We start from the raw sequence: 56,404 nt of genomic DNA, 5'->3' as shown, positions 1-56,404 counted from the left end.
TCACAGAACTGGATAAAACGGTCAGCCAGCGTGGATTTGCCATGATCGATATGGGCGATGATGGAGAAATTGCGGATATGCTCGAGTCGGCTCACGTTCACCTGCATCCGGATAGAGTCAAAAAATATTGAAGGTGCTGCCGCTGAATAAACAACGACAACACCCGAAAAAAGTGCGGCAAAGTCTACCTGATTCGCAGCAGCAAGAGAATCACTAACCGCGGCTTATTCAGCGATACGCAACGCCACAAACTGCGGACTGCCGCGACGCATCAGCCGTACAGCAATGGACTGGTTGGCGGGTAATTTCTTCACCAACTCAGCAAACTGGGCGGGTGAGCGTATATCCTGACCACCAATGGACACCAGCACATCACCCTGACGGATACCTGCCTGGGCAGCTGGACTGCCACTGCGTGCCTCAACCACCTGCACACCATTCTCAATCGACCAACGCTCTTTCAGCGCTGCTGGCACTGCTTCAACACGCAGTCCAAGGCGGTCTGCAGCGGCTGGCTCGGGGGAGCCACGACCGGAACGTACCACCTGTGGATCATCCGGACGCTCACCCACAGCAAAGTTCAGGGTGCGCTGACGCCCATCACGCAGAACCACAAAACGCCCCCTTTCGCCCGGCTGGATTCGACCCACCGCAGGCGGCAAGTCAGAAGAGCGCTCAATGGTCTGACCATTCACTTCCAGAATGATGTCACCAGCACGAATGCCACCACGAGCACCAGGTCCTTGCGGATCAACATTGGCAATCAGTGCCCCCTGGGGTTTATCCAGACCAAAGGATTCAGCCAGATCACGACTGACATCCTGAATCACCACACCCAACCAACCACGGCTGACACGCCCCTGCTCACGCAACTGCTCAGCCACTTCCAGCGCCACCTGCATCGGAATCGCAAAAGACAGGCCCATAAAACCGCCTGAACGGGTGTAAATCTGTGAGTTGATGCCGACCACTTCACCCTGCAGGTTAAACAGTGGGCCACCCGAGTTACCGGGGTTAATCGCTACATCGGTTTGAATAAACGGCACATAGGTTTCATTCGGCAAGGCACGCCCCTTGGCACTGACAATCCCGGCTGTTACCGAGTGGTCAAATCCAAAGGGTGAACCGATCGCCAGCACCCATTCTCCGACCTTTAACTCATCGGAATTGCCAATTTTCACTACCGGCAAACCACTGGCATCAATCTTTAACAGTGCCAGATCGCTGGAGCGATCACTGCCCACCAGCTCAGCCACCAACTCACGGCGATCACTCAGACGAACAATCACTTCGTCAGCATTTTCCACCACATGATTATTGGTCAGGATGTAACCATCCTCGGAAATGATAAAGCCTGAACCCAGCGATTGACGGCGTTGTTCACGTGGCTGCTGGCCAAAACCTTCCGGCATTTCACCAAAAAAGTGGCGAAAGATATCAGGCACATCTGCCGGTGGAGCAATACCGGGACCCGAACGGCGTTGTGCGGTTTGTGTGGTACTGATGTTCACCACAGCCGGTGCAGCCTGCTCCACCAGCTCAGTGAAATCCGGCAGACTGCGGGCCTGAAGTGAAAAAGAAATCAGTGACAGACAGGCCAGTGACAAGGCGACCGGCAACAGGCCGCGGAAAGGGCTTTTTTGCTTCAACATGGATTCAGCTCCAGTTCATTCCGTCAATGACGATGATTCCGGTTCAATTCGATGCAACAGCGTCAGCACTGGTGCACGGGCCAAACGCCTGGCCAGCCATAAACCAGCCAACAACCCGACCAGCGCCAACAAGCCTGTCAGCAGTGCACCAGCACCCAGCATCTCAGCCACCAGGGCCAATAGCAGCAGGGTTAAAAGCGGCAACACAAACTGCAGCAAGGCGGCACGGTGCAGACCAGCAGCATCCATGGCCAGCAATACACGATCACCGGGTTGCAAAATTAAAGCGGTGGGTAGAGTTAACAGGGGCGGCGCACGTAACAACCAGCGTGCCAGCAAGCCCTGTCCACAACCACCGGCCAGACTACAGGATGAGCAGCCGCTGGCTGCACAGGCACGAACCTGAACCTGACCAGCAGCGACAGCTACCACCTCAGCCTGTTGCGTGACCTGTTGCATTGCGGCCGCCTGGTGCAATCAGCGTGGTGCTGTCACCTGCTGCACGGCCTGTGGACCGAACAGAGGCAGGAAAGTTTCCTTTTCTGCTTCGCAGGGTTGCAGCCGGGAAGGTTCAGCAGAAAAGTTAACCAGAGAAAATCCACTCAAGGGTTGCGCCACCTGACTGGAAAAAGCCGGGGAATAACTGGCCGGTAGTGTCAGCGGCTGAAAATCCTGAGCGGCAACCGGAGCAGCTGCCGGTGCAGTCAGCGGATCACTGCCACTGTTGAAAATCTGCACGCCAGTAATCACCAACAAGGCGACTGATGCTGCCAGTGCAGAGCCTCGGAACCACTGTCCACGATCCAGGCGTTTTTCAGAAACGGATGCAGCAACGGGGGCTGGATCAGCTTGCTGCACCTTGCTTTGAAAAGCGCCTAAATCACTGGCAGCACCAGCGTCAGTATAAGGAATGTCTTCTTGCAGCAACGCTTGCATGACTGCCGAAGAAATATCAACCTGTGCTGCACTGGAGTCTTTAAGGTTGCGCAACTCACCGCGCATCACACCCTGAGCAAGGTGATAACGGCGCCACTTGGCACTGAGTTGTTGACTGGTTTCATCAGAGGCCTGCATGGCATTCAGCAGGCGGGGCAATTCCAAATCATCACCGGCACCATCCATCACGGATGAAAGAGACTGGTGCAATTTTTCTGTCATGCCGCTTTACCTCAATTGATCAAAAAGCAGTTTTGTTCCGGTTCTTCCTAGACAGCCAGTAAAGCAACAGGTTTCATGGCTGCAAAGTTTTTTCCGTATTTTTTTATCAGTCAACCAATTCAGGGCCATCCAGCAAGGGTGCAATGGCCTTGTCGATCGCTTCCCGAGCACGGAAAATACGTGAACGGACGGTCCCCACAGGGCATTGCATCACTTCGGCAATCTCTTCATAACTCAAGCCTTCAAATTCACGCAGGCTGATGGCTGCCTTGAGATCATCCGGCAGGCGATCAATGGTGGCAAAAATGCGCTCTTCCAATTGATCACGCATCAGATTGGCTTCCGGAGAATCGCTGTCTTTTAAAAGACTGGATACTCCCAGATTCTCGGCATCATCAACGTCAACATCGGACCCCGGCGGTCGGCGACCACGGGATACCAGGTGATTCTTGGCAGTATTGATGGCAATGCGGTACATCCAGGTGTAAAAGGCACTTTCTGCGCGAAAGCTGCCGAGCGCACGATAAGCCTTGATGAACGCCTCCTGGGCGACATCCTGCATTTCATGATGATCCTGAACATAACGCCCAACCAGCGCAATGATCTTGTGCTGGTACTTTTTCACCAGAAGGTCAAAAGCCCGCTTGTCGCCCTTCTGCACTCGTTCGACCAATCGCTGGTCTGTTTCCCTCGCGCTTGTCATTCAGGAACTCCAGGTGAATCCGCAAAAAACCTTCCTGCAAAAACCTTCAGGCCTGTAAAAAAACCTTTCAGTCAGGATCAGGGCTTGCCAGACGGGCTGAAAGCCTTATACCTTAGCATGACAACACTTTATCAAGAAGCCCGGAAGCCGCTGTATAATAACAGGGTTTTCATGAGGAATACCCACTGATGCCACTTCCCCCCAGTTTTGATGTAATCATCATCGGCAGCGGTGCCGCCGGCATGACGGCGGCCCTGCATCTGGCCACCGAACACCGGGTTGCACTGCTCAGCAAATCCGGCCTTGGGCAAGGCTCCACCCGCTGGGCACAGGGCGGTATTGCAACCGTAGTGGACCCGGAAGATTCACTGGAAGCCCATGTTGAAGACACCCTGATTGCCGGAGCCGGACTCTGCCACCGGGATACTGTTGAGCAGGTGGTGGCGGAAAGCCGTAAAAGCATTCAGTGGCTGATTGATCAGGGTGTACCCTTCACGCCTGCGGAAACCCACAGCAACCTGATCCAGCGCTGCGACTCCAGCCCGCTGCCCTATCATTTAACCCGTGAAGGTGGCCACAGCCACCGCCGCATCCTGCATGCAGATGACGCCACAGGGCTGGCCATCACCGAAACCCTTGTTGCCAGGGTACGCGCCAACTCCAATATCAGCGTGTATGAAAATCATGTGGCAGTGGATTTAATCACCCGCCACAAACTTGGACTGGCACAACAGGCCTGTGTGGGTGTTTATGTACTCGACAATGCCACCAGCCAGGTACAGGCACTGGCCGCGCGCAGTGTCATACTGGCTACAGGAGGCGCCAGCAAGGTTTATCTGTATACCTCCAATCCGGATGGCAGCTCCGGTGACGGCATTGCCATGGCCTGGCGTGCGGGTTGCTCAGTGGCCAATATGGAATTCAATCAGTTCCACCCCACCTGCCTCTACCACCCCAGAGCGAAAAGCTTTCTGATCAGCGAAGCCTTGCGCGGTGAGGGTGCAAGGCTGATTCTGCCCGATGGCCAGCCCTTCATGCATCGTTTTGATGAGCGTTGTGAACTGGCACCGCGAGATGTTGTGGCCCGCGCCATCGACCATGAAATGAAGCGCCTGGGTCTGGATCATGTTTATCTGGACATGAGCCACAAGGATCCAGACTTTATCCGCAGCCACTTCCCAACCATTTATCAGCGCTGTCTGGAATACGGTATCGACATGGCGCGTGAACCCCTGCCAGTGGTACCCGCTGCCCACTACACCTGCGGCGGCGTGGTCACCGATCATCACGGGCGCACGGAAATCCCAGGCCTTTATGCCATTGGTGAATGTGCCTTCACCGGTCTGCACGGTGCCAACCGCATGGCCAGCAACTCACTGCTGGAATGTGTGGTGTATGGGCGCCTTGCGGCTGAAGACCTGCTGCATAAGCTACCGCAGATGGAAGCACCACCACAGCTACCCGTCTGGGATGAAAGCCAGGTGACCGACTCCGACGAAGATGTGGTGATCAGCCACAACTGGGACGAAATCCGCCGCTTCATGTGGGATTACGTTGGTATCGTTCGCACCGATAAGCGCCTGGAGCGAGCACTGCATCGCATCAAGCTGCTGCAGTCAGAAATTCATGACTACTACTCCAACTACCGCATCAGCAATGATCTGCTGGAGTTGCGCAACCTGGCCACAGTGGCTGAACTGATTATTCGTTCGGCCTTGTTACGCAAGGAAAGCCGGGGCTTACACTACACCCTGGATTACCCGCAGCAAGCGGCTGAAGCGCGTGACACACTACTGACACCAGCACGCTGGTAAATGTGCAGGGCGGTTTAATGCTTCAAAAGCACACGCAGCTGATGGTGCTCAGCTGCGCTGACCGCATCCGGCCAGAGTATCCAGGGCCAGACCCCACGCCGAAACACCAGCCAGTGACGACTGCGCCAGAGCAAGGGTAAGGGAACAGGCTGGCTGACACCCTGACGATCGGTGAGCCACACCTCTTGCTCGTCCACTTCGAGCAACACCGGGGCCAGAGGACCAAAGTCCCGATACCAGTGCCAGATACCCAACAACAAGGGCAACAACACCAGCGTGTCCGAGATGGGATGAGGATGCAGCAGGCAGGCCAGCAACAGCCCGCCATAAACCAGTGGCAGCAGACTGCGACCCAGATCAGAGGCCTTTAAACTGATCGAGACTGCCGTTTTCGGCATGCTCAATAATCCGCTGCACGATCGGCTGCAATGAAGCATCAGTAACAGGCTCTCGACGCATCAGCCAGACAAACAGATCCTGGTCCTCTTCTTCCAGCAAACGGCGGTAATCAGCCTGCAAGCCTTCATCCAACCGGTCATAACAGCTATCCAGAAAAGGCACCAGCAACAGGTCCAACTCCCACATACCACGGCGACTGTGCCAATAAAGGCGCTTGCGCTCGGGGTTTTCGGAAGTAACAGGGGTGGCGTCGGTTGAGGGGGTTGGGGTCATATCAGTCTCAGCATTCTGCGTTGATCCGGAAAACAGGGGTCAAGTCTAAGCGCAAAACAACACACAGACCATAGCATCCCCGTTTCTTTTATCTAAGCACTTGTTTGCAAGCAAATTATTGTGTATTGCACAAAAGGCCACTATGCTAGCGGAATCGTAGAACAAAGACTGTCAACTGTTTCTCCTCAGACCAGCACCCAGACACGGAGTGAAGGGCATGACCAAGTCAGAGCTGATTGAACAGATCGCCATGAAAAAGACCAACCTGAGCATCAAGCAGGTTGAATCTGCCGTCAAACTTTTGCTGGACCACATGACGGAAACCCTGGCCACAGGTGGCCGAGTTGAAATCCGTGGTTTTGGCAGCTTTTCCCTGCACTTCCGTGAGCCGCGACGGGGCCGTAACCCGAAAACGGGTGACAGTGTGCAACTGGACGGCAAGTACGTTCCCCACTTTAAACCCGGTAAAGAACTGCGGGATCAGGTAAACGGTATTACTGAATCCTGACAACTGCCCTTTTCCGCTCAATGTATCCGGGACCAGGCAGTTCCCGGAAATCTCCAGGACCGGCATGCAATTATTCAGATCACTCTTCACCTTTCTGATGATCCTGGCCCTGTTGGTGCTGGGCATCTGGTTTACGCTGCGCAACCAGCAGCAGGTGCCACTGGATTTGCTGTTTATACGCCTTCCGGAAAACAGCCTGGCGCTATGGCTGATTCTCAGTTTGATTGCAGGTGTGCTGCTGGGCAGCCTGTTGATGCTGCCCTGGCTGACCCGCTGCAAGGCACGCATCCTCCAACAGGAACGTCAACTGAAGCTGCAGAAAGAGGAACTCCATAAATTGCGCACCCTGACACTCAAGTCACCGGATTAAAATCGCCACCAACAGACCCTCTCTATCATGCCACTGGAAATCCTGTTCTTCTCACTGCTGTTTCTGGCACTGGCCGTCGGCTGGTGGCTGGGTCGGCGTGAGCGACGCAACAGGTTGCCCCCCCCCGGCACGACAGGCGAACTCAGTCGCGACTATTTTGTTGGCCTTAACTACCTGCTGAATGAACAGCCCGATGAGGCCATCGAAACCTTTGTTCGCGCCCTGGAGGTCAACTCCGACACCATTGAAACCCACATTGCCCTTGGCAACCTGTTTCGCAGCCGCGGCGAATCAGATCGAGCCGTGCGGGTTCACCAGAATCTTTTTGCCCGTCCCAGCCTGAGTCGTGATCAGGCGGCACGGGTCCAACTGGAACTGGCGAGAGACTTCATGGCTGCCGGCCTGCTGGACCGTGCCGAACGCCTGCTCAGTGAGTTAAAAGACAACCCGAGCGAAACAGGCCAGGCCAGTCAGTTGCTGCTGATTGATCTTTATGAAAGAGAAAAAGAATGGCAAAAGGCCATTCACGCCATTTCTCCGGCGCTGTTGCGTGACAACCCGCGCCTGAAAAAAGCGGCTGCCCACTATGCCTGTGAACTGGCCAGTCAACTCTTGAGTAAAAACAACTTTGTCGCGGCCCGCAAACAGTTAAAACAGGCCAATGCTTTTGATGCCAGCTGCATCCGCGCCACCTTGCTGATGGCTCAACTGGAACTGCAAAGCGGCAGTGCCAAAGCCGCCATCCGCATCCTGCTACGGATACCTGAACAAGACCCCGCCTATATTCCAGCCATGCTGCAAACCCTGGCCGATGCTTACCGCTTGCTGGATCAGCCACGTGAATTCATGGCAACGCTGGAAAAGCTGTTATCCAGCCACCAGTACACGTCAATACTGATTCATCTGGCTGAAACCCTGCGCAGCCAGGGGCAGCATCAGCAAGCTTTGGAAAAGGTGGACCATCACATGCGTCGGCAGGTGTCCCTGAAAGGGGTCGACTACCTGATGGATCTCTACTTGCATCAGGCAGCCGGTGAAGAGCGCGCCCATCTGCTGACGCTACGAAACCTGACCAACCAGCTACTGGAGCGTAAACCGGAGCACCAGTGCCACAGTTGTGGCTTCCAGAGCCAGCAGCTTTATTGGCAGTGCCCCAAGTGTCGCGAATGGGGTAGCGTCAAACCGATTATCGGGGTAGAAGGCGAGTAATATCCCTTAATACCTGACCCGGGTCTGCTGCACGACTGATCGGGCGACCGATCACCAGGTGTGTGCTACCCGCTGCCATGGCAGCTTCCGGTGTCATGATGCGTCGCTGATCACCCACCTCACTGTCAGCAGGTCGGATACCCGGCGTCACTTTCAGAAAATCACTGCCCAGAGCATCACGCAATATACTGGCTTCCTGCGCAGAACAAACCACCCCATGCAGGCCTGAATCACGGGTCAGACGCGCCAGGTGCAACACCTGTTCCTGCAATGGACGAGTTACCCCTGTTTCCTGCAGATCATCAGGACTCATGCTGGTCAGTACAGTCACTGCAATCAAGCGGGTTGGCAACTGGTGCTGCTCCAATACCTCACCCGCAGCCTCCATCATGCGACGCCCGCCACTGGCGTGCACATTCACCATCCACACCCCCTGTTCTGCCGCAGCCAGCACTGCCTGGGCACAGGTATTGGGAATATCGTGGTACTTCAGATCCAGAAACACTTCAAATCCCCGGCCGTGCAGAGCCTTGAGTATCTCAGGGCCACAACGGGTAAACAGCTCCTTACCGACCTTGACTCGGCACAGCGCTGGATCCAGCTGATCAACCAGTGCCAGAGCCTGATCAGAAGAAGGAACATCAAGTGCAACAATGACTGGGCTCACCACATTTCTCCAGAGTGTCAGCAAACGAATCACAAAGATTATAACAGTGCTGGTTTGTTGCGTCTTATCAAAGGATGGAACCCTGATTCACCGGCATGCCACACCAGCCAGTGTTGACATCAAATAATCGACTCACCTGCCTGCAGGCAGGGTTCATTCATTGCTGCGAGGAACAAGGAAATGCAAGGAATACGCTTCAACAAACTGTCGATCCTGCTCTGCACACTGCTACTGACCTTTATCGCCACCAGTCAGTTGCATGCCAACGGACTCAGAGATGCCGCCCAGAACCGGATCAGCATTGCCCAGCAATCGGCAGAACGGATCAATGTCAATACCGCCAGTGCCGAGCAACTGGCTGCGCTGCCGGGTATTGGCCCATCACGTGCCGAAGCCATCATTGCCCTGCGCAATGAAAAAGGTAGCTTCACCAACACCAATGAACTGCAGCAGATTCGCGGGATTGGTGCCGCCACCGCAGCCCGTCTGGAACCGCTGATCAGCTTCTGAAGCTGATACCCACCCAACAAAAAGCCCGCTCAAAAGGCGGGCTTTTTGTTTAATGCACGCAGATCAGATGCGCAGCGCACCATCACACTCAACCACACGACCAGAGAAATAATCGTTTTCAACGATATAACGCACAGTGTGGGCAATTTCTTCCGGCAGACCCAGACGCTTCAGCGGAATACCGGCACAGATTTTGGCCAGCACTTCTTCCGGCATGGCAGAAACCATGTCAGTGGCAATAAAGCCGGGAGCAATGGCACCGGTACGAATGCCATAACGGGACAACTCTTTACCCCAGGCCACAGTCATGGCAACCACACCAGCCTTGGCTGCTGCGTAGTTGGTCTGACCCATGTTACCGGCGCGGGAAATGGAGGAAATATTGATGATCACACCCTTGCTGCCCAGCTTGATCATCTGTGCTGCGGCTTCACGACCACACAGGAACACGCCGGTCAGGTTGACATCCATTACCTGCTGCCACTGAGCCATGGTCATCTTGCCGGTGATTTCACCATCTTTTGCCTTGACCAGCAGGCCATCACGGGTGATACCTGCGTTGTTGACCAACACATCCAGCGCACCAAAATCTTTAACAATCTGCTCAAAGGTGCCAACAACTGCATCTTCATCAGCCACGTTGGCCAGGTAATAGTGGCCACTGCCACCGGCTTCCTTGACCAGCTCAACGGTTTCTTTCAGTTTTTCTTCATTCAGGTCGACCAGTGCCAGACGCGCACCCTGGGCAGCCAGTTCCAGTGCCATGGCACGACCCAGACCCTGACCACCACCGGTAATGACAATCACTGCATTCTTCACTTGCATAGTTCACCTCGAATTTAATCCATACAACGAAAAACTACTCACTTATACTTGTTATCCACGATTCAATATAACGCATCATCTCGCAGTTGCGAAACAGGCACTGAAAAACTCAGAAAAAAAAATTGACCTCCCAGTCATTAAAAGCAAAATCCACCCTCAACCCTTGAAGTTGAGTCAGGATGACACCATATCTTTCGGATACCCACGCCAAAGGTCTCACCTTATGCCCTATCTTTTTGCTCTTTTGCTCTGGCCTTTGGCCGAAATCTGGCTATTGATCAAGGTTGGCCAGCAGGCCGGTGCACTCAACACCCTGCTATTGATCATAGCCACCGCAGCACTGGGTCTGCTACTGGTGCAACTGGAATGGCAGCGCCTGATGCTGTTACTGCGTGAAAAGCTGCATCAGGGTGAAGAACCCGTTGGTGTATTGCTGGAAACCGCTGCGGTAGGGCTGGCCGGTGTGCTGCTGTTCATTCCCGGCTTCATTTCCGACTGGTTTGGTTTACTGCTGCTGTTGCCACTGACACGAAAATGGTTAACCGCACCCTTGAAAAAAATGCGTGGCAACACCACTTATCACTACCGGAGCGATCACTACTCCAGCCAGCAGCAAGACACCCCTTCAGAAGCGGGCAAGGTGCTGGAGGGTGAGTATCAAAGAAAAGATGATCAGCGCCCTTGAAAAGCAAAATCCTGTCCCCATATCCGGGTGCAGATGTTCTGAATGATTCGTCATGACGGATCACAGGGTTTCTGCCGATGCCTGCTGTTACAGGGGTCGGCAATCCGGGCAACCGGGAATAAACAAAAAACGGGCATCAGCCCAGTACTGTTGATAAACCAGGAGACATTCAGCAATGAAAATCCGTCCTTTGCACGATCGCGTTGTCGTTCGTCGTATGGAAGAAGAAACCACCACCCCCGGCGGCATCGTTCTGCCTGGCAGTGCCAAGGAAAAGCCCCAGCAGGGTGAAGTTGTTGCCATCGGTGAAGGTCGTTTTGTTGATGGTCAGTTGCGTCCCCTGTCCGTAAAAGCCGGTGACAAGGTTATTTTCGGCAGCTACGCAGGCAGCACTGTGAAGATCGACGGCGAAGAGCTGCTGATCCTCAACGAAAGCGAAATCTTCGGTGTACTGGAAGGCTAAGCGCCACCAGCATCCTTTTGAATTGCATTCCTTCTGAAACAACAGACTAAGAGAACAGGAAACGAACATGGCAGCTAAAGACGTACGTTTCGGTGATGACGCTCGCAAGCGCATGGTCGCCGGTGTCAACATTCTGGCCGACGCAGTAAAAACCACCCTGGGCCCGAAAGGCCGTAACGTGGTACTGGAAAAATCCTTTGGCGCACCCACTGTGACCAAAGACGGTGTATCCGTTGCCAAAGAAATCGAACTGAAAGACAAGTTCGAAAACATGGGTGCCCAGATGGTCAAGGAAGTGGCCTCCAAGACCTCCGACGTGGCCGGTGATGGCACCACCACTGCCACCGTTCTGGCTCAGGCCATTGTCAACGATGGCTTCAAGGGCGTTACCGCCGGCATGAACCCGATGGATCTGAAGCGCGGTATCGACAAGGCCGTAATTGCAGCCGTTGAAGAAATCAAGAAGCTGGCCAAGCCCTGCACCGACACCAAATCCATTGCTCAGGTTGGCACCATCTCCGCCAACGGTGACACCCGCATCGGCGAAATCATTGCCGAAGCCATGGAAAAAGTCGGTAAAGAAGGTGTCATCACTGTTGATGAAGGCCGTGGTTTTGAAGACGAGCTGGAAGTGGTTGAGGGTATGCAGTTTGATCGCGGCTACATCTCTCCCTACTTCGTCAACAACCAGGACAACATGTCTGCCGAACTGGAAGACCCCTACATCCTGCTGGTTGACAAGAAAATCTCCAACATCCGTGAACTGCTGCCGGTACTGGAAGCTTCCGCCAAGAGCGGCAAACCACTGCTGATCATCGCCGAAGACATCGAAGGCGAAGCGCTGGCCACCCTGGTGGTCAACAACATGCGCGGCATTGTTAAAGTGGCTGCTGCCAAGGCACCAGGTTTTGGTGATCGCCGCAAAGCCATGCTGCAGGATATTGCCATCCTGACCAGCGGCACCGTGATCTCCGAAGAAGTGGGCCTGAATCTGGAACAGGCCACTGTAGAACACCTGGGTACTGCCAAGCGTGCCGTGCTGACCAAAGAATCCACCACCATCATTGATGGCGCTGGCAGCCAGGCTGACATTGAAGCCCGCGTCAAGCAGATCCGTGCGCAGATGGAAGAAACCTCTTCCGACTACGACCGGGAGAAGCTGCAAGAGCGTCTGGCCAAGCTGGCAGGCGGTGTTGCCGTGATCCGCGTGGGTGCTGCCACCGAAGTGGAAATGAAAGAGAAAAAAGCCCGTGTGGAAGATGCCCTGCACTCCACCCGCGCGGCCGTTGAAGAAGGTGTTGTTCCTGGCGGCGGTACCGCGCTGATCCGCGTACTGTCCACCATCAAGGACATCAAGGGTGACAACGAAGACCAGAACCACGGTATTGCCATCGCCCTGCGCGCCATGGAAGCACCGCTGCGTCAAATCGTCACCAACGCTGGTGAAGAAGCCTCCGTGATTGTTGCCAAAATCAAGGAAGGCAGCGGCAACTTCGGTTACAACGCCCAGACTGGCGTGTACGGTGACCTGGTGGAAATGGGTGTCCTTGACCCAGCCAAGGTTACCCGTACTGCCCTGCAGTCTGCTGCCTCTGTTGGCGGCCTGATGATCACCACCGAGTGCATGGTGGCTGAACATCCGGAAGACAAGCCAGCTGGCGGCATGGGTGATATGGGCGGCATGGGTGGAATGGGCGGCATGATGTAAGGCACTGCCTGACATCTTCTGCTGACACCTGCTGACACCTGCTGTCACCTCAAAGCCCCGGCAACTGCCGGGGCTTTTTTGTTTAACGCCTGTAGTGGTCAACTAATCCCGGTCAGGTCTTCATTCCCTTCATTGCTTCCGTTACTCTTGCTAATCCACTGACCCTGATCCACTCAACCAAGGAAGCCCACTGATGGATACCAACCTGATTCTGCTGCTGGTGGTACTGGCTGCGCTGGTGCTCTTGTGCATCACCATTTACAACAAGCTGGTGGCATTAAAAAACCGCTTCAAAAATGCCTTTGCCCAGATTGAAGTGCAACTGAAACGCCGTTATGACCTGATTCCCAATCTGGTGGAAACCGCCAAAGCCTACATGGCGCACGAACGTGAAACCCTGGAAGCGGTGATTGCGGCGCGTAATCAGGCCAGCGCAGGTTTACGTGCTGCGGCGGCTGATCCTGGCAATGTGCAGGCTCTGGGCCAGTTGGCCGGTGCTGAAAGTGCATTAGGCGGTGCGCTGGGGCGTTTTAATATGCTGATGGAAGCCTACCCGGATCTGAAAGCCTCACAGAACATGCAGCAGCTTTCAGAAGAACTGACCAGCACCGAAAACCGGGTCGCCTTTGCCCGTCAGGCCTTCAATGATGCCGTGATGCAATACAACACCTACCGCCAGAGTTTCCCGGCAGTGATGCTGGCGGGTGCCTTTGGCCACAGTACCGATGCCTCGCTGCTGCAGTTTGAAGACTCGGCTCAGATCCAGTCTGCGCCCAAAGTCTCTTTCTGAGCGGCTGAATCCTGTTCATTTAACGCATTGCTCAGTACACCAAACATCGCTCAACTCACGCTGTTCAACACTCTGAGGGACCGTCCGCCATGAACTTTTTTGAACACCAGGATAAGGCCAGGCGCACCACCCTGTGGCTGGTGCTGTTGTTTGGTGTTGCTGTACTGCTGTTGATCAGTCTGACCTCTGCCTTGTTGTTGCTGGTGTTTAATGGCGGTGAATTGCCCGGTATCACCAGGCCCTTTTATGCCGGTGACTGGAAACTGGTGATCAACGTCAGTATGACGGTGTTGCTGATAGTGGTGTTTGGCAGTCTGTTCCGTCATCTGCAACTGTCCGGTGGCGGCAAGGTGGTGGCAGAAGCACTGGGAGGCCGTCAGATCCTGCCTGACACTCAGGACACTGAAGAACGGCAGCTGCTGAATCTGGTGGAAGAAATGGCGATTGCCTCCGGCATGCCGGTGCCGCCGGTGTACCTGATCCAGGACCCGGCCATCAATGCCTTTGCTGCCGGTTATACCCTGCAGGATGCAGTGGTAGGCATCACCAGCGGTGCCTTGCAACAGTTGAATCGTGAGGAACTGCAGGGCGTGATTGCCCATGAGTTCTCCCACATCCACAACGGTGACATGCGCCTCAACATCCGACTGGTGGCGCTGTTGAATGGCATCCTGATCATTGCCCTGGGTGGCCGACTGCTGCTGCACAGCGCCAGTCGCCGCAGCTTTCGCACTTCACGGGACAACCGCGGAGCCGGTGTGGTGATTGGTGTCGGGCTGGCGCTGATGCTGCTCGGTTACATCGGACTCTTGTTCGGCAAACTGATCAAGGCTGCGGTGAGTCGGCAACGGGAGTTTCTGGCCGATGCATCAGCCGTGCAATTCACCCGCAACCCCGAAGGCATTGCCGGTGCACTGCGCAAAATTGCCGGTTACCCGGATCAATCTCGCCTGCAAAGTGGTCAGGCTGAAGAATTCAGCCACCTGTTTTTCAGCAATGCCGTCAGCCGCTCTTTTTCAGGCTTGCTGGCCACCCACCCGCCACTGGATGAACGCATTGCCCGGCTGCAACCTCATCTGCGTCGCTGGAAGGCTCCATCCCAGAGCTCCGGCACAACAGCCACTGCATCAACGACTGCAGGCATCAGCGGTTTTGCTGCCGGACAAACAGGCGTAAGCGGCGAAACACTGCAACAGGCCGTGGATCAGTGGCAGGAACCCGATCAACAACAACTGGATACAGCCCGGCGTTTGCTGGCTGAGATACCGGAAGTGCTCAAAGAGGCCGCCCACGAACCCTGGAGTGCACGTGCAGTGATTTATGGGCTGCTGCTGAGTGATCAGCTGGCCATCCGGGAGCAACAACTGCAAGCCCTGGCCGAGCAGGCTGCACCGGATACCTATGCTGAATTACTGAAGTTACTGCCAGACTTTACTGAGCTGCCAACATCCAGTCATCTGCCGTTAGCTGAGATTTGTGTACCGGCACTGAAACAGATGACAGCAGAACAAGCCCGGGTATTTAACACCTGCATGCTGCTGCTGATTCGTGCTGACCAGCAGGTCAGCCTGAAGGAATGGTGCCTGGCGCGCCTGCTGCAATACCATCTGCGCCCACAGGCCAATCGCAAACGCCAGAATCGCAACCTGCATGAATCCGCTGAAGCCCTGAACCGCCTGTTAAGCATGATGGCGTATGCCGGGCAGTCTGACGAACATGAGGCAGAAGCAGCCTTTGCCGCTGCGTGCCGGGAACTGCAACGCACAGACCTGCAATTGCTGCCAGAACAACAACTCAGTTACCGTTTGCTGGATGAGGCCCTGACAGAACTGCTGCAGATCAAACCCCTGCAGAAACCTCGCCTGCTGAAAGCCATGGCCCGCTGCATCGAAGCGGATGGCCGGATCAGTCAGCAGCAGGCCGACCTGTTTCGGTTGCTGGGTGCGACACTGGATTGCCCACTGCCACCGTTGCAGGTTACCAATCCGAAAGGTTAAGAAGCCTTTTACATGGATCAAGCCTTGTGGGCTGGCGGCTCCAGTCCACAACCCCGAAGAATGATGCCGCTGAGTGTATCTGCAATCGCCTGCACATCTTCCGGCTCGTATTCAGCCCGGTTCATCACCGTCAGAACCTGAGCTTCAAAATCGGCATAGTGCTGGGTAGTGGACCAGATCATGAAAATCAGGTGCACTGGATCCACTGCCCGCATTCGTCCCTGAGTGATCCAGGTTTCAATCACCGCAGCACGCTCACGCACCCACTGACGCAACTCCTTGCGCAGGTAATCCTTGTGATGCGGGGCACCCTGAATGATTTCCATCGCAAAAATACGCGAGGCACGCGGATTATCAATGCTTTGCTGTACCTTGCGGCGAATCAGGGCATCCAGCACTGCTGCCGGATCATCTTCCGCGGTGGCTTTTTCAAACACATCGTTCCAGGCACTGATGATTTTGTTCAGCACCGCCTTGTAGAGGTTTTCCTTGCTGGCAAAGTAATACACTATGTTGGCTTTCGGCAAACCAGCACGATCAGCAATGTTCTGAATGGCTGTGCCCTTGTAACCATGCAGCCCAAATTCCTCTTCGGCAGCACTCAGAATCAGCTGCAGGTTGTCTTCACGGATTTTCTGTCTCTTTGCCACGCCCGCCAAACCCTTTCAAGTTCTATGGAAAAAAGCGAGTGTAAACAAAAGCGCTCAACGAAACCACCACCCAAAAGGCGTACAAGACGTTCAAACGTGTGTATAAATGTCGATATCTGGCAACAAAAATGCACGACTCAAGTCAGGAAGTATCGCGCCAGCATCACCAGGCATACAGTGACCAACAGGGGGCGGATCAACCGGCTACCGCCCCTGATCACCGCATGAGTCCCCAGCCAGGCACCCGCTGCCTGCCCGATCAGCATCACTGCTCCGACCTTCCACAGCATGTGACCACCTGCTGCAAACACCACAACTGCCGCCAGGTTGGTGGCAAAGTTCAGCAGCTTGGCGCGTACTGTGGCCTTGATCAGATCCAGCCCGCGCAGGGCCACTCCTGCTGTTGCAAAAAAGGAGCCGGTGCCGGGCCCGAACATGCCGTCATAAAAACCGATGGAAGGCACTACCAGCATCTGGAAGGTTTTTTCTTTCAGGCGTGGGCAGGTTTCCACATCACCGGCCTTGGGAGCCAGCAGGTAATAAACCGCAATACCCGCCAGCACCAGCGGAATCACAAAATCCAGCGCAGCAGGATTCACCAACTGCACTGATGCTGCACCCAGAGCCGAGCCAATCAGAGCCGCCAGAAACAGCCCGCGCATTTCACTCCACACCAGCAAACGGCGACGCAACAGGGTCAGGGATGCTGTCATGACCCCAAACACACTCTGCAGTTTGTTGGTGGCCAGGGCTTCCAACGGAGCCACACCGGCCAGCAGCAAAGCGGGAATGGTGATTAATCCGCCGCCACCGGCCAGGGTATCAATGAATCCAGCCACAAAAGCAGCCAGAAACAATAACAACAGGACTTCATTGGCCAATTCCAAAATGGCTGTCTCTCTGGTCAGAAAAAGCGCATCAGATTACAACAAAAAAGGCGCCCCACAAAGGAGGCGCCAGCGATCAACAACAATACAGCGAATTACTTGCGAATGCCTTCAACCACCAGATCCAGATAAACCGTTTCGGCAGCCGGTCCCAGATTGAAGTTGGCACCAAAGTCAGGCAGGTTTAATGCTGTAGTGCCCGTGAAACCGGCACGGTAGCCACCCCAGGGGTCCTGACCTTCACCGACTTTCTGTACCGGAATGACAATCGGACGGGTTTGTCCCATCAGCGTCAGGTTGCCCTTCAGGTTGGCCTTGCCATCACCCAGGTCTTCATAAGCGGTGCTGACAAAACGGGCTTCGGCATAACGGCGCACATCCAGAAAATCATTGCTGCGCACATGGCGATCCCGCTCGGCATGGTTGGAGTCAATGGAAGCCATTTTGATGGTCACTTCCACCTTGCTGGCTGCCGGATTTTTTTCGTCATAACTGAAAGTGCCGGTGAACTCGTTAAAACGGCCGACCACATAACTGACACCCAGGTGATCAATTTTAAAATTGATCGAGGCATGAGCACCTTCGGTATCAATCACATAATCAGCAGCCATCACAGGCGTGGCAGCAAAGGCAGTGGCAAGGGCCAGCCCGGCAAATGCAGATTTCAATTTCATCAGTCTTTCTCCGTAGTCATGCCCAGCATGCGCCTGAGCGTTGCGTTTTGGTCAATAAAATGATGTTTCAGCGCGGCCAGAGCATGCACTCCAGCCAGTACCACCAGGCCAGTGGCTGCATAAAAATGCACCGTTCCGGCCAGTTCTTCCTGACGATTGGCCAGCGCCGGAATGGCCGGCACACTGAACCAGTCAAACACCTGAATACTGCGACCATCAGCAGTCGACAGCATATAACCGGAAAACAGCACCAGCCCCAGCAGCAAGTACAACAGCAGATGCCCGGCTTTTGCAGACAACCGCTCCCAGGTGGAATGCACCAGCAAAACCGGTGATGGATTCAGCAGTTTCCAGACCAGGCGAATCACCAGCAGCATGGCCAGCAGGATGCCAAGGCTGCGGTGAATATCCGGGTAAAGGCGGTAGCCGGGATCGTAATAACTCAAGGAGACAATATAGAGCCCAAGCGGATAAAGCCCGATCACGGCCAGAGCCACCACCCAGTGCAGCAGAATGCTGACCCAGCCATAAGCGCTGGGAGTGTTCCCTGCATGGCGAATGAACTTCATTACTTCCAACCTCTTATGCAACAACTCTGGAAACATCTGATTATCTATTGCGCTAGCTGATGCTGCGTTGAAATTGCTCTCAAAATGCTCATTTACTCCGTGTAAACTCCGCTTTTTCGGTCAATTTCGCCTTGCCTGACCTGCGCTCATGACGTTGATCAGAGGTTCCCTTGATGGATGCATTCTGAGCGGTCAGAATAAATCCGTCTAATGCATAATGAAGATAGCTGCTATGCGCGAAATGAATTTAAGAACCCTGGATCTGAATCTGTTGCCGGTGCTGCAGGCATTGCTGCAGGAACGCCACGTTTCCCATGCTGCAGAACAGCTCAACATGAGTCAGCCAGCCGTCAGCAGGGCTTTGGCACGCTTGCGAGAAGCCTTGCAGGATCCGCTGCTGGTCAGAACCAGCCGAGGTTATGATCTCAGTAGCCGCGCCAGACAGCTGCAACCCCAGCTCAATGCATTATTGCAGCAAGCTGAACAATTGATTCAGCAACCGGGGTTTGATCCTGCCACCGACACCAGCCTGATTCGATTAACCGGACTGGACCTGGAGCTGGCCATCTACTTCCCGCCACTGGTGCAACGCCTGCGGCAACTGGCACCCGGCCTGCGACTGGAAACCGTGCGTCAGGAGCTGGACACCTTTGACATGCTGGATCGGGATGAAGTGCAGTTCAGTTTCAGCGGCCTGCATCCGGCCACTGCAGAAAGCAACCTGCATCGCATGGTGATTGATGAAATGCCGATGCGCTGCATCATGGCTGCTGATCACCCACTGGCCGGGCGACCACTGACGGTAGAGGCTTATGCCGCTGCTGCACATGGCATGGTTTCCATCACCGGCAAGGGACCCGGCAGCATGGATCTGGCATTGGCTGAACTGGGTTTACAGCGTCAGGTGATGCTGCGTTTATCCAGCTTCATGTCGGTGGCCGACTTCTGTGAGCACACCGACCTGATCTTCACCCTGCCCCTGCGACTGGCCGAACGCATCGGTCACAACCGGGCGCTGATCATCCAACCCCTGCCTGCCGCACTGGAACAGCCACCGGTGACGTTTTACCTTTACTGGCACAGCCGCCACCACCGTGACCCCCGCATGATCTGGATACGGGAACAACTGCTGGCAGCCCTGCATCAAAAAAATCCATAAACATCCATGGCCAGCACACCATGACTGTAAGAGCGGTACAGCTTCTGCGGCTGATTTCCAGCCCCCAGAGCGACCAGCAGTGGCTGAAAGTGCTCCGGTGTCGGGTGATTTTCATGGGCAAAAGGAGCCTGGTTTTGCCAGTCCAACAGGGTGAGTGGCTGATCCGACAACAGGTTTTTTTCAACCCAGTCAGCAAAAGCCATCACCCAGTCCGCCGCTTCACCATGTGCGGCCCGCCATTGAATGGCCCGCAGGTTATGAGTCAGGCTACCGGAACCGATCACCAGCACCCCATCTTCTCGCAAGGGTGCCAGCTGCTGACCCAGTTGATGCAGTTGTTCTGCACTCCAGCTCGAAGGCAAAGACAAGGACACCACCGGGATATCGGCCTGTGGATACATCAACATCAATGGCACCCAGGCCCCGTGATCCAGACCTCGCTTCACCTGGCGTGCCTGTGTCAACGCGGCCACCCGTTCTGCCAGTGCCGGATCCCCGGCAGCCGGGTAACTGCAGGCAAACAAGGCCGGTGGAAAGCCATAAAAATCATGAATGGTTTCCGGCTTCGGGCTATTACTGATCTGCAGTTCATCCGTCTCCCAGTGCGCCGAAATCACCAGCAGTGCACGGGGTTGATATTGCTGCCCCAGCTCTCGCAGAAAATCCTGATCCGGGCCTTTTTCCAGCGCCATCATGGGGGAACCGTGAGAAATGAAAAGAGCAGGCAGCATAAGAAACCCCTTACTGAAAACATCTGAACAACCCTTGCGCCTGGCCACAAAAAACAGAAAACTTGCGCCAGTTGATGCATTAAAGCTAAGCTGATTCCCGTCAATCCTGCAAATGTATTTCCTTAAGGACGGTCCGCACCCATGAAGCACTGAACCCCACTTTGATTGTTTTCCACTTTCAAAACTGCGGAGTTCGGTTTTCATGCCTTTACTTGATGTGCGTTCCATCACCTTTTCCTTTGATCAGGGCACCCCCCTGTTCCACAACCTCTCCTTTCGGTTGGAGCCTCATCGCACCGGGCTGGTGGGTCACAACGGCTGTGGCAAGTCCACTTTGCTGGCACTGCTCATCGGCCAGCTGCAACCCGATACCGGGCAGATCCTGCAACAGGGCAGTCTGGCCTGGCTTTCACAACTGCCGGATCTACAGGGCTCAGTGGCCACTTTGCTGGGCATTGAAGCACCCTTGAAAGCGCTGCTGCGACTGCAACAGGGGCAGGGCAGCGCCGAAGATCTGGAGCTGCTTGCTGATCGCTGGTTGCTGGCGGAGGAGCTGAATCAATTACTGACGTCCCTTGGCCTGCCTGCCGATCCACAACTGCCGCTGGCGCAACTCAGTGGTGGCCAGCAAACCCGACTGGCCTTGCAGTGGCTGTTCAGTCATCCGGTTGATCTGTTGCTGCTGGATGAACCCTCCAATCATCTGGATGCTGAAGGACGCCAGTGGTTGATCGAACAGATTCAGCAGTATCGAGGCGGCCTGCTGCTGGTCAGCCATGATCAGCAACTGCTGGAGCAGATGGATGAAATTCTGGAGCTGGACACCACCGGCATCCACCGTTATGGCGGCAACTACAGCTTCTGGCAACAGCAACGCAGGCTGGAGCAGCAAGCTTTGCAACGCAGACTGGACAACACCGAGCAACGCTTGCAGGAAGTACAAAACCAGGCACAGCAGAGTCGTGAACGCGCTGCACGCCGTGCCCGCACCGGCAAACAACAGCGTACTTCCGGCAGCCAGGGCAAACTGCTGCTGGACATGAAAAAGAACCGTGCCGAACAACATTCCGGCCAGCAATCCCGTCTGCGTGACCAGCAACAGCAACAACTGCAGCAACAGCAACAACTGCTGCGCCAGCAACAGGCCAGACTGGATGAACAGAAACTCCACCTGCCAACCCGGTTAAGTGGCAAGGGGCGATTGCTGGATGTGATTGACGTGCAATTGCCCAGAGGCCAGCAGACACCCCTGACGTTCAGTCTCGATCAAGGGCATAAAATGCAGCTGTGCGGCAACAACGGCAGCGGCAAATCCACCCTGCTGCAAGTGCTGCTCGGCAGCCTGCCCGCCATCCACGGTGAAGTCCACCTGCACACTCGCCCTTGTTACCTGGATCAGCATTTTTCCCTGCTGAATCCCGGAACCAGTGCACTGCAGAACCTGCAGCAGGCAGCACCCGGTCTGCCGGAAAGTGATGCCCGTACCCTGCTGGCCAACATGGGGCTGCGGCGTGAGCGAGCAGCCTTGCCGGTGGCACAACTGAGTGGCGGTGAGCGGATGAAACTGGCACTGTTGATGGCCACCCGTCAGCCAGACACCGGGCTGCTACTGCTGGATGAACCCGACAACCATCTGGATCTGAACAGCAAGGCACAACTGGCAGCACTGATCAGCAACTGGCCCGGTGCCCTATTGCTGGTCAGCCATGATCAGGCTTTTGTCAGTGCCTGTGACATCAGTGAACGACTGGAACTGCTGGCCAGCAGATGAGTTTCTTCAGGTCTGAGCGTCAGCACCTCCACCCCACTTTCCGTAACCGCAAGGGTGTGCTCCCACTGGGCGGACAACTGACCGTCACGGGTCACCACCGTCCAGTCGTCACTCAAAGTTCTGACCTTGTGGCTGCCCTGATTCAGCATCGGCTCAATGGTGAAAGTCATGCCCGGCTCCAGAACCACACCGGTACCGGGAATACCAAAATGCAGCACCTGCGGGGCTTCATGCATTTCCCGCCCGATGCCATGACCACAGTATTCCCGCACCACCGAATAACCTGCAGCCTGCGCATACTGCTGTATGGCATGCCCCACATCACCCAGCCTTGCACCGGGACGCACCATACGAATCCCGGTCCACAGGGCTTCATAGGTGGTTTTCACCAATCGCCGCGCCTGAGGCGACACCTCACCCACCAGATACATCTTGCTGGAATCGGCAATAAAACCATTTTTCTCCAGCGTGATATCCAGATTGATGATCTGCCCGGATTTCAGACGCCGGTGATCCGGCATGCCGTGGCAGACCTCCTCATTGATCGAGGCATTCAGCACATAAGGGTAGTCATACTGTCCCTTGCTGGCTGGCCGGGCCTTTAATACTTCAACAATGTAAGCCTCCACCCGATCATTCAGCGCCATGCTGGTCACGCCCGGCTGCACCCAGTCATTCAGCTGCATGAATACATCCGCCAGCAAGCGCCCGGATTCACGCATCAGTTCCAGTTCCGCCTCAGACTTGAGCTTGATCGAGTTCATCCACCCACTCCTTCAATGAACCCGATTCCGCTTTTAACAGGCGAATTTTCAACTGGTTGTAATTCAGATCCGGATACAGCTCAGCCAGCATACCCAGCCGCATCCAGAACTCTGCCTGAGCATTCACCGAACGCGCCATGGCCTGACTGGCCAGTCGCAGATCCTCATGCAAGCGATCCGAAATTTTCACAATACCCATGACAACCCCACAAAATATACGAAACATATATAAATCGTATATTCATTCAAAGAGGCAGTCAAATTCCACACGTTCAGACAGCAGGGTGTAATCAGCCCAGGTGCTTGAGTGACACTTCGGTGTTATCCACCACCTTGCGCATCACAAAGCTGGAGTGCACACCGGTGACACCGGGGATCTGTGTGATGGTGTTAAGCAAAAACTCCTGGTAATACTCCATGTCCGGCACGATCACCTTAACGGTGTAGTCAGCACTCTGCCCGGTGACCAGATAACACTCCACCACCTCCGGGCAGTTGCTGACAATCCGGTCAAATTCGGCAAAACGATCCGGTGTGTGACGATCCAGTGCAATCTGAATGAAGGCCGTGAGTTTTAACCCCAGTTTTGATTGGTTCAGTCGTGCCACATAACGGCTGATGAAACCTTCATCCTGCAATTGTTTCACCCGCCGCGAGCAGGGTGATGCCGATAAACCCACCTGCTCTGCCAGGTCCTGATTGCTGATGCTGCTATCCTTTTGCAAGGCATCCAGAATACGTCGGTCGGTACGATCCAGTTTCATGCTAAGCCCTCCTGAAAGCGCAATAAAAGCCATAAAAGCAATTTAACACCAATGAGCAACCATTTTACGCGATAAACATGCAAAAAAAGTTTTTATCGAGGCACCTTTGCAATTTTTTACCGCTTACCCTGCGCTAAACTTTGCACCATGAATCAATCCGGGCTACCCGCCCTATTTTGTGAGAACCGCCATGAGCCGTTACGACCACACTAAATACCGCCCTTTTCCCCCTGTGCAGTTAAAAGACCGCCAGTGGCCTGACCAGGTCATCAACAAGGCACCGATCTGGTGCAGCGTGGATCTGCGTGATGGCAACCAGGCACTGGTTGACCCGATGACGGTGGAACAGAAAAAACGCCTGTTCCAGTTGCTGGTGAAAATCGGCTTCAAACAGATCGAAGTGGGCTTTCCTGCCGCATCCCAGCCGGACTTTGATTTTGTGCGGGCACTGATCGAAGAAAACATGATCCCTGATGATGTGACGGTGCAAGTACTCACCCAGGCGCGGGAACACCTGATTGACCGCACCATTGAGGCTTTGCAGGGCGTCAGAAAAGCCATAGTGCACGTTTACAACTCCACCTCCACCGTGCAGCGGGAGCAGGTGTTCCGCATGAGCCGTGAGGAAATCATTGAGATAGCCGTCTCCGGTGTGCGGATGGTGAAAGAGCGGGTTGCAAAACACCCGGCCACCGACTGGCGCCTGGAGTACTCGCCGGAAAGTTTCACCGGCACCGAGCTGGATTTTGCCGTGGAAATCTGTGATGCGGTGGTCAAGGAATGGCAGCCGACACCCGAGAAAAAAATCATCCTCAACCTGCCGGCCACCGTGGAAATGTCCACGCCCAATGTGTTTGCCGACCAGATTGAATGGTTCTGCCGCCACATTGCCCAGCGCGACTGCATTGAAATCAGCCTGCACACCCACAATGATCGGGGCTGTGCCGTGGCTGCCGCCGAACTCGGCATCATGGCCGGTGCCGACCGGGTGGAAGGCACTCTGATGGGCAATGGTGAGCGCACCGGCAACATGGATGTGATCACCATGGCAATGAACCTCTACAGCCAGGGGGTGGACCCGGAACTTTATCTGGCCGATGCCCAGGAAATTGTTGAGGTGGTGGAAGCCTGCACGCAGATTCCGGTCAATCCACGCCACCCCTGGGTGGGTGAACTGGTTTACACCGCCTTCTCCGGCAGCCACCAGGATGCCATCAAAAAAAGCCTCAGCCAGCAAAAGCCCGAACAGGGCTGGAATGTGGCCTACCTGCCGATTGATCCACAGGATCTGGGCCGCACCTACGAAGCGGTCATTCGCATCAACAGTCAGTCCGGCAAGGGCGGTGTGGCGTATGTGCTGGAAGCCGACTATGGCCTGAAGTTACCCCGCTGGTTGCAGGTGGAGTTTGCCAGAGTGGTGCAGGCACGCACTGAAGCCGAAGCACGGGAATTAAAACGCCAGGAAATCTGGGATGCCTTCGACCAGACCTACCTGAGCAATCCGATGCTTGCTGAGCTGGTCAGCTACAAGCTGGAGCGCAGTGACCGCGACTACCTGACTGCCGTGATCCGGCAACAGGGGCGCAGCGGTGAACTGCAGGGTGAAGGCAAGGGCGCACTCCATGCCCTGACCGAAGCCCTGAAACAGGTGCTGGATCAGGAAATCCAGATCACCGAATACAGCGAACACGCCCTGTCCACCGGCAGTGATGCCAAGGCCGTGACCTACATTCAGTTAAAAGTGGGTGAACAGGTCTGCTGTGGCGTGGCCATCAGTGAAGACACCGTGGCCGCCAACCTCAATGCCGTGCTGGCTGCAGTCAGCCCGACGCTGGCCACAGTGGAAACCCAGGCCGCTTAAAAACCCTTTTGTCCCGCAGCAGCCAGGCAAAACCGGCTGCTGCGGGATGACTGCAAACACAGTCACTACAAAAATCCCTCTCAGCAACTATCCTTATCAACAAACCAACCAAAACATCAGGGAGGTTGTTGATGCCCAGCCCGATCACCGCCCACGTACTGGACACCACTCACGGTCGCCCAGCCGTAGGCATGAAAATCCAACTATACGTTCGTAAAGGTCAGGAGTGGCAACTACTGGCCGAAGGCAAAACCAATAAAGAAGGTCGTATTACGGACTGGCTGGATGAAAATCAACGCGACAGCGGCCACTACCTGATGGTTTTTGCCACCGGAGAATGGTACAACGATCGTGCCGAAGCCTGCTTTTACCCTCAGGTCAAAATTGAGTTTTTGATCGCTGCAGCCAACGAACACCACCACCTTCCCCTGATGATTTCACCCTATGGTTACTCCACCTATCGATGCTGCTAACACACCGTCCAGCATCCAGATACTGCGGGGTGAAATGCTCGACTTTGCTGATGGTTTGCGCCACTGGCCTGACGGGCTGCTGCTGATCCGCAACGGACGCATTGAAGCCCTTGGCCATGCCAGCGATCTGCTGCCACAGATTGCACCAGACCAACTGGTGGAATCCTTCACCGGCCTGCTGCTGCCCGGCTTTATCGACACTCACATTCACTACCCTCAGACCGGCATCATCGCCTCACACGGCGAACAACTACTGGACTGGCTGAATCGATACACCTTTCCACGCGAAATGGCCTTTGCCAATCCACAACTGGCCGCCGAAGAAGCCAACTTCTTTCTCGACCAACTGGCGCGCAACGGAACCACCACCGCCGTGGTGTATCCCACCGTCCATCCTGTTTCGGTGGATGCCCTGTGCAATGCCGCGCAAGCCCGCCATCAGACCATCCTGACCGGCAAGGTGATGATGGACCGTTTTGCACCACCAGAACTACTGGATACACCGGATTCTGCCTATCACGACAGCAAGGCATTGATTGAGCGCTGGCACGGCCAGGGACGTCTGAAGTATGTACTTACTCCACGCTTTGCACCCACCAGCAGCCCGGAACAACTGACACGGGTTGGCCAGTTGCGCCGTGAACACCCGGAGGTTTACCTGCAGACGCACCTGAGTGAAAACCTCAAGGAAGTGGCCTGGGTGAAAGAGCTCTATCCCAAGGCGAAGGATTATCTGGATGTGTATGACCACTACGGCCTGCTGGGTGAACGCAGCCTGTTTGGTCACTGCATTCACCTGAGTGATCGGGAATGGCAACAGATGGCAGCAAGCGGATCAGTGATTGCCTTCTGCCCCACCTCCAACCTGTTTCTGGGCAGTGGTCTGTTTGATCTGGAACGCTGCCACCGTGAACAGATTCGGCTCAGCCTGGCCACCGATGTGGGTGGTGGCACTAGCTTTTCGCTGCTAACCACGCTCGGAGAAGCCTACAAGGTTGCCCGTCTGCAAGGTGCCGACCTCAACCCGCAGCAGGCTTTTTATCAGATCACCCTGGGCAATGCCCGTGCACTGGGACTGGAGCAGCAGATCGGCAGCCTGGAACCCGGCAAATACGCCGACCTGGTGTTACTGGATACCGCTGCCACACCATTACTCAACAAACGTTGCCAACTGGCGGAAACACTAGAGGAAAAACTCTTTGCCCTGATGTTTCTGGGAGGCGAGCAGGCCATTGCCGCCACTTGGGTCGCAGGACAACGCTTGTATGCAAGGAAAACCGTATGATCACTGTTTACCTACTGAGCTGGCTGGAACTCTTTTTCGACTGGCTGCAACAAGTCAACTACTGAAATCAACTCACCCGGAAGCAACTAACTCGCTGTTGCAGGCCAGTTGCCATGCCACCCATCAAGCATTAAATGCTACTGAGCAGGTAGAGGACATAACCCACATAACAGACCAGCAGCAAACCACCCTCCCAGCGGTTGATACGCCCTTGTCCCTTCAAGCCATAACCCAGTGCAAACAACAACAGGGTCAGGCCCAGCATCATCATGACATCACGACTGAACACCTCAGGACCGAAGCCCATCGGATGAATGACACCGGCAATGCCCACCACAGCCAGGGTATTGAACAGGTTGGAACCGAGAATGTTACCCAGTGCCATATCATGCTCACCCTTGCGAGCTGCAATCACAGAGGAAGCCAGCTCCGGCAGGGACGTACCTACAGCAACAATGGTCAGACCGATGATCAGATCACTGACCCCAAAACCCTGCGCCACTTCCACGGCCCCCCAGACCAGCACACGGGAACTGGCAATCAGCAGCAACAAACCAATCACCAGCCACACAACGGAGCGGCTCAAGGGCATGGGATGTGCAAGTAACTCCTGCTCCATTTCCACACCCAGCGCATCATCGCTTTTTTTCATGCCATTCCAGATGGTCCACCCCATCAGGAGGGAAAACACACCGAGCAACACCGCCGCATCCCAGCGAGTGATTTCTCCATCCCACACCTGTGAAGCCGCCAGCAGGGTAATCCCCAGCAGAATCGGCAGCTCCTTACGCAGAAGGGTGGAATGCACCAGAATCGGACTGATCAAGGCGGTGACACCCAGAATCAAGGCAATGTTGGTGATGTTTGAACCATAAGCATTACCCAGCGCGATACCTGGATTGCCCTGCGAGGCGGCCAGCGCTGATACCACCATTTCCGGAGCGGAAGTACCAAAACCCACCACCACCATACCAATCAGCAAGGGTGGCATATTCAAGTGCCGCGCGGTGGCTGCAGCGCCATCCACAAAACGATCCGCACTCCAAACCAGCAACAGCAGTCCCATCAGAATTGCCAGACTCGCTACCAACATGCTTGTTTACCTCAGTGAAAACCCTGACCCATCCACACTACAGCGACATACCCCAGGGTGTAAGCCATAAACAGGTGCAGCAGATAGCGCAGATAGGCAACAAAAGTCAGCCCCGGAATCTTGCTCATTGCCACAATGCCAGCGGCTGAACCAATCACCAGCAATGAACCACCAACACCCACCGCATAAGTCAGTCCCAGCCACTCACCTGGCGTCATTTCAATGCCCGACTTGAGTAAAGCGGCGGTCAGCGGCACGTTATCAATCACCGCTGAAAAAATACCCATCAGGTAGTTGGCAAAAACCGGCGGCAACAGCTGGTACACCAGCACCACTGAATCCAATGCCTGAATTTCCTTCAACATCCCGACCAGCAACAGGATGCCGAGGAAAAACAGCAGGGTTTCGAACTCGATGGCACGCACATATTCCAGAATCGGGTCCCGATCCGAGTCATCACTCAGCAGCCGCGACACCATAAACATTACCGACAGGCCAAACAGAAAGGTCAACACCGGAGGAATGGCAAACAAGACGTTGCCACTGATGGTCGCCACAATGGTCAGCAAAAACAGCAGACCAATCACACCATCCACACGACGGACTGGAGTAACCCTGGGCTCCAGCACCACGCCACCCGACAAACCGCGAAACAACAGCAACGCCAGCACCAACACTGCCAGCAACGCAGGAATCGATAAGGTCAGCAGGCTCAGGATATCCACCTTGCCCGCCAGAAAAATCATCAGCGTGGTTACATCACCGGTAATCAGCGCCACCCCACCGGAGTTCACCGCAAACACCACCAGCGTAATGAACTGGATGCGTTTTTTCAGATCCAGATCCAGTGACAGGATCAAGGCACAAGACACCAGTGTGGCCGTGATATTGTCCGCCAAAGAAGAAAACACAAAACAGAACAGCCCGGTCAACAGCAGCAACTTGCGCTCGCTGAGCCGACGGGGCAACACCAGATGGATCAGGTTCTCAATCATGCCCTTCTTGTTCAGGTAGGCCACAAACGTCATCGCCGCCACCAGAAACAGCCACAAACCGGCAATCTCGGCAATGCTTTCCGACAACCCATGTGATACCCCTGCGGTTTGCTCTGGGCTGTCACTGAACACAAACAACAACACCCAGCTCAGGGTGCCAAAAAACAGCGTCACCTTGGCCTTATTGATGTGGGTCAGCTCCTCAAACACCACACCCAAAAGTGCCAGCACCGCCAGCAACAACAGCACATAATCAAGAACAGCCATGGCAACGAACCTGCAGGAAGGGGAGCGAAGTCCACAAGATTAACTGCTGCAGCGCAGCAAAAACAATAGGCATGCAGACAGTAACGGTCAACGTCGTGTGCTGTAACGCCAAGGGCGGAACCATCCCGGTTCCGCCGCATAAAACGCTTACCGCGCCATCAGTGCAAACACGCCCCATCCCAGATATTCACGTGTGTATTCAACATGACGCCTGGGTGCTTCGTTCAGCAAGGCGCGAACCTCCCCGACCAGTTCATCATCAGGGTTGGTTTCAAGCCATCGGCGCATGGTGAGCCACTTGGCCGCCTCGTAGCGATCCCAGCCCTCCTGATCGGCCAGCACTATTTCCACCAGATCGTAACCCAGCTCAGCAAAGGAGCTGACCAGATCAGGCAGCGTGCAAAGATCCGAGATCGAACTGACATAACACTGTCTGGCAACCTCATCGGTGGGCGGTAACTGCCGCCAGTAGGGTTCACCAATCAGGATGATGCCCTGATCACTGAGGCTTTTGCTCAGAAGCCTGATGGTACCGGCAACACCACCACCGATCCATGTAGCACCCACACAAGCGGCCACTGCGCACTTTTCATCTGCCACATAACCGGCAGCATCACCATGAATGAAGGCAACACGGTCAGCCACCCCCAGGGCTTCAGCACGTTGTCTGGCTTGCTGGCTGAACAACTGACTCATGTCGACCCCGACTCCGGTGATGCCGTGATCACGCGCCCAGGTGCACAACATCTCGCCTGAACCACTGCCCAGATCCAGCAGGCGTGTGCCGGGTTTTAAACGCAACACAGTGCCCAGTGTGGTGAACTTTTCCGGTGTGAAAGGATTGTGAATGCGGTGTTCACTTTCAGTGATATTAAAAATGCGTGGAATATCCATCGCTGAATCCCCTTGAAAAAAAATGCATTCAGCCAGCCCCGCGCAAAAAAGCACAGAGCCGGCAATGAGTTGGTTAACGGTTATCCAGTTGAGGTCGAACGGCTTTTAAACCCTGCGTGCTGATCTGATAGGGTTGTCCATTGCGGGACTTGATCAGACCTTTGGTTCTGAGCCTGGAAAACACAGGCAAGGTGCAATCTGATAACAGATGACCTTCGCGGGTATAACATTCAACAGATTTGACGCGGCCTGAGCCATCGCGAAAATGAACGATGCGGCCACCTTTGGCGAGGACGTGAAGCGTCCGTTGTTCCGGCCTGGAAATATTCATGCTGGAAAATCCTGGTGCAGTAATCAAATGAGCAAAAGACAAGCATCAACAAATGCTCGTCAGATATCTGTGCACATTGATAACCAGAATCCTCGTATCAAAAGTACGAGTCAGGGATTCGGGTTATCGGATTACTGCAATCTCCAACATACAAGCCTCACAAGGTGTGAAAACCTGCCTTCAGACAGGTTCGCGAACATTACTCCCGCCACCGGGAAAAATCAACTTTTGAGAAAGGCCGATCCCCGGTGAGATCACTTCAGAACTCAGCGGCTCCGCTGGCCTGCTTTATCAGCAGAAATATCCTTGAAACCACCGGAGACATACTTATGCAGTACACTGGAAACCAGAGACTGATAAGGAAGCCCCTCTTCCAGTGCCCGACGTTGCAGTGCCTCCAGGTCTCGACTGGAGATGCGAATATTGATCCGCTTGTCTTTCTTGAACGTTTCTTCCGCTGCCTTCGTCAGGTACTCCCGACGGTCAGCATCCAGGTCTGACTCGAATACCCCGGATTCGTAGGCATCCAGCAGCTCTTGCTCTTCAATATCCAATTGGGTCTTGGCCATGTGCTACCCCCCTATAAATGTCTTAGTAGCCTTGCGACTCGGGATGGCCGTTTTGAGAAAGATTTCACTCGCATTCTCGACGTACGGCACCAACCAGGCGTAATCGTCAATCTGAACCACAAGCAAGCGTTGATTCGGATACTTGTCACAGTTGGGGTGAGGTCCATCATCAAGTAAACCGCCAGACTGAAGAGCAAACAGGACATCTTCAAAGGAGATGCCGCGTTCACTCATCAACTGCTGGTTTTTTTCAGCATTCCAGTTAATTTGCTTCATAAGACAAGTCTAGCAGAGCGTGTGCCTAATGGCATCATTCTGGAACCACTGTAAATTGCATACCCAGGCAAAGCTTAGGTTGATGCAGGCACAGGCGGGAGAGCTTACTCCCCCACCAGATCCGCCAGCATTTCTGCGGTGGCAGCGCCAAGGGTCCAGCCGAGGTGGCCATGACCGGTGTTGTAGTAAACACTGGGGCATTTGCCCCGAGCCACGCGAGGCATCATGTCGGGCATCATCGGCCGCAGTCCGGCCCAGGGGGTGATGTCTTCAGTGCTGATCTGTGGAAAGCAGGTCTGTACCCAGTCCACCAGTGGGCGGATGCGGTCCGCACGGATGTCGCGGTTGTAGCCGTTGAATTCAGCAGTTCCGGCCACGCGCAGGCGGTTGTCACCGAGTCGACTGGATACCAGTTTGCTGGCTTCATCCAGCAGACTGACGTGGGGTGCGCTGCTGCGACTGGTTTCATCCTTGAGTGCCACGGTGATGGAGTAACCCTTGACCGGATAGATGTTGAGGCGATCACCCACCTGGGCAGCCAGTGCACGGCTGGCCGTTCCGGCACAGATCACCACACTGTCGTAGGTGAGTTCTTCTGACTGGCCGCTGGCATCACGGCTGATGATGCGTACCTGCTCCGCATCGGCCAGCAGGTGTTCAACCTGTTGTTGGTAACGGATAACACCACCACGTTTTTCACAGGCGGCAGCCAGCCCCAAGGTATAAAGATGAATGTCACCGGTGGCATCACTTTCGGTGTAATAACCACCGTAGTATTGCCCTTGCAAGGCCGGTTCAATGGCCTGCATTTCTTCCGGGGTCACAGCGCGGCGCTCCAGGCCACCGGCCGCCAGCAGTCTGGAGATCTTGCCAGCGGTTTCAAAGCCTTGTTTGTCGCGGTAGATGTGCAGGATGCCGCGCTGTTTTAAATCAAACTGGATGCCTTCTTCATCAGCCCAGTTGAACAGGTGTTCGCGGGCAGCAATGGCCATGCGGGCAGTGGCTGTGGTGTTGTCAGCATGCTGCGGAATGGCAGCCAGAAACTCGGTGAACCAGCTGAGTTTGTGCCAGTTCGGCAGCGGGTTCACCAGCAGCGGCGCATCCTTTTTGAACATCCATTTCAGCCCCTTGATCACGGTCGGCAGGGAGTTCCACACCTCGGCATTGGAGGCAGATAACTGGCCGCCGTTGGCGTAGGAGGTTTCCATGGCTGCATAACGATGGCCTTCATACACGGTGACCTGATGCCCCCGCTTCAGCAGCGCGTAAGCTGTGGTGATACCGGTGATGCCGCCGCCAATGACCGCAAAGTGTTTCATGCTGCACCTCTGTACTGATGTTTTTTTCCAGTATAGACGCAAGACACAGGTGCAAATATCCAAAGCATCAAGGAAAGGCAGAATCAAACACTAAACTACATGCAGCAAATAGATCAAACAACCATATAAAAATCAATAAAAAGAAACCCCGCCCAGCAAATGCCAGACGGGGCAGTGGTTTTTACCGCCAGTAAAATCAACTGCCGACGATACGACCATCCTCACGACTGATCACCAGCGTGGCAGAGCGCGGGTAGCGACTGCCATCATGCGGCCACTGACCGGTCAGCTTGCCAGCAGCAAAGTCTTCCGGGGTGGTGGTGGCACCCGGGTGCTGCACATTCACAAACAGGGTTTTCTGGTCCGGCGTGCTGCACACACCGGTGATTTCCTGCCCGATCGGGCCGACCAGAAAACGCTTCAACACCTGATTGACCGGATCACAAGCCAGCATCTGGTTGTTGCCGAACTGTGCCCATTTGCCGGTATTAACCACACTTTCGCTCATGTCGGTCTGAATCCACAGGCGACTCTGACGATCAAACCACAGACCATCCGGGCTGTTGAAGATCTGACCGTCATTCAGTGCTGCACCGGCATAATCTGAGTCATCCTGCGGACCGGCCAGCATGAACAGATCCCATTCAAAACGGGTGGCAGCCACCTGATCACCCGCTTCGCGCCAGCGGATGATCTGACCCCAGTCGTTGGCAGCACGTGGGTTGGCCTTGTCGATCTGGGCTTCGGTGCGGCGAGAATTGTTGGTGAGGGTGAAATACACTTCACCGGTGGAAGGATTCACCGCGCCCCACTCAGGACGGTCCATCTTGGTGGCACCCACAGTATCTGCAGCCAGACGGGTGTTCACCAGCACATCGGCCTGACTGTTAAAGCCATTGGCGGGAGTCAGTGGCCCCATGCCAAACACCAGCGGCAGCCATTCACCGGAGCCATCATCGTTAAAACGGGCAACATACAGGGTGCCGTTATCCAGCAGATGACCACCTGCAGTGGCCTTGTGGTAAGGCTGGGCGCTGACGTACTTGTAGATGTACTCAAAGCGGGCATCATCACCGGAGTAGCAGACAATCGGCTGGCCTTCGACTGCAGTGTGGAAGATCACCCCTTCATGGGCAAAACGGCCCAGCGCGGTGCGCTTCACCGGTGTGGATTGCGGGTTGAAGGGATCAATCTCCACCACCCAGCCAAAGGTGTTGGGTTCGTTGCGGTAGTCACCGGTGGCGCTGGCCGCCTTGCTGGAGGCATCAAAACGCTGGTATTCATCCGCATTGCTGTCGGCGCGTTCCCAGGCATAACGACTGGTATTACGGCTGGCCACACCATAACGCTGGTGTTCACGCGGCTGTTCACCGGTGTTGATGAAATAACCGGCCCAGTTTTCTTCACTGGTCAGGTAGGTATTCCAGGGGGTGACACCGTGAGCGCAGTTGTTCAGTGTGCCACGGGTACGCGTGCCGTCCTGACTGAAACGGGTTTTGACCAGATCCGAACCACGCACCGGGCCACTCAGTTGCATTTCGGTCAGACCGGTGATGCGACGGTTGCGCGGGTCTTGCACCAGCTGCCAGTCACCATTGGCCTGTTTACGGATGCGGGCAATCGCTACACCATGACCATTGATTTCTTTCAGCACTTCATCAGCAGCACGCTTGCCATCTTTCAGCGGAACGGCGCTGCGGCTAAGGCTCTGTCCCACTGCTGAGGCGTGCATGAAACGCGGTTCCACGTATTCGTGGTTCATCACCAGCAGGCCATCTTCAGAACTGCCTTCATAAGGGCTGTGGCCTTCAATCGGGAAGAAGTGCATGCCATCGTGGTGACTGCCCATTTGCTGAGCCTGATCAGCACCGCTGTTGCGCAGTGGATCAAAGGCAGGCATACGGCCGGTGATTGGCTGACCCCAGGGCAGCAGTACCTGATGGCGATAACCGGCTGGCAGCAATACACCATCACCGTCATAAACCTTGACAGCCTCAAAACCGATCAGTTGTGGACCGGACTGAATGCCACGACTGGAGCCAGCGGCCTGTACTGCACCCGGCAGCAGGCTGGTGCCAAAAAAGCCCAGCAATGCAGCATTCAGGCTGCCTTTCAGCACACTGCGGCGATCCAGCCGACGGTCCAGTACATTGCGGAAGCTTTCATTGGAAGAAAGGTTGCTGAGCGGCTCGTCACCTTCGCCGTGATCAACTTGTTGCAGGGATTGCGTTTGCTGTTTCATGAGATTTCACCTGTCTGGAAAATTGAACAGAACAGGCGAAATCTATAGTCTGGAAATGACAGTAAAAGGTCGGCCGTGTGAAGCTTTTATAACACACTGATTTACAAAGTATAAGGTTGGTGCAACCAGTCTCTGATCAGTGCAGCCTGACGCTCGGCAATGTAGCGGTATTCAGCCAGCCAATCATCCTGCAGGCGTGCTGCCAGCTCTCGCGGCACCAGATTGCCCGCCACCAGACCAAAATACCAGGCACCGTTATAACCGGCCGCTTTGTCGTAACTGCGCAACTGGGTCGCCAATGCCATGGGTTCAACCGTTAAATCCCACGGCAGGGTTTTCAGGTGCCTGGCCTTGATGGCATGAGGCTGCAAACGCAGCTGTGCCACACCATAACGGGTCAGGGATTCATGGCGCTGGAAAAACCAGAACTGGTGGAAGTCGACTGCATCACCCGTTGCTTCTTGCCACTCACGGAAAAAACGTTGCAACAACGGTGCATTCACAGCTTCTTCCAAAGCCAGATGCAGGTTGGTTAAGCAACCCAGACGGTATTTGGGCGCCCCCACCGGGTGACCGTCCAGCCGTGCCGGGTGCATGGGTTCCAGCAGGTCGGCCAGATCTTCCGGTAATTCGGCATCGCCGTTCAGCAGTTTGCGATCCATCACCTCCTGCAGCTCTTCCACTTCCAGTTGCCAGCAAGCTTCCGGTGCCTTGCCGTAGCTGGCGGTAAAGAAATGGGTAGAGCCGTTGAAGCGGGTCACCAGGGGCTGCATGATTTCCAGATCAGCCAGCAGCTGTTCGAAGTCTTCCACCTTGCCAAGCGCCTGATTCAACCAGGCTTCCAGATCAGTAGCCAGTATCTGACCCTGACTGGTGCAGACACCACCGGGCCGATACCAGCCAGAACGGGTCAAACGGTGGTGAAAGGTCAGCTCTGGCCAGGTGGCTTTTAACCATTCCAGCAGTCGGCTGTGATGCGGGCGTGGCTGAATACCTGGTAATGCCTGGGTCAGCAGCTCTGCATCTGGCCGGTCAGGCAGGCTTTCAGCAGTTTTGGTTGCATCAACCTTCGGAACAAGGTCAAGGGTATCGGGCCGGCTTGGCTGGGTCATGCAGATGCTCTCCTGATTAGTCGTCGTCATCGTCATGCAGTGCAACCACCACACCGCAGGCACGGCTGAAATCATTGGTGAGACTGGCACAGGCATTGGAGGCATCAACCAGATACAAATCAAAACCTGCGCCCTGATGCACGGGTTTGGCCAGGCCGGGAATGTCGTTTTCCGAGCAGAGGGTGACCTTGCCCTCTTCAAAGGCAGTATTCAGGCGATCATCCCATTCAGCAGGTGGCAACTGACCGATATAAGCTGCCAGTTGATTCACGGCTTGTTCAGTGATCATTCCACTTCCTCCCCGCTGAAACGCTTACTGACTGAGCTTTCAGTGCCCAGCACGCGTGCCAGCCAGGGGGGCGGTGCATCCAGGCTTTGCTGTAATTTTTCCAGCGCTATCCGTGCCGGTTCAGCTTTCGGGAACTTCACTGGGTGCACACCGGTTTTCACCACCTTGGCAGCCGCAGGACCACCGATGGATTGCACATACAACAACTGACAACCCTGCAACAATGCCGCACGAGCCTCATTACGATCCGGTGCTTCGCTAGTTGCAGCAGCATCACGCACATCAGCCAGATAGATGCCTTCTTTGCTGACCTTGTAGATCAGAAAACGCAGGCAAGAACCAAAATGACCGTCCAACTGTTCACCATTATTGGAAGCCACGGCCACCTGCAGGGCTGCATCAGGATTCATGCCTGCAGGAGCCGTCTGGATGGTGGGCAGTGGTTGCAAGGTGTCCTGCTCACCCCATAGGTGGCGCAAGGCTTGTTTAACGTTGTCCTTGTTGTAGTTTTCCGGCAGTTCGCCATCATCACCACTGAGCACACGGTTGATGTCTTCAACACTCAGGGACTGGAGTTTTTCTTCGGTGATGGGCAGGCCAACGTAAGAACCTACGGCCACCACAAAAATAGCCGGGTCGTCTTCAGACAGAACCCGGGCTGCATTGGCCAGGCGTCTGGCGGCACCTTTGCTGATACTGGTCATGGGGTCTATCTCCTGTATGGCTGGATGCATTCGGCAGGTGGCTGGGGTGGTTACTGCTTCACATCAACGGCCTGGCGGATACACACAATCACTGCTGGATGCTGGCCGTCCCTGGCCAGGGGTGTTGTGCTCAAGCTGCCTGAGAGATGCAATCTACCGGGCAAACTGCAACACAGCGGGGTGCACCTTCATCCACACACTCGTCACAACTGGATGGATTGATGACCACCACACCTTTTTTCATCGAGATGGAAACGGTGGGGCATTCCGGTTCGCAGTCACCACAGGCAGTGCAGACATCGGGATCAATTTTCATTGCCATGATCGAATCCTCATCAAAAAGATAAAGCAGCCTTCAGGCCATCAATCCATCCTGCGGGCACGCAGGGTTTTGGGCAGTGACGGTTGTTCCATGGGATCAATGTAATAAGACTGGCCACTGGACAGTTTCAGTTCACCACCCCACTTGCCGGATTCATTAAATTCCAGCGAAACCACCTTTTCTTCCAGATCCTTTTTTGGCATGTAGAAGGTCAGCCCTCCGTCCAGTGCCTGGCTGATGATGATATTGGCCATGAGGCGCTCCTGTTGCTTGTTCAGGCGTTCATTGAATGTGGATTGGCTCAAAAGTCAGATTGCAGTAACCAGCTGTCTTTTCCGTCAGCCTGTCCTGTCCCGGACAGGATTCCGGTGCTGCGCCATCCATGGCTACGCAAGTCGACAGACTGATTACTGCATCACGAGCGTTTCCAAAGCCTTCCGATTAACGAACCAGATCGTAGTTGTAGTCGGTCTGGGCCATTACGCGGGTTTCATCATCCAGACGCTCCAGTACAGCGTTGACCAGGGTGGTCAGCATCTGCATGGCACCTTCATAGCCCAGGGTCGTGGAGCGATGCAGGTGGTGACGGTCGAAGATCGGGAAGCCGATGCGGATCAGCGGTACCTCGAACTCCTTGCCCTTGTGCAGGGTGTCACGCTGGATGAATTTGCCGTAGGAGTTACCGATCATGAAATCGGGCTTCTCGGTGAACATCAGCGAACGGAAGTGCCACAGGTCATGACGGGAGAAGATCTGGGTTTCGTTGTTGACCGGAGCGCACTCGGCCAGCATCTTTTTCATTTTCTTCTCCCAACGCTTGCCGCCACTCTGGCTCAGCACGTGGGTCGGTTCAGCACCCAGCTCCAGCAGGAACTTGGTCAGACCCAGAGTGAAGTCCGGATCACCGTACAGGGCAAATTTCTTGCCATGCAGCCAGGTGTGAGAGTCGGTCATCATGTCAACCAGACGTCCACGCTCCTTGGCCAGGCTGTCCGGAATGGCTTTACCGGTCAGACGGGAGACTTCCATCAGGAAGGCATCGGTGTATTCCAGACCCATGGGGATGTCCAGTTTCGGCACCTCATGTTTCCAGGTGAGTTCAGCCAGCTTTTTGGATTTCTCCAGATGCAGCGGTTGCAGCAGGATGGTGTTGATGGCGTTGGGCGCATCCTTGATTTCATCCAGGGTGGTGCCGCCTTCGTACATGCGGTATTCACCATCTGCCGGGGTATCCAGCACTTCGGAAGGGTCGGACAGCAGGCTGTAAGCCACGCCCATTTCTTCCATCATGCGGCGCACCACACGGTAGTTACCCAGGTAGGTTTCAAAGCCCGGCACCAGGTTGATCTTGCCGTTGCTGCCTACCACCTTGCCTTCCATGCTGTTCAGCGTGAAGTAACGACCAATGCCTTCGAACATGTTGTCCCAGCCAGTCACGTGGGAACCCACGAATGACGGGGTGTGTGCAAAGGGTGTTGGGTAGTCTTCAGCCACTGCACCGGCTTTTTTGGCGTTGCCGATGAAGGCGTTAAGGTCATCACCGATAACCTCGGCCATGCAGGTGGTGGATACTGCAATCATCTCTGGTTTGTAGAGCGCCTTGGCGTTCTCCAGACCATCGATCATGTTTTTCTGACCACCGAATACTGCCGCATCTTCAGTCATGGAGTCGGATACACAGGCCACCGGCTCTTTGAAATGACGGTTGAAGTAGGTGCGGAAGTAAGCCACACAACCCTGTGAGCCGTGCACATAAGGCAGGGTCTTTTCAAAACCCAGTGCACAGAGTACGGCACCCAGTGGCTGGCAAGCCTTGGCGGGGTTAACAGTCAGCGCTTCGCGCTCAAAGTTCAGGTTTTTGTACTCTTCAGTGGTGGTCCACAGGAAAGTTTCCTGAACCTTGGCATCGGCATGACCGGCTTCATAGTCGGCTTTTTTGCGTGCCAGCACATCCGTGTATTCATCCTGACGGAACAGCGGATAACTTTGTTTGATATCGTCTACGTTTTGCATGACCATCTCCTGGCCCGGCCGCCAATCTGCGGACACGGGCGCGAGTGATTAAGGATGTTAGGCAACGGCTTTCTGGTCGGCTTCAGCAGAAGCTTTCCAGGGCGGTGTCATCTGTTTCCAGCAAGGGTTGTTCAGGGTCATGTCCATGTCCTTGGCAAAGATGGCAAAACCATCGTAGCCATGGTAGGGGCCTGAATAATCCCAGGAGTGCATCTGACGGAAAGGCACACCCATTTTCTGGAAGATGTACTTTTCCTTGACGCCGGAGCCGATCAGGTCAGGCTTGACACGCTTCACAAACTCCTCGAATTCGAAGCCGGTGACATCGTCATAAATCAGCGTGGCATCCTTCACGTCATGGTTGGTACGCTCGTAGTCGTCCTTGTGGGCGAACTCGTAACCCGTACCGACCACTTCCATGCCCAGGTCTTCGTAGGCACCAATCACGTGACGAGGACGCAGACCGCCCACATACAGCATGACTTTTTTGCCTTGCAGGCGCGGCTTGTACTTGTCGATGACGGCTTGCATCAGCGGCTGGTACTTGGCAATCACTTCCTCGGCCTTGGCCTTGATGCTGTCATCAAAGTAGGAAGCAATTTTGCGCAGACTTTCAGCAACCTTGGTCGGACCAAAGAAGTTGTACTCAACCCATGGAATACCGTACTTCTCTTCCATGTGGCGAGAGATGTAGTTCATGGAACGGTAGCAGTGCAGCAGGTTCAGCTTGACCTTGGGCGTTTGCTCCATTTCAGCCAGGGTGCCGTCACCGGACCACTGAGCCACCACGCGCAGACCCATTTCTTCCAGCAGGATGCGGGAAGACCAGGCATCACCACCGATGTTGTAGTCACCCAGGATGGCAACGTCGTATTTGCCGGGCTCTACACCATTGCCGCCGCCTTCACGATCAAACACGTGATCACGGATGGCATCGTTGGCAATGTGGTGACCCAGTGACTGGGATACACCGCGGAAACCTTCACAACGCACCGGAATAACGGGCTTGCCGATTTCTTTGCTGCTGGCTTTGGAGACGGCTTCGATGTCGTCACCGATCAGACCAATCGGGCACTCGGACTGAACACTGATGCCGCGATTCAGCGGGAAGAGTTGTTCAATTTCAGTGATCAGCCTGGACAGTTTTTTGTCACCACCGAACACGATGTCCTTCTCCTGGAAATCCGAGGTGAAGTTCATGGTGCCGAAGCTGTTCACACCGGTGGTGCCAACGTAGTAGTTACGGCGACCAGCACGGGAGTACTGACCACAACCCACCGGACCGTGGGAGATGTGGATCATGTCCTTGATCGGACCCCACACCACACCTTTGGAACCGGCATAAGCACAACCACGAATGGTCATCACACCCGGCAGGGATTTACGGTTGGAGGTTACACACTTCTGGTTTTCAACCGAGGTATCGTTGACCGCCAGGTGCTTGGCGCGATCTTTCTTCGCCTTCTCCGGGTAAACCTCAAGCACTTCCTGAATCAAAGCCTGGGCTTCGTCTTTTGTCAGATTAGACATGCTTCATTCCTCCAGCGTGCTGCCCATCCGCATACACGCTCATGAGAAGTTTCAAGGGAAAAATCAGGCCACTTCGCCAGCTTTTTTGCCAACAATGCTTTCGTCTTCTTCTTCCAGGATGCCGAATTCCATCAGCAGCTCTTCCAGGTCGTCCATTTCCAGGGGAGTCGGAACGATGAACATTTTGTTCTCAACGATCTTGCGAGCCAGCGCGCGGTATTCGTCAGCCTGTTTGGCTTTGGGATCGTATTCGATCACGGTCATACGACGGATTTCAGCGTGCTGAACCACGTTGTCACGCGGTACGAAGTGGATCATCTGGGTGCCCAGACGTGCAGCCAGTGCTTCGATCAGTTCGTCTTCGCGATCCGTGTTACGGCTGTTGCAGATCAGACCGGCCAGACGCACGCTACCAGAGGTGGCGTACTTCACGATGCCCTTGGCAATGTTGTTGGCAGCAAACATCGCCATCATTTCGCCGGAGCAAACGATGTAGATTTCCTGCGCTTTGTTTTCACGGATTGGCATGGCGAAACCGCCACAGACCACGTCACCCAGTACGTCGTAGAATACGAAGTCCAGGTCTTCATCGTAGGCGCCTTCTTCTTCTAGAAAGTTGATGGCAGTGATTACACCACGACCGGCACAACCAACACCCGGCTCAGGGCCGCCAGACTCAACACACTTCACATTGCCGTAACCCACAGCCATTACATCTTCCAGTTCTAGATCTTCAACGGAACCGGCTTCAGCGGCCAGGTGCATTACAGTGGTCTGGGCTTTGGAGTGCAGGATCAGACGCGTGGAGTCAGCCTTGGGGTCACAGCCCACGATCATGACTTTCTTGCCCATTTCTGCCAGCGCAGCAACCAGGTTCTGGGTTGTGGTGGATTTGCCGATACCGCCTTTACCGTAGATAGCAGCTTGACGTAATGCCATTGTCATTCTCCTCAGGTTTGGTACACACATGGCGAACCGGATGCTCGCCGCTGTACCGGTAAGCGCAAACCCTGTGCCAAACTGCAAAAATATTTTTAACTCATTGTTTTTATTAGAAACAAAAATAACCACTGCATTTATAAGGTCGTTTTGGAGCCGACAAATAAATCTGACTTGTCAGCAGTGCGACAAGCCAACCCCACACACCTGTCTTGATTGTCGGAAATGGCATGGCACAGGAATTGCTGCCCATCCACACAAAGCCTGCAAGGCCAATCCCTGCAATAACCTGGAAAAGGAAACTGCCATGACTTCAACCCTTCCCGCCAGCCTTGTGGCTGCCATTCAGTCCGGACGCTGTGTTCCTGTACTGGGCCATCAGGTGCTGGATGGTGTGACCGACAGCAACGGCAAAACCATCCCGGCTGACAGTGACAGCCTGATTCTGGCCATGAACAATGGTCGCCCGATGGCACCCAAACTGATGTATGAGTTCCCGCGTGCGGCAATGAACATCGAGTTAAAAAAAGGCCGCAAGGCCGTCACCCGCTTTCTGGATACCACCTACCGCGACACAGCCTGGAAGGAATCTGACTTTCACCGGCAACTGGCTGAACTGGACTGGGGTTACCTGATTGACATGAACCGCGACACTCAGCTGCAACAGGCCTGGAGCAACAAACCTCACCTGTTGATTGTGGGTGTGGCACGAATTGGTGGCGGCACAGCGCGTTACCGCCTGTTCCAGCATGACGGCAGCAGTTATCAAGCGGTGGATGACACCACGGCAGACTTCAGCCTGCCGCTGCTGTTCAAGCCGGTTGGTACTCCATTGCCAGAGTCCCTTTATATTGCTTCCGATGCCGATTATGTCGACTACCTGACAGAACTGATGGGCGGGTTTGGTATGCCACCAGCATTAAAAACCTACCGGGAAGGTTGTCAGTACCTGCTGCTGGGCTTAAAGCTGGATCGGGACACACCCAGAATGTTGATCAGTGACATGGTATACGGTGCCGGAAATCCGGCAGGATGGGCCTGCATTAACAACCCAACCGGCAAGGAGATCAAGTTCCTTGAGCGCCAGGGTTTTGAGTTACTGAATCTGACGCATCAGGAGTGTCTGGCACAGATCTTGGAAGTCAGTCGCGAGTGCTGTGCCTGAACACGTCCACCCGAGGAAAACCACCATGCGTGACATCACCCCGACGCTGCGTTTGCAACACTACGACCTGCCCGCCATGGACAAGGCGCACCACCGTTTCACCGCGCTGCTGGGGGCGCTGCCGCTGGTTTCACACCAGGCGCTGCCCTGCCTGCTTGGCAACCTGATTCGTACGGTGCGTGAACACTGCGATCAGGAAGAACGCTTCATGCTGGCCACCGATTACAAGGATTATGGCCACCACCGTGCCCAGCATCAGCAGTTGCTGTCCACCCTGGAACATCACCAGCACCAACTGGAGCTGGGAATGGAACTGGATCCGCTGGACATCCACACCCTGCTGTGCAGCTGGCAAGACGAGCATCAGCAGCGCTGGGATGACCCACTGGCCAGCCACCTGCGTCATGCCACCTGCTGGAAAACCAGTCAGCAGGCAACGGCCGCTGCCTGATTGTTTGCAGCTGCTTCTGTGAATTGATTTTCTGTCGGGTTTGCAACAAACACCCCGTTGCAAGCCCGACATTTTTTATGCTTTTTGAATCCGTTTTTCAGCCTTCCAACCGCCTGCCCCCTGCCACCACTGCAACAAAAGCATTCCGGTACACTTATTGCCCTTTCGGCAGCGGCAGGTGAGTCCCCTTTGCCTGCCAACTCCATAAAAAACCGAGGAGTAACCTTATGGCCAAAGTCACTTTCAAAAGTGCACTGCACCAGGACAAGTCCAGTTATGCCGTTGCCGGAAGCCACAAGCAGACCATTCTGCAGCTGGCCAGGGAAAACCACATTCCGATTGATTTTGGATGTGAAAATGGTGAATGCGGCACTTGCCTGGTGAAAGTCACCACCCTGGATCAGACCCGCCCGATGGGTGGACCACTGAACCCGCGTGAAACAGCTGTACTGAAAGAAATGGGCAAGATCAGTCAGTCCCAGATTGACCAGATGCTGGTGGATGACATTCCACCCTCACCCTGGCGCCTGGCCTGTCAGATGATCCTGCGCGATGAGGATGTCCTGGTGGAGTACCCGAGCGAGTGAGGGATCACTTCGTTCAATAACCGCACCCGCAAGGGTGCGGTTTTCTTTCTGGCACTCTACTTGCTCTGATGAAGCTATCCACCCCTTTTGAGGAGCTGTCCCATGCCTTTCCTGACTCAGTCATTTCACGCCAGAACAGCACTACTACTGACATGCTTGCTATTCACCGCCCCCGCTCTGGCCAGCGAACTGCGCGTGGCCGTGGCTGCCAACTTTCTGGGCACCCTCAACCAGTTAGCGCCCCTTTATGAGGCTCATTCCGGTCAGAAACTCTTGATCAGCTCCGGTTCGACCGGACGGCATTACGCCCAGATCGTGAATGGTGCGCCCTTTGATGTGTTCCTGTCGGCAGACATCGAACGCCCGACCCTGCTGGTGAATGAAGGGCTGGCAGTGGCCGCATCACGTTTCACCTACGCACGTGGCGTGCTGGTGTTATGGAGTGACAACCCTGATCTGCCGTTGCAAAACGGAGTATTCCTCAGCAGCCCCGAATTACGCCATCTGGCATTGGTCAATCCCCGCACCGCCCCCTATGGTTCGGCAGGTGTAGAAGTGATGGAGCAGCTGGGCATATATCAGCAACTGCGTGCAGGCCGTATTGCCCAGGCGGAAAACCTCACCCAGGCCATGCAGTTTGTTACCAGTGGCACTGCCCAGGCCGGTTTTCTCGCCTTGTCCCAGATCATCCAGCCGGACGGCAGCCTGCGTGGTAATGCCTGGTTGCCACCGGTCAGCAGTTATTCATCACTGGAACAACAGGCCGTGGTGCTGACCGCCTCACCCCAACAACAAGCCGCCCAGGCCTTTCTTGACTGGCTGAAAAGTGAAGAAGCCCGCGCCGTCATTAAAGCCGCCGGTTATGGGTTTTGAGCGGGTGCCGAGGCATGAGCAGGGTATCTGGCTATCCGTCGGCTTGTCCTTCCCTGGACAAGACTCCGGCGCTGCGCAGTCCCTGCTACGCTTGCCGCCAGACATCCCTGCACTGCCTGCACCTTGATGCTGCTGGGAGATAGATGTGATTTCTGATGCCGATTTAACCGCCCTATGGATCACCCTGAAGCTGGCGCTGGTCAGTACATTCTTGCTGTTACTGCTCTGTGCACCGCTGGCCTGGTGGTTGGCGCATACTCGCAGCCGTTCCAAAGTGTTGGTGGAAGCACTGGTGGCGATGCCACTGGTGCTGCCGCCCACAGTGATGGGGTTTTACCTGCTGGTATTGCTCGGACCGCGCGGTGCTGTGGGCGGTTTTCTGGAGTCCATCGGCATTGGTCATCTGGCCTTCAGTTTTTCCGGGTTGGTGATTGGCTCCATGCTGTTTTCGCTGCCTTTTGTGGTACAGCCACTGCAAAACGCCTTTGCCACCGCCGGTGGCCGGGTACTGGAAGTGGCAGCCACGTTAAGGGCCTCACCACTGGATCGTTTTTTCACCGTGGTGCTACCACTGTCACAACGGGGTTTTCTGACCGCCAGTGTGCTGTCCTTTGCCCATACCTTGGGCGAGTTCGGCATGATCCTGATGATCGGTGGCAATATTCCCGGACGCACCCAGGTGGCTTCGATTGCCATTTATGATCATGTGGAAGCCATGGATTATGCCGCAGCCCACAGCCTGTCACTGATACTGGTGGTGTCGTCTTTTGTGTTGCTGATGCTGGTGTTTGCCCTGAACCGACGATTCAAGGTGGTGAGTTTATGATCCAGGCTGATTTCCAGCTGCAGCGCGGTAACTTTTCACTGGATGTCGCCCTGCGCCTGCCCAGCAGTGGTGTCACCGCCCTGTTCGGTCGTTCCGGTTCCGGCAAGACCACCCTGCTGCGCTGCATGGCCGGGCTGGAATACCAACCGGGTGGCCGCATGGTGTTTCAGGGTGAGGTGTGGCAGAACAGCAAAGGCTTTCGGCCAGTGCACCAACGCCCGCTGGGTTATGTGTTTCAGGAAGCCAGTCTGTTTCCACACCTGCGGGTGATCAACAACCTGCTGTACGGTTATCAACGCATTCCGGCCACGCAGCAGCAACTGCAACCGGATCAGGTGATTGAGCTGCTGGGCATCAGTGAACTGCTGCAACGCTACCCGGATCAGCTTTCCGGTGGCCAGCGTCAGCGGGTGGCCATCGGGCGGGCACTGCTGACCAGCCCGCAACTGCTGCTGATGGATGAACCCATGGCCTCACTGGATGCCACCAGCAAGGCAGAGATTCTGCCCTTTCTGGAACGACTGCGGGATGAGCTGGACATACCGATTGTTTATGTCAGTCATGCCATCGAAGAAGTCACCCGCCTGGCCGATCATCTGGTACTGCTGGATCATGGTCAGGTGGTGGCGCAGGGTGATCTGCAACAGCTGTTGACTGATCCGAACCTGCCTTTCAGCCAGAGCGAAACAGCTTCCAGTGTGTTGCAGGCCAGGGTGGTGAATGCTGATGTTGGTGATGGGTTAAGCGAATTGCAACTGGAACACCAGTCGATGCTGATCAGCCGCTGCGGTCTGCAAAAGGGCCAGGCCACACGGGTACGCATTCTGGCCCGGGATGTGGTGCTGGCTCTGACTCCACCGGATGACATCAGCCTGCTCAACTGCCTGGAAACACAAGTGCTGGACATCCAGCCGGATGCGGGCCTGAACCCGAATCCCAGCCAGGTGCTGGTGCGCCTGCAACTGGGGCAGCAAACCCTGCTGGCACGGATTTCAAAACGCTCGGCAGAACGCATGGCTTTAAAAGAAAATCAGGGCGTATACGCCCTGATCAAAGGAGTGGCCGTGGCCTGAAAAGGCTGCTGAATCCTTCCGTCAGGACTGGGTTTTCAGGCAATCATTTGTCCGCTGCCACTTCTGCATGTTCCAGCAGGAAATCAACAAAGGCCCGGTCAGCAATGGATTGGTAAGCCCCTTTTTTCCAGGCAATGGACATGTTCAGGAACACCCGTTCCCTGAAGGGCACCGCCACCAGATCCGGTTCATCCTTCAGCACCATGTTCAGGAACACGGTAATACCAAACCCCTGACGCACAATGGATTTGGTCAGTGGAATCAGGTTGGATTCAAAAGCCACTTTAGGAGTCAGGCCCGACTTTTCACAGACCCGGTCGATGAATTCACGGTGGAAATAACCCTCCTTGAACAGCACCAACTCCTCTTCAAAGAAGTCTTCAAAATCAACACAATCCATTTCAGCAAAACGGTGGTCCACCGGCACACAGACCACCATTTCTTCTTTCAAGAAGGGCACGGCTTCCAGATCAGCAGGCACCCGATCAGCCACGATCACCCCGACATCCAGGGTGCCTTCACGAATTTTTTTCTGAATGCTGCGAGTGCCATCTTCAAACACCGCCAGATTCAGGTTCTGGTGTCGGTGTTTAAACGCCATCAGGATGGGGGGGAAATAATAGGAACCCAGCATACTGGGAATACCGATGCGAACCTCACCTTTGGTCAGCCCTCGCGCTTCGTTCAACGCCAGTTCCGCAGCTTCCACTTCATCCAGAATACGGCGGGCATGCACCAGCAACAATGCCCCTTCGGCCGTTGGCTTGACACGTTTTTCACCACGATCCAGCAGCGACAAACCCAGTTGTTTTTCCAGATTACGAATGGACATGCTGACAGCCGGCTGAGCCACACCCAGGCGCTCAGCAGCCAGAGTGAAGCTGCCAAGATCGGCTACAGTAACCAGATAACGCAGGGGACGAATATCCATAACACGACCTTATTCTGAAAATTCAAAGGATATATTTTGCTTATTCAGCTGCGCTACGTAAAGTGGGCCAACGTCGAATTCACCAAGATAGCACCATGATTGAAGAAAAAACACCGGCATTCTGGAGGGCTACTCTAGCCCTCTGTTGTGGCTCCTTCATGATTTTCAGCAACCTTTATGTGACCCAACCTCTGCTGCCGGACTTTCAGCAGGCATTTGGTATATCCACCCTGCAGGCCAATGCTTCTCTGGCCGTGGCAACCCTGACCCTCGGCCTGTCACTACTGGTTTACGGCCCGCTGTCTGACGCCGTGGGCCGCCGTGCCATCATGCTGATCACCATGAGTGGTGTATTGATCACCACGCTGGCACTGGCTCATGTGCCGGATTACACCAGTCTGGTGCTGCTGCGGGCACTGCAGGGTTTTCTGCTGGGAGGGCTGCCCGCCATCGCCATTGCCTATATGGGGGATGAATTCAGCAAGCGTGCCATGGCACTGGCTGTGGGCATTTACATCAGTGCCAACTCCCTGGGTGGTATCAGTGGACGCCTGTTTTCCGGCCTGATTGCCGATGTGTACGACTGGCGCGCCAGCTTTTTATCCGCAGCTCTGCTGTCGCTGGTGTGTCTGGTGGTGTTCTGGTGGGCATTGCCAAAATCACGCCACTTCAGCCCTCAGTCACCCAATCCTGTGCGGATGTTAAAAGACCTCGGCAAACACCTGCGCAACCCCTTGCTGCTACCGGTTTACCTGATTGGTGGATTGAATTTTTTCATCTTTGTAAACCAGTACAGTTATGTCACCTACCTGCTGGCCGGTGAACCCTGGCTGCTCAGCAGCAGTCTGTTGGGCATGTTGTTTCTGACCTACCTGACCGGCACCTGGGGGGCTTCCATTTCCGGTCGTGTGGCACTGGTGCTGGCACAACCCCTGTGCATGGCACTGGGCATCCTGCTGCTGATGACCGGTACGCTATTGATGCTGATTCCCAGCCTGTGGGCGATCATTGGAGGATTGTTCATCAACAGCTTCGGATTTTTCTTCTGCCACTCCAATGCATCCAGCTGGGTCAGCCGCCAGGCACTGACGTCTCGCGCCAGTGCCAATGGTCTGTATCTGGTGTTTTATTATCTGGGAGCCAGCAGTGGCGGATTTTATCTGGACCCCTTCTGGTCAAACTGGGGTTGGGGCGGTGTGATCGGCGCATCACTGCTGGTATTTGGTGTCACCCTGCTGATCAGCCTGGCCTTGTGGCGAAAAGACCCCAGACCGCTGAGCCAGATCAATTGAACCATCACGGATTAACGACATTCCCGGCATTCATTAGGCTCTGGATGAGCATCTGGATGGGCTTCCGTTGTCCGGGACGCGTGAATACATCCCTGTAAGCTCTGTCTACAACATCCTGTTGTAGACAGCCCGGACATTCAGAAGCCCACCCAGATACTAATTAGTCATTGTCAGCGCATCCCAGATCAGGCGAATCGCCAGCAGGGTCAGGATGACATTGATGATGCGCCCGAAGTTGCGGTTACTGAGCCGGGCCAGCAGGCGCAACCCCAGAAAGGTGCCAATGGCGCCACTGGCAATCATCAGCAGCATCAGACCCAGCCAGTCACGAAATACAAAACCGGCAGCACCAAACACCACCGCCTTGGGGATATGCTGCACACTCATGGCAGCTGCAAAGTTGGCCACGGTGCGAAAACGATCGCCCTGGTGCTGCTGTTTGACAAAAGCAGCCACCAGAGGGCCGGTGGCACCGGCAAACATACTGATGAAGGTGGTCACCACTGCAGCCACAAAGGTGCCCAGTCGTCCCAGCCCAATCGGGGGAATTTTAGGCCCCCAGGTCAGAAACAGAATAAAACCGGCAATGGTCAGCAGCAGTAGATTCATCGGTAGCTGCACCAGAAACAGGCTGGCCAGCCAGGCACCGAAGATGGCACCGGGCGTAAAAGCAGCCAGCAACTTCCAGTCGATGTCTTTTAAGGTCATCAGCGCACGATTGAGATTCGAACCCAGTTGCACCATGCCGTGCACCGGAATGATCGCCGCCGGCGGCAGCATCAGCGCCATCACCGCCAGCAGCAGCACACCACCACCCACACCAATGCTGGCAGTGATGGCCGAGGTCAGACCGGCAGCAAGAATCAGAAACAGTGCAGAAAGATGGGAAAGTTGTTCAGGAAGCAGCGCTTCAAACCAGGGCATGGATAATCAGCCTTAATCTGTTGAAAGCAGGCATGGTATCCTGCTTCGAATCAATTCCAAAATATGCGGAGCAGTCAGATGTTGCAGTTTGAGATCCTTCCCGTCACCCCTTTTGCCCAGAATGCCACCCTGATCTGGTGTGATCTGACACTGGAAGCCGCCATCATTGATGCCGGTGGTGAGGTTGATCGACTACTCGATGCTGTTGCACAGCGTGGTTTGAAACTGACCAAAATCCTGCTGACTCACGGTCACATTGACCATGCCGGTGGTGCAGCTGACATGAAAGCTCGTACCGGTTTATCCATCATCGGTCCACATCAGGATGATCAGTTCTGGCTGGATGGCCTGGGTCAGCAAAGCCGAATGTTTGCTTTCCCGGAAGCAAAACCGGTGATTCCGGATCAGTGGCTGAATGACGGCGATCAGGTGCAGGTTGGTCAATCCACCCTGCAAGTGATTCATTGCCCGGGCCATACTCCCGGCCATGTGGTGTTTTATGATCCGGAAACCAGGCTGGCTCAGGTCGGTGATGTATTGTTTGCCGGTTCCATCGGTCGCACCGATTTCCCAAAAAGCAATCATCAGGCGCTGATCGACTCCATTCGCAACAAGCTCTTTCCGCTGGGTGATGATGTGCGTTTTATCCCCGGGCACGGCCCGATGTCCAGCTTTGGTGAAGAGAAGCGGAGCAATCCCTTTGTAGGCAGTCGCTTCGGCTGATAGCCCTCTGAGTAACCATTACACCTGGCCATACTGCGCTTATCGCATTAACCCGAGGTTCCCTGGATAGCCTCCAGGTTTTTCAGAAATAAAAGGACAGGTTGAGTGATCCGAAAATATCCCGCTCTTCCTGTCCTCGAAACTCCTTCGAACGATACACTGTCATGTAGTTAAAACGGACTTTTTTGTAACTGATGGCAGCACCGACAAAAAGGTCTGCAACATCACTGTATTTGTTAACACTGGGTCCATCACGAAACACCGGGCCATCCAGGAACAGGTTATAGACTACATGGCGGTATTCCACCCCCGCCATCAGGTACCAGTTCCAGGGTGTGCCCGGCAAAAAATAACCTGATCCCGGATAGTTGGGCTGAATGGAAGGCGGACCAAAATCACGCTGCAAATCAGCACCCCAACGCCAGCTCAACCCTGTTGTGGCATAGGTGTAGGGACTACCCAGCGCCACACCCAGCATGGGTGCCAACTCAATATCCCGGCCAGCATAGGTTTGCTGGTAATACATCCATTTACGGAAGTAATGCAGGTTAAGTGTTGTCTCATTACCGATCTGGTGCTGCCAGCCCTTTGGTTCGGCAGAGCCTATCAAGGCATGCATTCGTTTTTGAGCACTGGCAGCACCTGAGTCCGGCCCGACATGCCCCAGCGTCAGTTTTATCTTGTCACCGGTCTGAAACAGGGCCTGACGATTTTCCGGCTTACGAATGATTGCAAAGCTGGCATAGGTGTGGCCAGCCCAGGGGCGCTGATCGGGCTGAGGGTCCGGGTTTTCAAAATCTGCTGGCGTAAAGATGGTGTGACCCAATGCATACTCCACCGCCAGCTCACCATCATCAGGGTCCAGACCTACGGCCAACAGGCTGTTCACAACCCATCCCGGCGGTTCTGACAACGGAAAGTAACTGATCTGCATGCCATGGGTATAGTGTCGGTCCAGTTCCACCACACCATCATTTTCCACCTGTAAACTGATGATTCCACTCTCTCCAGCCATTGCGCCTGCAGCTTGAAACACCAGCCACAACACACTCGGAACAAAAGCAGCCTTCCAACTGATTTTCATTATATTCCCTTGATTCAAAATACCTTTCTTAAACTACTGCAAGATTACTACAAGGCAAGTGCCCTTGAGTATTACCCCACACATGAGCCAGCAAAGAATTTAAACAAGCGTTTGTCTGGAGCCTTTCTTGATGCTAGAGTTGGCAAAAAGCTGGCACATAAAAACAATGGAGTCGTCCATGCAGCCCGTTATGCGTTTTAAACCCTGTTTTTTTCTGACCTGCCTGCTGCCGATCCTGTTACTCCTTTCGGCAGGTTTGCAGGCTGACTCTCGCCTGGTGCGTGAAGCCTTTCAATCTGATCGTGCCAGTCAATCATTGTTACTGGATATCACAACTGCCGGCCAGAGGCTGGTGGCTGTCGGTGAACGCGGACACATCATCTACCGTGATCCCGGTCAACCCTGGCAACAGGCACAGGTGCCGGTGATAGCTCACCTGACTGCCGTGCACTTTGCCACCGCGGAACTGGGTTTTGCCGTGGGCCATGAAGCCATCATTCTGCGCACCACCGATGCCGGTGTCAGCTGGGAGCTGGTGCACCACGAAACAGAAGAGTCGCCTCTGCTGGGCATCCAGTTCCTGTCCGAAACCACTGGTTTTGTGGTCGGAGGTTACAACCTGCTGTTGATGACCGAAGACGGTGGCGACAGCTGGACTTTCCTGGGTGATGAACTGCCCAATCCCGAAGAGTATCACAACAATGCAATCATTCGGGATACCGCGAACCGCCTGTTCATTGCCGGAGAACGCGGCATGTTATTCCGCTCTATCGACCAGGGTGCAAGCTGGGAGCAGCTACCGCTGGATTACGATGGCTCCCTGTTTGGGCTTTTTGCCACACCTGCCGGTGACCTGGTGGCTACAGGTCTGAGAGGCAACCTGTTCATCAGCCGTGATGCTGGCGATTCCTGGCAAGCACTGGATCATGATGGCGAACAGACCCTGAATGGCGGTCTGGCGCTGGATGACGGCCGCCTGCTGGTGGTCGGACAAAATGGTGAATATCTGCTGGGTCATGCAGATCAGCTTCAGGTATTCACCCTGCCAGGACGCAACTCCCTGCTGGCGGTAGCCCGTCAGGGGCAGGACCTGATTGCAGTGGGTCGTGGTGGTATTCATACCCTGCCACTGTCTGAAACCAACCACCGCTGAGGGCAAGGAATAATGAATACAACTCACACAAAAGCCCCTGCCATTGAAAACCTGTTTTTCAACTGGCGTCCGCTGTGGCTGATTTTTTTCCTGTTGGTGACCGTATTTCTTGGCAGCCAGGCGCTGCAGGTCAAACCGGAAGCCAGTTTTGAAAAACTGATTCCGCTGTCGCACCCCTACATTGAAAACTTCATGGAGCGGCAGAACGACCTGCGCGGACTGGGCAACGCTGTACGCCTGGCAGTGACGGTGAAAGACCCGTCACAGGACATTTTCACCGCCGAATACATGGAACGGCTGCAGCAGGTGTACGACGAAGTGCGCTTCCTGCCAGGTGTGGATCAGTCGGCCGTTCGCTCACTCTGGGACCCGGCCGTGCGCTGGACCCAGGTGACCGAAGAAGGTTTTGAAGGTGGCACGGTGATTCCGGACACCTATGATGCCAGTCAGGAAAGCCTGGATACGCTGCGTGAAAACGTGCTGAAGTCCGGTCAGGTCGGCATTCTGATCGCCAACGACTTCCGTTCCACCATTGTGCTGGCACCACTGGTGGACAGTGTTGACGGTCAACCACTGGACTATCAAGCCTTTTCCCACGCACTGGAAGACATCCGTGCTGCGCTGAGTGATGAGCAATTTGACATTCGCATCATCGGTTTCGCCAAGCTGGTCGGTGATCTGATTGATGGTGCCACTCAGGTTGCCTTCTTTTTCGTGATTGCACTGGGCATCACCTTTGTGCTGCTGTTCCTTTATTCCCGCTGTTTCAAGAGTTCGATCATTCCACTGGTCTGCTCGGTGATTGCGGTGATCTGGCAGCTGGGCCTGTTAAAGCTGATGGGCTACGGGCTGGATCCCTATTCGATGCTGGTGCCTTTTCTGGTGTTTGCCATTGCTGTATCGCATGGGGTACAGGTGATCAACGCCATGGCCATCGAGGCTTCTCATGGCCATGATCGCCTGACCGCTGCCCGACTGGCATTCCGTGGCCTGTATGTGGCCGGGATTCTGGCACTGGTATCCGATGCCATCGGTTTCATGACCCTGCTGTTCATTGACATTCAGGTGATTCAGGAACTGGCCATTGCCGCCGCACTGGGTGTGGCAGTGATCATTCTGACCAACCTGGTGCTGTTACCGCTGCTGATGTCTTATCTTGGCGTTGGCAAAACCAGTGTGATTCGTGCCGAACGCAAGCGTCAGGAAACCTCCGAGCTGTGGCACCGGGTATCCTTTTTCAGTCACAAGTCCGTAGCACCCTGGTCACTGCTGGCCGCCCTGCTGCTGGGTGTCATGGGTTTTGTCGGCAGCACCAACCTGCAGATCGGTGACCTGGATGAAGGCGCCCCTGAACTGCGCCCGGACTCACGCTACAACCTCGACAATGCCTACATCACCCGCAACTATGCGACCAGTGCGGATGTGCTGGTGGTGATGGTGGAAACACCCGAGCAGGCTTGTGTCAGTTATGAAGCACTGGAAGCAGTGGATCGCCTCGAATGGCAGATGCGCAATGTGGAAGGGGTGCAGGGTAGCATGTCACCGGCCTACATCACCAAACGGGTGATTGCCGGTTTCAACGAAGGCAACCTGAAGTGGGAAACCCTGTCCCGCAACCAGTTTGTACTGAATCAGGCCATGAGCAACCTGCCGGCCGGCATGATCAATAACCAGTGTGACCTGCTACCGGTGATTCTGTATCTGGAAGATCACAAGGCGGACACTCTGGTGCGGGTGACCCGTGCCGTGGAAGCCTTTGCGGCGGAAAACAACTCCGAACATGCCCGTTTCATGCTGGCAGCAGGCAGCGCCGGGATTGAAGCCGCCACCAACGAAGAAATTGCCCGTGCGCAAACCTTCATGCTGATTTTTGTTTATGCCGTAGTGGCCGCACTGGTGTTCATCACCTTCCGCTCCTGGCGTGCGGTGATCTGTATTGTGGCACCACTGGGACTGACCTCGGTACTGTGTCAGGCGCTGATGGCCCAACTGGGCATTGGTGTGAAGGTCGCCACCCTGCCGGTGATTGCCCTCGGGGTCGGCATAGGCGTGGACTACGGCATTTACATCTACTCGCGACTACGCCAGTACCTGCGTGAAGGTGAAAACCTGCAGGATGCCTATTACCACACCCTGCGCTCCACTGGTAAAGCGGTCAGTTTCACTGGCCTGACACTGGCCATCGGCGTGGGCACCTGGGTCTTCTCACCGATCAAGTTCCAGGCCGACATGGGCATCCTGCTGACCTTTATGTTCCTGTGGAACATGATTGGTGCCCTGTGGTTACTGCCAGCCTTTGCCCGTTACCTGTTAAAAGACCCGAGCAAGGCCTGAGTTTGTAGACAGCCGGATGAAGGCGTAAAATGCAGCCTTCATCCGGTAAAACCCAGGCTTGCTCCTTGAACACCTGTCCAGCTCCCAGTACAGATTCACACTCAGCCACTGATGCGCAAAACCGCGCAGGTCATTTACCCGGCCCGATTCTGGTGTTTGATTCGGGTGTGGGTGGCCTGTCGATTGTGCAGGCACTGCGGGATCGCATGCCCGACCTGCCGCTGGTGTATGCCTGTGACAACGGCGCTTTTCCTTATGGTTTAAAAAGTGACACCTGGTTAAAACAACGGGTTCAGACGGTGATCCGGGCACTGTTGAGCCAAGTCCAGCCTTGCCTGTTGGTGCTGGCCTGCAATACCGCCAGCACTGTGGCGCTGAATGAGCTGCGCCAGTGGTGCAACATCCCGGTGGTGGGTGTGGTACCTGCCATCAAACCGGCAGCCCTGATGACCCGCAGTGGTCACATTGCATTGCTGGCCACCCAAGGCACCATCAGCCGCCCCTACACCCAGCAATTGATTGATGAGTTTGCTGCTGACTGCACCGTGTTGAAGGTCGGCAGCAATCAACTGGTGCAACTGGCTGAAAAACATCTGGCCGGTGATGAAGTTGCTGATGAAGCCTTGCTGGACATCCTGCAACCGCTATTGGCAGAACCACGACTCGATACCCTGGTGCTGGGTTGCACGCATTTTCCGTTGCTGCAAACACAACTGGCGCGTGTGGCGGAAGCAGCCGGAGCCCCGCACTGGCAATGGATCGACTCAGGGGCTG

Annotated in this window: 62 protein-coding genes (2 of these 62 only partly in view); 26 read left to right on the top strand and 36 right to left on the bottom strand. The window is 55.0% G+C overall.

The features are described 5' to 3' along the window. The 5 genes from lepA to rpoE all read right to left on the bottom strand — a co-directional run. Positions 1-107 carry the beginning of a translation elongation factor 4 gene (gene lepA / locus BT114_RS11395; RefSeq protein WP_218163504.1) on the bottom strand. Its footprint begins 1,705 nt before the window's first position, so 107 of the gene's 1,812 nt are visible here — the first part of the coding sequence; the start codon lies at positions 105-107; the stop codon falls past the left edge of the window. 117 nt (positions 108-224) lie between these two features. Beyond that, positions 225-1,652: a DegQ family serine endoprotease gene (locus BT114_RS11390; RefSeq protein WP_072326615.1), complete on the bottom strand. Its 1,428-nt coding sequence runs from the start codon at positions 1,650-1,652 to the stop codon at positions 225-227. Between the two features lie 15 nt (positions 1,653-1,667). Then, positions 1,668-2,111, bottom strand: coding sequence for a SoxR reducing system RseC family protein (locus tag BT114_RS11385; protein ID WP_072326614.1), 444 nt, complete (start codon positions 2,109-2,111; stop codon positions 1,668-1,670). 18 nt (positions 2,112-2,129) lie between these two features. Further along, on the bottom strand, positions 2,130-2,810 hold the full coding sequence (locus BT114_RS11380; RefSeq protein WP_084662190.1) for a sigma-E factor negative regulatory protein: 681 nt from the start codon (positions 2,808-2,810) through the stop codon (positions 2,130-2,132). 106 nt (positions 2,811-2,916) lie between these two features. Next, positions 2,917-3,513, bottom strand: coding sequence for an RNA polymerase sigma factor RpoE (gene rpoE / locus BT114_RS11375; RefSeq protein ID WP_072326610.1), 597 nt, complete (start codon positions 3,511-3,513; stop codon positions 2,917-2,919). 188 nt (positions 3,514-3,701) lie between these two features. Between rpoE and nadB the strand changes: the two genes are divergently transcribed. Continuing rightward, the gene (nadB, locus tag BT114_RS11370) at positions 3,702-5,327 is read left to right on the top strand and encodes an L-aspartate oxidase (protein ID WP_072326609.1); all 1,626 of its coding nucleotides are present in this window, start codon (positions 3,702-3,704) and stop codon (positions 5,325-5,327) included. 14 nt (positions 5,328-5,341) lie between these two features. Here the strand turns inward: nadB and BT114_RS11365 are convergent, their stop codons facing one another. After that, positions 5,342-5,725 (bottom strand): hypothetical protein, encoded by a 384-nt coding sequence (locus tag BT114_RS11365; protein WP_072326607.1) that lies wholly within the window; start codon positions 5,723-5,725, stop codon positions 5,342-5,344. Then, complete coding sequence (locus tag BT114_RS11360) at positions 5,685-5,999, bottom strand: FAD assembly factor SdhE (RefSeq protein WP_072326605.1); 315 nt, start codon at positions 5,997-5,999, stop codon at positions 5,685-5,687. Before BT114_RS11360 ends, BT114_RS11365 begins: the two co-directional genes overlap by 41 nt. Before the next feature lie 217 nt (positions 6,000-6,216). Here BT114_RS11360 and ihfB point away from each other — a divergent pair, with 217 nt between their 5' ends. The 3 genes from ihfB (at position 6,217) to lapB (ending at position 8,086) form a co-directional block, all read left to right on the top strand. Beyond that, complete coding sequence (gene ihfB / locus BT114_RS11355; protein WP_072326603.1) at positions 6,217-6,507, top strand: integration host factor subunit beta; 291 nt, start codon at positions 6,217-6,219, stop codon at positions 6,505-6,507. Positions 6,508-6,571: 64 nt separating this feature from the next. Beyond that, positions 6,572-6,877: a LapA family protein gene (locus tag BT114_RS11350; RefSeq protein WP_072326602.1), complete on the top strand. Its 306-nt coding sequence runs from the start codon at positions 6,572-6,574 to the stop codon at positions 6,875-6,877. 27 nt (positions 6,878-6,904) lie between these two features. Beyond that, positions 6,905-8,086, top strand: coding sequence for a lipopolysaccharide assembly protein LapB (lapB, locus tag BT114_RS11345; protein ID WP_072326600.1), 1,182 nt, complete (start codon positions 6,905-6,907; stop codon positions 8,084-8,086). Here the strand turns inward: lapB and pyrF are convergent. Then, entirely contained in the window at positions 8,064-8,753 is a 690-nt protein-coding gene (gene pyrF, locus BT114_RS11340; RefSeq protein ID WP_245770435.1) for an orotidine-5'-phosphate decarboxylase, read from the bottom strand. The two genes, lapB and pyrF, sit on opposite strands and share 23 nt — an antisense overlap. 180 nt (positions 8,754-8,933) lie before the next feature. Here pyrF and BT114_RS11335 point away from each other — a divergent pair, with 180 nt between their 5' ends. After that, positions 8,934-9,263 carry a ComEA family DNA-binding protein gene (locus tag BT114_RS11335; protein WP_084662188.1) on the top strand — a complete coding sequence of 110 codons (330 nt, stop codon included), beginning with the start codon at positions 8,934-8,936 and terminating at the stop codon, positions 9,261-9,263. Positions 9,264-9,326: 63 nt separating this feature from the next. On the opposite strand, the gene BT114_RS11330 is transcribed toward BT114_RS11335, so the two are convergent. Next, the gene (locus BT114_RS11330) at positions 9,327-10,088 is read right to left on the bottom strand and encodes an SDR family oxidoreductase (protein ID WP_072326597.1); all 762 of its coding nucleotides are present in this window, start codon (positions 10,086-10,088) and stop codon (positions 9,327-9,329) included. A 223-nt stretch (positions 10,089-10,311) separates the two neighbouring features. Between BT114_RS11330 and BT114_RS14965 the strand changes: the two genes are divergently transcribed. The 5 genes from BT114_RS14965 (at position 10,312) to BT114_RS11305 (ending at position 15,731) form a co-directional block, all read left to right on the top strand. Beyond that, positions 10,312-10,773: an FxsA family protein gene (locus BT114_RS14965; protein WP_072326595.1), complete on the top strand. Its 462-nt coding sequence runs from the start codon at positions 10,312-10,314 to the stop codon at positions 10,771-10,773. A gap of 175 nt (positions 10,774-10,948) precedes the next feature. Beyond that, positions 10,949-11,236 (top strand): co-chaperone GroES, encoded by a 288-nt coding sequence (locus tag BT114_RS11320; RefSeq protein WP_072326593.1) that lies wholly within the window; start codon positions 10,949-10,951, stop codon positions 11,234-11,236. A 67-nt stretch (positions 11,237-11,303) separates the two neighbouring features. Next, on the top strand, positions 11,304-12,944 hold the full coding sequence (groL, locus tag BT114_RS11315; protein WP_072326592.1) for a chaperonin GroEL: 1,641 nt from the start codon (positions 11,304-11,306) through the stop codon (positions 12,942-12,944). A 193-nt stretch (positions 12,945-13,137) separates the two neighbouring features. After that, the gene (locus BT114_RS11310; protein WP_072326590.1) at positions 13,138-13,734 is read left to right on the top strand and encodes a LemA family protein; all 597 of its coding nucleotides are present in this window, start codon (positions 13,138-13,140) and stop codon (positions 13,732-13,734) included. Between the two features lie 89 nt (positions 13,735-13,823). After that, positions 13,824-15,731, top strand: coding sequence for a M48 family metallopeptidase (locus BT114_RS11305; protein ID WP_072326588.1), 1,908 nt, complete (start codon positions 13,824-13,826; stop codon positions 15,729-15,731). Between the two features lie 17 nt (positions 15,732-15,748). Here the strand turns inward: BT114_RS11305 and BT114_RS11300 are convergent, their stop codons facing one another. From BT114_RS11300 to BT114_RS11285, 4 genes are all read right to left on the bottom strand, one after another. Then, positions 15,749-16,381: a TetR/AcrR family transcriptional regulator gene (locus BT114_RS11300; RefSeq protein ID WP_072326586.1), complete on the bottom strand. Its 633-nt coding sequence runs from the start codon at positions 16,379-16,381 to the stop codon at positions 15,749-15,751. Between the two features lie 137 nt (positions 16,382-16,518). Continuing rightward, positions 16,519-17,268, bottom strand: coding sequence for a TSUP family transporter (locus tag BT114_RS11295; RefSeq protein ID WP_072326584.1), 750 nt, complete (start codon positions 17,266-17,268; stop codon positions 16,519-16,521). A 95-nt stretch (positions 17,269-17,363) separates the two neighbouring features. After that, positions 17,364-17,942 (bottom strand): YceI family protein, encoded by a 579-nt coding sequence (locus tag BT114_RS11290; protein ID WP_072326582.1) that lies wholly within the window; start codon positions 17,940-17,942, stop codon positions 17,364-17,366. After that, on the bottom strand, positions 17,942-18,511 hold the full coding sequence (locus BT114_RS11285) for a cytochrome b (protein ID WP_072326580.1): 570 nt from the start codon (positions 18,509-18,511) through the stop codon (positions 17,942-17,944). Before BT114_RS11285 ends, BT114_RS11290 begins: the two co-directional genes overlap by 1 nt. Positions 18,512-18,743: 232 nt before the next feature. On the opposite strand from BT114_RS11285, the gene BT114_RS11280 reads away from it, so the two are divergent. Next, positions 18,744-19,670: a LysR family transcriptional regulator gene (locus BT114_RS11280; RefSeq protein ID WP_072326578.1), complete on the top strand. Its 927-nt coding sequence runs from the start codon at positions 18,744-18,746 to the stop codon at positions 19,668-19,670. Here the strand turns inward: BT114_RS11280 and BT114_RS11275 are convergent. Next, on the bottom strand, positions 19,655-20,401 hold the full coding sequence (locus tag BT114_RS11275) for a DODA-type extradiol aromatic ring-opening family dioxygenase (RefSeq protein WP_072326576.1): 747 nt from the start codon (positions 20,399-20,401) through the stop codon (positions 19,655-19,657). The genes BT114_RS11280 and BT114_RS11275 overlap by 16 nt on opposite strands. Positions 20,402-20,603: 202 nt before the next feature. On the opposite strand from BT114_RS11275, the gene BT114_RS11270 reads away from it, so the two are divergent. Further along, on the top strand, positions 20,604-22,172 hold the full coding sequence (locus tag BT114_RS11270; protein WP_072326574.1) for an ABC-F family ATP-binding cassette domain-containing protein: 1,569 nt from the start codon (positions 20,604-20,606) through the stop codon (positions 22,170-22,172). Here BT114_RS11270 and map read toward each other — a convergent pair. From map to BT114_RS11255, 3 genes are all read right to left on the bottom strand, one after another. Continuing rightward, entirely contained in the window at positions 22,112-22,936 is an 825-nt protein-coding gene (gene map, locus BT114_RS11265) for a type I methionyl aminopeptidase (RefSeq protein WP_072326572.1), read from the bottom strand. The genes BT114_RS11270 and map overlap by 61 nt on opposite strands. Next, positions 22,911-23,135 carry a ParD-like family protein gene (locus BT114_RS11260; RefSeq protein ID WP_072326570.1) on the bottom strand — a complete coding sequence of 75 codons (225 nt, stop codon included), beginning with the start codon at positions 23,133-23,135 and terminating at the stop codon, positions 22,911-22,913. Before BT114_RS11260 ends, map begins: the two co-directional genes overlap by 26 nt. 91 nt (positions 23,136-23,226) lie before the next feature. Continuing rightward, the gene (locus BT114_RS11255; RefSeq protein WP_072326569.1) at positions 23,227-23,700 is read right to left on the bottom strand and encodes an Lrp/AsnC family transcriptional regulator; all 474 of its coding nucleotides are present in this window, start codon (positions 23,698-23,700) and stop codon (positions 23,227-23,229) included. A 190-nt stretch (positions 23,701-23,890) separates the two neighbouring features. On the opposite strand from BT114_RS11255, the gene leuA reads away from it, so the two are divergent. The 3 genes from leuA (at position 23,891) to guaD (ending at position 27,319) form a co-directional block, all read left to right on the top strand. After that, positions 23,891-25,561 carry a 2-isopropylmalate synthase gene (gene leuA / locus BT114_RS11250; protein ID WP_072326566.1) on the top strand — a complete coding sequence of 557 codons (1,671 nt, stop codon included), beginning with the start codon at positions 23,891-23,893 and terminating at the stop codon, positions 25,559-25,561. Positions 25,562-25,692: 131 nt separating this feature from the next. After that, positions 25,693-26,034 carry a hydroxyisourate hydrolase gene (uraH, locus tag BT114_RS11245; RefSeq protein ID WP_072326564.1) on the top strand — a complete coding sequence of 114 codons (342 nt, stop codon included), beginning with the start codon at positions 25,693-25,695 and terminating at the stop codon, positions 26,032-26,034. Beyond that, positions 26,006-27,319: a guanine deaminase gene (gene guaD / locus BT114_RS11240; protein ID WP_072326563.1), complete on the top strand. Its 1,314-nt coding sequence runs from the start codon at positions 26,006-26,008 to the stop codon at positions 27,317-27,319. The genes uraH and guaD overlap by 29 nt, the downstream gene beginning before the upstream one ends. A 130-nt stretch (positions 27,320-27,449) precedes the next feature. Here the strand turns inward: guaD and BT114_RS11235 are convergent, their stop codons facing one another. The 16 genes from BT114_RS11235 to nifH form a co-directional block, all read right to left on the bottom strand. Beyond that, the gene (locus BT114_RS11235) at positions 27,450-28,412 is read right to left on the bottom strand and encodes a calcium/sodium antiporter (protein ID WP_072326562.1); all 963 of its coding nucleotides are present in this window, start codon (positions 28,410-28,412) and stop codon (positions 27,450-27,452) included. An 11-nt stretch (positions 28,413-28,423) separates the two neighbouring features. Then, the gene (gene nhaD, locus BT114_RS11230) at positions 28,424-29,674 is read right to left on the bottom strand and encodes a sodium:proton antiporter NhaD (protein ID WP_072326561.1); all 1,251 of its coding nucleotides are present in this window, start codon (positions 29,672-29,674) and stop codon (positions 28,424-28,426) included. Between the two features lie 147 nt (positions 29,675-29,821). Beyond that, entirely contained in the window at positions 29,822-30,568 is a 747-nt protein-coding gene (locus BT114_RS11225; protein ID WP_072326560.1) for an SAM-dependent methyltransferase, read from the bottom strand. A gap of 73 nt (positions 30,569-30,641) precedes the next feature. Continuing rightward, positions 30,642-30,899, bottom strand: a complete 258-nt coding sequence (locus BT114_RS11220; protein ID WP_072326559.1) for a YjhX family toxin — start codon at positions 30,897-30,899, stop codon at positions 30,642-30,644. 266 nt (positions 30,900-31,165) lie between these two features. Further along, positions 31,166-31,468 carry a CopG family antitoxin gene (locus BT114_RS11215; RefSeq protein WP_072326558.1) on the bottom strand — a complete coding sequence of 101 codons (303 nt, stop codon included), beginning with the start codon at positions 31,466-31,468 and terminating at the stop codon, positions 31,166-31,168. A 3-nt stretch (positions 31,469-31,471) separates the two neighbouring features. Further along, a complete protein-coding gene (locus tag BT114_RS11210) occupies positions 31,472-31,744 on the bottom strand; it encodes a DUF4258 domain-containing protein (RefSeq protein WP_072326557.1) in 273 nt (90 codons plus the stop codon). A 104-nt stretch (positions 31,745-31,848) separates the two neighbouring features. Next, positions 31,849-33,063 carry a D-amino acid dehydrogenase gene (locus tag BT114_RS11205; RefSeq protein WP_072326556.1) on the bottom strand — a complete coding sequence of 405 codons (1,215 nt, stop codon included), beginning with the start codon at positions 33,061-33,063 and terminating at the stop codon, positions 31,849-31,851. Positions 33,064-33,259: 196 nt separating this feature from the next. Next, positions 33,260-35,305, bottom strand: coding sequence for a PhoX family protein (locus BT114_RS11200; protein WP_072326555.1), 2,046 nt, complete (start codon positions 35,303-35,305; stop codon positions 33,260-33,262). Between the two features lie 101 nt (positions 35,306-35,406). Further along, positions 35,407-36,417, bottom strand: a complete 1,011-nt coding sequence (locus BT114_RS11195; protein WP_072326554.1) for a hypothetical protein — start codon at positions 36,415-36,417, stop codon at positions 35,407-35,409. Between the two features lie 16 nt (positions 36,418-36,433). Continuing rightward, positions 36,434-36,706 (bottom strand): hypothetical protein, encoded by a 273-nt coding sequence (locus BT114_RS11190; RefSeq protein WP_072326553.1) that lies wholly within the window; start codon positions 36,704-36,706, stop codon positions 36,434-36,436. After that, positions 36,703-37,410 carry a NifB/NifX family molybdenum-iron cluster-binding protein gene (locus BT114_RS11185; protein ID WP_072326552.1) on the bottom strand — a complete coding sequence of 236 codons (708 nt, stop codon included), beginning with the start codon at positions 37,408-37,410 and terminating at the stop codon, positions 36,703-36,705. The genes BT114_RS11190 and BT114_RS11185 overlap by 4 nt, the downstream gene beginning before the upstream one ends. A 130-nt stretch (positions 37,411-37,540) precedes the next feature. Then, entirely contained in the window at positions 37,541-37,732 is a 192-nt protein-coding gene (locus BT114_RS11180) for a 4Fe-4S dicluster domain-containing protein (protein WP_072326551.1), read from the bottom strand. Positions 37,733-37,773: 41 nt separating this feature from the next. Then, a complete protein-coding gene (gene nifT, locus BT114_RS11175; protein WP_072326550.1) occupies positions 37,774-37,986 on the bottom strand; it encodes a putative nitrogen fixation protein NifT in 213 nt (70 codons plus the stop codon). A 187-nt stretch (positions 37,987-38,173) separates the two neighbouring features. Next, positions 38,174-39,745: a nitrogenase molybdenum-iron protein subunit beta gene (gene nifK / locus BT114_RS11170; RefSeq protein ID WP_084662180.1), complete on the bottom strand. Its 1,572-nt coding sequence runs from the start codon at positions 39,743-39,745 to the stop codon at positions 38,174-38,176. Positions 39,746-39,802: 57 nt separating this feature from the next. Continuing rightward, positions 39,803-41,275: a nitrogenase molybdenum-iron protein alpha chain gene (gene nifD / locus BT114_RS11165; protein WP_072326548.1), complete on the bottom strand. Its 1,473-nt coding sequence runs from the start codon at positions 41,273-41,275 to the stop codon at positions 39,803-39,805. A 63-nt stretch (positions 41,276-41,338) separates the two neighbouring features. Next, complete coding sequence (nifH, locus tag BT114_RS11160) at positions 41,339-42,214, bottom strand: nitrogenase iron protein (RefSeq protein WP_072326547.1); 876 nt, start codon at positions 42,212-42,214, stop codon at positions 41,339-41,341. A gap of 307 nt (positions 42,215-42,521) precedes the next feature. Here nifH and BT114_RS11155 point away from each other — a divergent pair, with 307 nt between their 5' ends. From BT114_RS11155 to modC, 6 genes are all read left to right on the top strand, one after another. Further along, complete coding sequence (locus BT114_RS11155; RefSeq protein WP_072326546.1) at positions 42,522-43,379, top strand: SIR2 family protein; 858 nt, start codon at positions 42,522-42,524, stop codon at positions 43,377-43,379. A 25-nt stretch (positions 43,380-43,404) separates the two neighbouring features. Continuing rightward, on the top strand, positions 43,405-43,830 hold the full coding sequence (locus BT114_RS11150; RefSeq protein ID WP_072326545.1) for a bacteriohemerythrin: 426 nt from the start codon (positions 43,405-43,407) through the stop codon (positions 43,828-43,830). A gap of 227 nt (positions 43,831-44,057) precedes the next feature. Continuing rightward, entirely contained in the window at positions 44,058-44,417 is a 360-nt protein-coding gene (locus BT114_RS11145) for a 2Fe-2S iron-sulfur cluster-binding protein (RefSeq protein ID WP_072326544.1), read from the top strand. 102 nt (positions 44,418-44,519) lie between these two features. Continuing rightward, positions 44,520-45,290, top strand: coding sequence for a molybdate ABC transporter substrate-binding protein (gene modA, locus BT114_RS11140; RefSeq protein ID WP_084662178.1), 771 nt, complete (start codon positions 44,520-44,522; stop codon positions 45,288-45,290). Between the two features lie 145 nt (positions 45,291-45,435). Next, complete coding sequence (modB, locus tag BT114_RS11135; RefSeq protein WP_072326543.1) at positions 45,436-46,116, top strand: molybdate ABC transporter permease subunit; 681 nt, start codon at positions 45,436-45,438, stop codon at positions 46,114-46,116. Beyond that, the gene (gene modC, locus BT114_RS11130) at positions 46,113-47,189 is read left to right on the top strand and encodes a molybdenum ABC transporter ATP-binding protein (protein WP_072326542.1); all 1,077 of its coding nucleotides are present in this window, start codon (positions 46,113-46,115) and stop codon (positions 47,187-47,189) included. Before modB ends, modC begins: the two co-directional genes overlap by 4 nt. 43 nt (positions 47,190-47,232) lie before the next feature. Here the strand turns inward: modC and BT114_RS11125 are convergent, their stop codons facing one another. Continuing rightward, positions 47,233-48,120 (bottom strand): LysR family transcriptional regulator, encoded by an 888-nt coding sequence (locus tag BT114_RS11125; protein WP_072326541.1) that lies wholly within the window; start codon positions 48,118-48,120, stop codon positions 47,233-47,235. A gap of 95 nt (positions 48,121-48,215) precedes the next feature. Between BT114_RS11125 and BT114_RS11120 the strand changes: the two genes are divergently transcribed. Further along, positions 48,216-49,412, top strand: coding sequence for an MFS transporter (locus BT114_RS11120; protein WP_072326540.1), 1,197 nt, complete (start codon positions 48,216-48,218; stop codon positions 49,410-49,412). A gap of 156 nt (positions 49,413-49,568) precedes the next feature. On the opposite strand, the gene BT114_RS11115 is transcribed toward BT114_RS11120, so the two are convergent. After that, entirely contained in the window at positions 49,569-50,336 is a 768-nt protein-coding gene (locus BT114_RS11115; RefSeq protein WP_072326539.1) for a sulfite exporter TauE/SafE family protein, read from the bottom strand. Positions 50,337-50,414: 78 nt separating this feature from the next. Between BT114_RS11115 and BT114_RS11110 the strand changes: the two genes are divergently transcribed. Next, on the top strand, positions 50,415-51,059 hold the full coding sequence (locus tag BT114_RS11110) for an MBL fold metallo-hydrolase (RefSeq protein WP_072326691.1): 645 nt from the start codon (positions 50,415-50,417) through the stop codon (positions 51,057-51,059). 82 nt (positions 51,060-51,141) lie between these two features. Here BT114_RS11110 and BT114_RS11105 read toward each other — a convergent pair whose 3' ends face one another. Next, a complete protein-coding gene (locus tag BT114_RS11105; RefSeq protein WP_084662176.1) occupies positions 51,142-52,143 on the bottom strand; it encodes a lipid A deacylase LpxR family protein in 1,002 nt (333 codons plus the stop codon). Positions 52,144-52,321: 178 nt separating this feature from the next. Between BT114_RS11105 and BT114_RS11100 the strand changes: the two genes are divergently transcribed. The 3 genes in view from BT114_RS11100 to murI are tightly spaced (at most 29 nt apart) and all read left to right on the top strand, a layout consistent with a single transcriptional unit that may run on beyond the window. Then, positions 52,322-53,296, top strand: coding sequence for a WD40/YVTN/BNR-like repeat-containing protein (locus BT114_RS11100; RefSeq protein ID WP_177247085.1), 975 nt, complete (start codon positions 52,322-52,324; stop codon positions 53,294-53,296). Positions 53,297-53,308: 12 nt separating this feature from the next. Continuing rightward, on the top strand, positions 53,309-55,630 hold the full coding sequence (locus BT114_RS11095; RefSeq protein WP_072326538.1) for an efflux RND transporter permease subunit: 2,322 nt from the start codon (positions 53,309-53,311) through the stop codon (positions 55,628-55,630). Between the two features lie 29 nt (positions 55,631-55,659). Then, a protein-coding gene (gene murI / locus BT114_RS11090; protein ID WP_072326537.1) for a glutamate racemase crosses the window boundary here: on the top strand, positions 55,660-56,404 show its 5' portion. The gene runs 218 nt beyond the window's last position; only the first 745 of its 963 coding nucleotides appear in the window; it begins with the start codon at positions 55,660-55,662; its stop codon lies off the right edge, out of view.

Source organism: Marinospirillum alkaliphilum DSM 21637 (genome assembly GCF_900119735.1).
Lineage (GTDB): Bacteria > Pseudomonadota > Gammaproteobacteria > Pseudomonadales > Halomonadaceae > Marinospirillum > Marinospirillum alkaliphilum.
The sequence above is the reverse complement of the archived record's forward strand: the minus strand, read 5'-3'. Positions and strand labels throughout refer to the sequence as shown.

Coding starts and splice junctions, on each gene's coding strand:
- BT114_RS11335 (WP_084662188.1), top strand. CDS start 8,934: ATGCAAGGAATACGCTTCAACAAACTGTCGATCCTGCTCTGCACACTG.
- BT114_RS11360 (WP_072326605.1), bottom strand. CDS start 5,999: ATGACCCCAACCCCCTCAACCGACGCCACCCCTGTTACTTCCGAAAAC.
- BT114_RS11155 (WP_072326546.1), top strand. CDS start 42,522: ATGACTTCAACCCTTCCCGCCAGCCTTGTGGCTGCCATTCAGTCCGGA.
- BT114_RS11390 (WP_072326615.1), bottom strand. CDS start 1,652: ATGTTGAAGCAAAAAAGCCCTTTCCGCGGCCTGTTGCCGGTCGCCTTG.
- BT114_RS11305 (WP_072326588.1), top strand. CDS start 13,824: ATGAACTTTTTTGAACACCAGGATAAGGCCAGGCGCACCACCCTGTGG.
- BT114_RS11270 (WP_072326574.1), top strand. CDS start 20,604: ATGCCTTTACTTGATGTGCGTTCCATCACCTTTTCCTTTGATCAGGGC.
- BT114_RS11320 (WP_072326593.1), top strand. CDS start 10,949: ATGAAAATCCGTCCTTTGCACGATCGCGTTGTCGTTCGTCGTATGGAA.
- BT114_RS11385 (WP_072326614.1), bottom strand. CDS start 2,111: ATGCAACAGGTCACGCAACAGGCTGAGGTGGTAGCTGTCGCTGCTGGT.
- nhaD (WP_072326561.1), bottom strand. CDS start 29,674: ATGGCTGTTCTTGATTATGTGCTGTTGTTGCTGGCGGTGCTGGCACTT.
- BT114_RS11105 (WP_084662176.1), bottom strand. CDS start 52,143: ATGAAAATCAGTTGGAAGGCTGCTTTTGTTCCGAGTGTGTTGTGGCTG.
- BT114_RS11275 (WP_072326576.1), bottom strand. CDS start 20,401: ATGCTGCCTGCTCTTTTCATTTCTCACGGTTCCCCCATGATGGCGCTG.
- BT114_RS11145 (WP_072326544.1), top strand. CDS start 44,058: ATGGCCAAAGTCACTTTCAAAAGTGCACTGCACCAGGACAAGTCCAGT.
- uraH (WP_072326564.1), top strand. CDS start 25,693: ATGCCCAGCCCGATCACCGCCCACGTACTGGACACCACTCACGGTCGC.
- modC (WP_072326542.1), top strand. CDS start 46,113: ATGATCCAGGCTGATTTCCAGCTGCAGCGCGGTAACTTTTCACTGGAT.
- lapB (WP_072326600.1), top strand. CDS start 6,905: ATGCCACTGGAAATCCTGTTCTTCTCACTGCTGTTTCTGGCACTGGCC.
- nifD (WP_072326548.1), bottom strand. CDS start 41,275: ATGTCTAATCTGACAAAAGACGAAGCCCAGGCTTTGATTCAGGAAGTG.
- BT114_RS14965 (WP_072326595.1), top strand. CDS start 10,312: ATGCCCTATCTTTTTGCTCTTTTGCTCTGGCCTTTGGCCGAAATCTGG.
- BT114_RS11115 (WP_072326539.1), bottom strand. CDS start 50,336: ATGCCCTGGTTTGAAGCGCTGCTTCCTGAACAACTTTCCCATCTTTCT.
- BT114_RS11190 (WP_072326553.1), bottom strand. CDS start 36,706: ATGATCACTGAACAAGCCGTGAATCAACTGGCAGCTTATATCGGTCAG.
- BT114_RS11290 (WP_072326582.1), bottom strand. CDS start 17,942: ATGAAATTGAAATCTGCATTTGCCGGGCTGGCCCTTGCCACTGCCTTT.
- nifH (WP_072326547.1), bottom strand. CDS start 42,214: ATGGCATTACGTCAAGCTGCTATCTACGGTAAAGGCGGTATCGGCAAA.
- BT114_RS11100 (WP_177247085.1), top strand. CDS start 52,322: ATGCAGCCCGTTATGCGTTTTAAACCCTGTTTTTTTCTGACCTGCCTG.
- groL (WP_072326592.1), top strand. CDS start 11,304: ATGGCAGCTAAAGACGTACGTTTCGGTGATGACGCTCGCAAGCGCATG.
- guaD (WP_072326563.1), top strand. CDS start 26,006: ATGGTTACTCCACCTATCGATGCTGCTAACACACCGTCCAGCATCCAG.
- BT114_RS11185 (WP_072326552.1), bottom strand. CDS start 37,410: ATGACCAGTATCAGCAAAGGTGCCGCCAGACGCCTGGCCAATGCAGCC.
- BT114_RS11110 (WP_072326691.1), top strand. CDS start 50,415: ATGTTGCAGTTTGAGATCCTTCCCGTCACCCCTTTTGCCCAGAATGCC.
- BT114_RS11255 (WP_072326569.1), bottom strand. CDS start 23,700: ATGAAACTGGATCGTACCGACCGACGTATTCTGGATGCCTTGCAAAAG.
- BT114_RS11365 (WP_072326607.1), bottom strand. CDS start 5,725: ATGCCGAAAACGGCAGTCTCGATCAGTTTAAAGGCCTCTGATCTGGGT.
- BT114_RS11285 (WP_072326580.1), bottom strand. CDS start 18,511: ATGAAGTTCATTCGCCATGCAGGGAACACTCCCAGCGCTTATGGCTGG.
- BT114_RS11235 (WP_072326562.1), bottom strand. CDS start 28,412: ATGTTGGTAGCGAGTCTGGCAATTCTGATGGGACTGCTGTTGCTGGTT.
- ihfB (WP_072326603.1), top strand. CDS start 6,217: ATGACCAAGTCAGAGCTGATTGAACAGATCGCCATGAAAAAGACCAAC.
- leuA (WP_072326566.1), top strand. CDS start 23,891: ATGAGCCGTTACGACCACACTAAATACCGCCCTTTTCCCCCTGTGCAG.
- BT114_RS11260 (WP_072326570.1), bottom strand. CDS start 23,135: ATGGGTATTGTGAAAATTTCGGATCGCTTGCATGAGGATCTGCGACTG.
- BT114_RS11225 (WP_072326560.1), bottom strand. CDS start 30,568: ATGGATATTCCACGCATTTTTAATATCACTGAAAGTGAACACCGCATT.
- BT114_RS11215 (WP_072326558.1), bottom strand. CDS start 31,468: ATGGCCAAGACCCAATTGGATATTGAAGAGCAAGAGCTGCTGGATGCC.
- BT114_RS11310 (WP_072326590.1), top strand. CDS start 13,138: ATGGATACCAACCTGATTCTGCTGCTGGTGGTACTGGCTGCGCTGGTG.
- BT114_RS11180 (WP_072326551.1), bottom strand. CDS start 37,732: ATGGCAATGAAAATTGATCCCGATGTCTGCACTGCCTGTGGTGACTGC.
- BT114_RS11380 (WP_084662190.1), bottom strand. CDS start 2,810: ATGACAGAAAAATTGCACCAGTCTCTTTCATCCGTGATGGATGGTGCC.
- BT114_RS11210 (WP_072326557.1), bottom strand. CDS start 31,744: ATGAAGCAAATTAACTGGAATGCTGAAAAAAACCAGCAGTTGATGAGT.
- BT114_RS11350 (WP_072326602.1), top strand. CDS start 6,572: ATGCAATTATTCAGATCACTCTTCACCTTTCTGATGATCCTGGCCCTG.
- BT114_RS11330 (WP_072326597.1), bottom strand. CDS start 10,088: ATGCAAGTGAAGAATGCAGTGATTGTCATTACCGGTGGTGGTCAGGGT.
- nifT (WP_072326550.1), bottom strand. CDS start 37,986: ATGGCCAATATCATCATCAGCCAGGCACTGGACGGAGGGCTGACCTTC.
- BT114_RS11200 (WP_072326555.1), bottom strand. CDS start 35,305: ATGAAACAGCAAACGCAATCCCTGCAACAAGTTGATCACGGCGAAGGT.
- BT114_RS11150 (WP_072326545.1), top strand. CDS start 43,405: ATGCGTGACATCACCCCGACGCTGCGTTTGCAACACTACGACCTGCCC.
- BT114_RS11125 (WP_072326541.1), bottom strand. CDS start 48,120: ATGGATATTCGTCCCCTGCGTTATCTGGTTACTGTAGCCGATCTTGGC.
- BT114_RS11220 (WP_072326559.1), bottom strand. CDS start 30,899: ATGAATATTTCCAGGCCGGAACAACGGACGCTTCACGTCCTCGCCAAA.
- nifK (WP_084662180.1), bottom strand. CDS start 39,745: ATGCAAAACGTAGACGATATCAAACAAAGTTATCCGCTGTTCCGTCAG.
- modA (WP_084662178.1), top strand. CDS start 44,520: ATGCCTTTCCTGACTCAGTCATTTCACGCCAGAACAGCACTACTACTG.
- nadB (WP_072326609.1), top strand. CDS start 3,702: ATGCCACTTCCCCCCAGTTTTGATGTAATCATCATCGGCAGCGGTGCC.
- rpoE (WP_072326610.1), bottom strand. CDS start 3,513: ATGACAAGCGCGAGGGAAACAGACCAGCGATTGGTCGAACGAGTGCAG.
- map (WP_072326572.1), bottom strand. CDS start 22,936: ATGAACTCGATCAAGCTCAAGTCTGAGGCGGAACTGGAACTGATGCGT.
- BT114_RS11195 (WP_072326554.1), bottom strand. CDS start 36,417: ATGACCCAGCCAAGCCGGCCCGATACCCTTGACCTTGTTCCGAAGGTT.
- BT114_RS11095 (WP_072326538.1), top strand. CDS start 53,309: ATGAATACAACTCACACAAAAGCCCCTGCCATTGAAAACCTGTTTTTC.
- BT114_RS11280 (WP_072326578.1), top strand. CDS start 18,744: ATGCGCGAAATGAATTTAAGAACCCTGGATCTGAATCTGTTGCCGGTG.
- BT114_RS11120 (WP_072326540.1), top strand. CDS start 48,216: ATGATTGAAGAAAAAACACCGGCATTCTGGAGGGCTACTCTAGCCCTC.
- BT114_RS11205 (WP_072326556.1), bottom strand. CDS start 33,063: ATGAAACACTTTGCGGTCATTGGCGGCGGCATCACCGGTATCACCACA.